The sequence below is a fragment of the Marinobacter sp. genome, assembly GCF_041984545.1.
Taxonomy (GTDB): Bacteria; Pseudomonadota; Gammaproteobacteria; order Pseudomonadales; family Oleiphilaceae; genus Marinobacter.
Genome location: NZ_JBHIXV010000009.1, coordinates 1 through 55,410 on the forward strand (window position 1 = coordinate 1; position 55,410 = coordinate 55,410).

Below are 55,410 nucleotides of genomic sequence, written 5' to 3' on the forward strand. Positions count from 1 at the left end.
GCCAGGGCGCAGTGCAGCGGTAATGAACTTGCCCGACAGGCCTTCGAACAGAAACAGCGGCAAGTAGCAGTGACTCTGGTAATGGTGATTGTAAAACGCCAACTCCTGCTGGCCATGGGTCCGGTCTTCGGAGTGATCCATATCCAGCACGATCATCTCTGGAGGCTTGGCGTAGCTGGCGACAAACTGCTCTACAAAGGCTTCGGCCAGGCGGTAAAGGTCGCGGGTGTTAACGGCATTTTCCAGACGCGAGAACGTGGGTGCGCTGGCCAGGTCCTGCTCCGCCTCAAGCGGTTTGCGCTCGGCGCCGAGCTTGAACATCGGGTCACGGCGCAGCGCGTTGGCGTCATTGGCATCGGCATAGCCACAGGCGATCTGGAAGATCCGCTGAGTTAATAGATCGGAAAGTGAGTGGTCGATATAAGAGGCATGGCGGCGATCGCTGATGGCCTGGGCCAGTCGATGAACCAGGCCGATCTGCTGGTCTACCCCGCGCAGCAGCAGGGGGCCAAAGTCGGATGACAACGCTCCGCCCTCGAAATCCGCACGCACGGTAAAGCCGGCAAAGGGAGGAAAGCGCAGTTGAGTTGGGATAGAATTGGACATGGGCGGACCTTGTTTGGCTTCTTCCGAAGCGTTATTGGCGTAACTCCCATTATATCAATGGGTTAAGCAAGGTTCGCCTTTTTTTATGAATTTTTCGGGCTAGGGGAATGCGCTTCATTTACCTATCATCCGAGACACATTGGTCGTTCCCTTATGCCATGTCGGCCCCGGCTGCGGCAAGCAAACCCGGGGCTACGGAGATGACGGTTTGGTAGGAAAACGGACACAGCCACGCCGGCCAGCGCAACGCCGACGCCGCAACCTGGCGCTCTGGAAGAGCCGGGCCAGGTGGTATGGCCTGCCGTTGCTGGGTTTGCTGATGGGAGTTTGGGCGACACTGCGCTTCAGCCTGCTCGAGCCAGACCCGCCCGCCAACCCGGACAATCTCTGCGACATCTTCCGGGAGCACCCGGTTTGGTATGACTACGCCCGGGATTCCGAACAACGCTGGGGCACGCCCATCGCAACCCAGATGGCCTTCGTCTATTACGAGTCGTCTTTCCGCAGCCATGCACGTCCGCCGAGAACACAACTCTGGGGTTTCATCCCCTGGACCCGGCCAACCACCGCCTATGGCTATGCGCAGGCGCTTGATCCGGCGTGGCGTGAGTACCTGGAAGCGAATGGCGGTGGCTGGTTCACCGTGCGCACCGATATGGAGTACGCGCTCGACTTCGTGGGCTGGTACAACCGCCTCAGCCACGAACAACTGGGGATTCCCTTTTCTTCCCCGCGGCAGCTTTATCTCGCCTACCACGAGGGTCGCGGCGGCTACGCCCGGCGCAGCTTTGAACACAAACCCGCGATAACGGGCCTGGCCAGCCGCGTCCGCAATCGGGCGTTCCGTTACGACAATCAGCTGAAGACCTGTGAGCAGGAATTCCAGTGCTGGCGCTGGTACCAGTTCTGGCCCTTCTGCCAGAGCTGAGGATCAGAAGCCAGAGGAAATTTCGATCTGCGTCTCCAGCGCCTGCAATCGCTCCACCAGGTACTCCATGACAATGCGCACACGGGCCATCTGCTGGGTGTCCTGATTGACATGAAGCCAGAGGTCGACGCTCTCGCCATCCAGGGGATCTGACAGCCGACGGAGCTCCCGGGTGCTTTCCCCCAGGTAACACGGCAGAACCGCAAGGCCCGCACCCGCCCGGGCCAGTGCATGCATCGACTGCAGGCTGTTACAGCGAATGAAGGAGGTCACGTTCTTCAGGTGCTTCCGGTACCACCGGCCGGTGGCCAGGTGGCTGAAGGTTTCATCCGGCACAATCCAGAGTAGGCCCTCCGGGTGGTTTTCCACATCCATGTTCCGGTGGCGACGGCAGAACCGGGCGGAACCATACACCGCCGACTCAATCGCCGCGATCCGTGTGCCCTCGAGTGTAGCCTGTGGTTTGTTTTCGGGGCGCAGGGTCAGGTCAGCCTCGCGATGGCTCAGGTTGGCCACATCGTTGTCGGTGAGAACTTCCAGCTCGATGTCCGGGAACGACCGTACCAGCTCCGAAAGAATCGGGCTGAGCAGCTCGTTCATCATGGCGTCTTCGGCGGCGAGCCTGACCTTGCCCACGGGCGCGGAATCCTGGCCCACCAGCTTGCGCTCAAGATTCTCCATCTCTATGGCCAGTCTTTCGGCTTCCCGAAAGGCGGTTTCACCCACCGGCGTAAGCTGCAGACCATCCCGGCTTCGCTCAAAAAACTGCACCCCCAGCGACTCTTCCATCTGGTCGAGCCGACGCAGAACTGTGGTTTGGTGCACACCCAGTAATTCTCCGGCTTTGGCCAGCGTTCCGCCTATTGCCAGAGCCCGTATGTATCGAAGATAATCCCAGTCCATAGTTACTGCATATTTGCAACGATAGTACGGATTTTAACGTATTCAAGCTGCAAATAAGAACCCTTAGAATTGTTGGTAAATTAAAGATAGATCGCTAATCAATCCATCAGATAAAAGGAGGAAGGCGCTATGACTCAGACCCATATCGCAACCGTAAACCCGCTGCCGTCCAGTATCCTCCACAACAGTGCTGAGGTCAGGCGCCAGTACACCCGTCTTGCTGCGAGGCAGGCGGTGCAGTATATCAGCCGCAAGATGCGCAGCTTCAACCGGAAAGCGGTCAGCGTTGCTCCGGACATGACCCAGGTTCAAGGCGGTCACTGAGCCGGCCGACTCAGGTGTCATGGGCGCGGGGACGCGCCGACAGGCAGGCAAGCATAAGGATTTGAAAACGCCGGTGGCGCCCGAGGGCCCCACCGGCGTTTTGCGTTTCAGGCTCAGAACTCCCAGACAACCTTGCGCTTCTGGCTGAACCACTCATCCATCTTGCGGTTGTAGTAGTCCTCGATCACGTTCCGCTTGATCTTCATGGTGGGCGTCAGCATCCCGTTTTCCATGGTCCAGGGCTCGCGTACCACCACCACGAACGCCACCTTTTCGTGGGCCTCGCATTCGGCATTGACCGCGTCCAGCTCCTCCGCCAGCTCCTGTTCCAGGGCACCGCGATCGGCGCCGGTTTCCAGCTCATCCCTGGCCTCCTCGGAGAGCAGGACCATCAGGCACGGCTGCGGCTGATTGGCCCCCGCCACACACACCACTTCGGCCTTGGGGTGGTTGAAGCGGTTCTCGATGGGCACCGGCACCACGTATTTGCCCTTCGAGGTCTTGAAGATGTCCTTTACCCGGCCGGTAATCCGAAGCGTGCCGTCCCGATCGATCTCACCCATATCGCCGGTCTTGAGGAAGCCGTCCTCGGTCAGATCCTCTTTGGTCTTCTCTTCGTTCTTGTAGTAGCCGAGCATCTGACCGGGGCTCTTCACCTCGACTTCGCCGTTCTCGGCGATGCGATGCTCCACCCCCGGGTTGGCCATTCCCACGGAACCGGCTCTGGCCTGTCCGGGACGATTGGCATGGGAATAACCAAAGTTCTCCGACATGCCATAGACCTCAAGCAACTCAAGGCCAAGATTCCGGTACCAGTTGACAATCTCCGCCGACAGGGGCGCGGCACCTGTCAGTGCGGCACGGCAGTGGTCCAGCCCCAACTGGCGAAGCACTTTCTTTTTAACCAGAGAACTCACAACCGGCAGGCTGAACAACAGTTTCTGTTTCTTCGGCGGCAGCTTGGCATTGACGCCCAGATAAAACTTCATCCACAGCCGGGGCACGGAGAAGAACAGGGTTGGCCTGGCCCGCTGCAGGTCTTGCTGGAAGGTGTCCAGAGAGTTGGCGAAGTACAGGTGAAAGCCGTAGTAGAGGGATTGGGTTTCTACCGCCGCCCGCTCGGCCACGTGGGCCAGCGGCAGATAGGACAACATGCGCTCGTCGGAAGACACCGGGAACAGCTGCTGCAGGCCATCCGCCACCGAGATCATGGTACGGAAGCTGTGCATGACACCCTTGGGGCGACCGGTACTGCCGGAGGTGTAAACAATGGTGGCGAGCTTGTCAGGATCGGGCAACTTTGGCTCAGCCGGTTCCTGACTCTTGATAATTTCCAGCCATTTCGGCGTGTCCTCCCGGGGGGACATGGGCAGGGATATGATCGGCAGATCCTCGGGAATATGGCCCTTGATGTCGTTCCAGCCGTCGGCGGTGCCGTCCAGCTTGCCCAGGAACAGCAGCCTGGTCTCACTGTGCTCCAGCACGTAGGCCGCGGTATCGCCATTGAGCGTGGGGTACAACGGCACCGAAACATGGCCTGCCGCCCAGATGGCCAGATCGGCAAGGATCCAGTGGGCGCTGTTCTTGCCAAGGATGCCAATGTTGCTGGACTCCGGCAGCTGGAGGCTGTTCAGGTGAGCCGCCATGCGCGATACCTGGTCAGCGGCCTGCTTCCAGGTGATGTCTTCCACCCGACCATCCGCGTAAGGCTGAGTGAGATAAACCCTGTCCGGGGCCTGCTCCGCCCAGTAGTAAAGGCAATGCAAAGACGTCTGCTTGCGGGGATCTACCGCCATACAAGTGCTCCATTCTTGTTGTTGTACTGCTTGTTGTCACGCGCGCCCGCGAGTACAGAAGCGCGCCTTCGAATCGGTTGCCGATCCATACCAGCGGGATTTTCGACCCGCTCAATAGCATTTAGTGCCTTGCCCGTTGGCCAATTTGTCCCCCGTTGAGACCCATCTCTCATATTTCCTCAGCGCCGGAAACGGGTCTCAAGCACCACCGCCGAGTTGGTGCGCTCAACGCCTTCCAGGTTGCCAATGGCATCCAGCACCGCGCTCAGTTCTTCCAGGGACTGGGCCTGCACGATGGCAATCAGGTCGTACTCGCCACTTACCGAAAACAGCTGCGACACCTGGCTAAGGCCCTCCAGGGCAGTATTGGTTCGGTTGGTCAGCTTCTGTACCACTTTGATGGATACATGTGCCTCTACCTGGCTTGCCGCAAATTCGCCGCCCAGCTGCACGGAATAACCACGAATTACACCAGCGTTCTCCAGCCTTCGAATCCGGTTCTGCACCGTTGACCGGGAAACGTGCAGGGCCCGCGCCAGATCGGTGACGCTTGCCCGCGCACTCTGGCGTAGCAGGCCGAGTAACTTCTGGTCCTGAGAACTGATCATTTTGATTCTTCACTTTTGCTTTTTGATAATAAACGATATCAAATCGCGCATTTTGCGTCTGCATTTTGCCATTATTTATACGCATACTGGGCTCATCAAAACCATGAGGAGCCAGGCCATGCTCATTCGACCGGTTGCCCCCGGAGACCTTGACGCGCTGTACCAGATTGCCCTGGAATCCGGCCCGGGATTCACTTCCCTGATGCCGGACCGTGATGCGTTGGCCCGGAAAATCGACCTCTCGGTTTCAAGCTTTGAGCGCGCCATAGAGCGTCCCGGCAACGAACACTATCTGTTCGTGCTGGAAGACTGCGAGACGGGCGAGATCATGGGGACCACCGGCATTGAGGCCTCGGCTGGCATTGAGCGCCCGCTGGTCCACCTTCACCGGCAGGTACTGACCGACAGCACCGGTGTGCGCCGTGTCGGCCGGCCCCGGGAGTTGCTGACCCGATGCCAGCATTACCGCGGCTGCACCGAGATCTGCTCCCTGTATCTGCGCCCTGCCTTTAGAAGGGCAAACGCTGGCAAATTGCTGTCACGCGTGCGCTTCGTGTTCATGGCCCTTCACCCCGAGCGTTTCTCTGACCTGGTCATTGCCGAGATGAGGGGCGTCTGGGATCCTGCCGGCCAGTCGCCGTTCTGGAACTGGCTCCAGAGCCGCGGCCCCGACCTGATTCCGGACCAGCAGCCGCTGTTAACCGAACAGATGACCGACGCCGCACGCAGCGCCCTTGGCGAAGTCCACATCGACACCCGGCCAGCGCGGGCGATGCTTGAGAAAGAAGGCTTTCAGCACGCGGGCTATGTGGATCCGATCGACGGTGGCCCTACTCTGGAATGTCGAAGAGAGGACATCGCAAGTGTGCAGAGCACCCGCTCAGGCTCCGTGGTAATACTGTCAGGCGCGAATGAATCCACCGGCCACCGGACGCGCACCGGGGGTGACGCCATTGTCACCAATACCGGTGTTGCCGATTTCCGGGCCACTGTGTCCCACCAGTTACATGCCGACGCCGGGCGCGTCACTGTTCCGGCTGCCCTGGCACGCACACTGGGACTGTCCGCAAACGGCCGGGCCTGCTATCTTCCGCTTACCGGTCGGCAGTCGCCAGCCGCGCTCGAGGGACACATGTCAAATGAGGAGGTCCGATATGCATACTGACGCCGATACCCTGTTCAAAGAGCTCTGGGACTCTTACCGGCAGGTGACGCCCTCCGCGGAACGCATTCACAGGATTCTCGGTGCCGAGGAAGGCCAGCGCATTGTCAACGACCACATCGCCCTGAGAACCTTCAACCTTGATCCCGTTCGGCTTGATGCCCTGGCAGAACATTTCCTCAGCCTCGGCTATCGCCAGGGTGGCGACTATCATTTTGAAGCGAAAAAACTCTACGCCCGGCATTACGAGCCTCCGCGGGAGGATTTGCCCAAGGTGTTTATTTCCGAGCTATTGGTTGACCAGTGCTCCAAGGAACTCCAGTCAACGGTCAAGGGTCTGGTTGATCAGGTCTCACCCGAGGCGGTAGCAGCCAATGATTTTCTGTATTCGGGACGTCATTGGCAGATCGACTATGGCACTTACAGCAATCTGCTTCAGGAGAGCGAATACGCCGCCTGGATGGCCGCCTGGGGTTACCGGGCCAACCACTTCACAGTCAGCATCAATCATCTGGAGCGCTTCCGCACGGTGAGGGACATCAATCAGTTGCTGAAGGAAAACGGCTACGAGGTGAACGCCTCCGGCGGCGAAGTCAAAGGGTCGCCGTCAGAGCTGCTTGAGCAATCATCAACCATGGCGGATCGCGTTCCGGTCCAGTTCTCGGACCAGACCGTGACCATCCCCAGTTGCTTCTATGAGTTCGCCCTGCGCTACCCGAAGGCCGACGGCCACCTTTACTCCGGCTTTGTGGCGGCCTCGGCAGACAAAATCTTCGAGAGCACCAACGCCGGCCGTTGAGGGGCCGCAGCCGAGAGGCCTCAGGACCAGCCCTGCTCACCACGCAGGGGCACAAAGCGAACCGCGCCCAGATCTTCCGTGCGGAACTCATCATCGGACAGGCGGGTGACACGCTCCAGGTACTGAACGCCCTGTTCACCCCCTACCGGAATCACCAGGTGTCCGCCCAGGGTCAACTGGTGTTTCAGGGCCTCGGGTACCGCCGGGGCTCCGGCGGCCACCACGATGCCATCGAAGGGCTGGTGCTCCGGCCAGCCCAGGGTGCCATCGCCACAGCGCACCCGGACATTGTCGAAACCCTGCGCCGTCAACGCCCTTTCGGCCCTGTCCGCCAGCTCCTGAATCCGTTCGATGCTGAAGACTTCGCCGGCGATGCAACCCAGGACCGCCGCCGCATATCCCGACCCGGTTCCAATATCCAGAACCCGCTCGCCGCCCTCCAGGTCAAGGGCTTCGATCATCAGTGCCACGATATAAGGCTGTGAAATCGTCTGCCCGGCACCGATGGGCAGCGGACCATCCTCATAGGCGCTGTCCCTCAGGTGCACCGGTACAAATTGCTCCCGGGCCACCCGCCCCATGGCCTCAAGAACCGCGGGGGAATCAATGCCACGGGCCCGGAGCTGTTCGTTCACCATGTCGGCCCTGCGCTGCTCAAAAGCCCGATGCTCGCTCATGGCGCTGCCTCCAATGCCTGATCCATTTACCGGCCGTTACAAAGCAATAACCTTTTTACAACGGCGGCCTGCCCATTATCTGCCTACTTTTTAATCGCCGACAATAACAAACAGACAACGGAGGTCGCCCCTGGGTCACCGTTGTCGAGGAGGAGAAATGTCCACATCCGTTAACCACCTCGACGAGCGGACGCGGGACGCCGCGGAATTGCTCGAAGAGATCATGCCCTCCGCCATCACGCTTGCCATGATGCTGCGGCACCGGAAGATGGCCGCGTGGCTACGCGCAGAATTCGACGGCTACCAGGATCCGCAATCAGCACCACCTTACCGGCGCCAACTGCACGGTCATATTGTTGCCAGGTCGCCCCAGTACGGGTGGATTCCAGCACCGGTGAACGAGGAACAGAAAGACACCTACGGCCGCCTCGACCTCATCGACGGCGTAAAATCGCTGGAAAAAATCTGCGTCAATTGCAAGAAAGGCAATGGTAACCGCATCCTGCTGGAGAAAGACGACATGGCAATTCTCCAGAAGCACATCAATCTCACCGCCGAACTGGCCATCAACCTGAGTCGCGACACCTACTGCCGTTTGCTGAGAACCGTTCGTGCCAGCATCTACCTGTGGACCCAGGAACTCATGAATCAGGGCATTGCCGGTGAGCACAATCACTACAGCCAGGAAGAGCGGGCAAAAGTGGCGCATCTGGACGAGCCGGAGAAGTTCTGGCGACAGGCCATGGAGGAGGTGGACCAGCTACCGATTCCGAACGTTCGCGAGCGGGGATTTCTGGAACGGGTATTCGGGCGCGCCGGCTGAGGACGCACCCCAAGGCTCACAGAACGCTGACAATACCGAGGCTGCTGACCACCAGCAGAACAACGCCGAGCACCCGGAAAAACACCGGTGTCTCGGCGCGCAGCATGCGGTCGTGGGCGTAGAGGCCGATCACATGGCCCACCGCCGCACAGGGCAACAGCCACAGGTGATGGATCAACTGCAGATCGACGCCCGCCCAGATGAACGCCGCCATTTTGATGAGCACCAGAATGAACCAGAGCGCGAACAGCGTGTCTCGCAGCTTTTCCTTGGGCAGGTGCTGGGCCACCACAGCAATAATCAGCGGCGCACCGATCAGGGATGTGCCGCTGATGTAGCCCCCCACCATCAGGAAAATGGCATCCACCGCCCGACTACCGCTGCGAAATGGGCGATTGACGATGTAGGACACCGAGTAGAGCGCGACAATCACGAAAATAATGGCGCTGAGCACATCCGAGGGCATGGTGATCAGGCCGAACACGCCGATCAGCTTGGGCACGATCATGATGCCGAGAATGCGCCACAGATACCGCCAGTCAACGGTGCCCGCGCTAACCTCGCCCGGGGTAGAGCGGCTACGGTTGTTCATCCAGATGGTCAGCGAGGAAAACACCAGCAGATGAACGGCAATGATCGGCAGGAATACCAGCGGCTGATCATGCACCAGCAGCAGGAATGGCAACGACAGGACCGCACCACCGAAGCCAAGCCCCGAGCGGACAAAACCACTCCAGACAAAGATCAGGGCGATAAGAAGGTATTGGTAGTTGGCAAGATCAGACATGGAATCCCGAAATTGAAAAGAACCGCCAGTTGGCGAGAACTGGTCTAAACTCAGTCAGTTGTATAAAAACGATAATGTCCGGAGTACGTTGATGGCCCTGTCCTGGAACCAGAAATTCATGCTGTTGATCGTCGCCACCCTGATCGGGCTGGGGCTCGCCACCACCGCCTCCCTGAGCGGGCTGGGTCGGGTCTCGGACGCCTACGAGGCACGGGGGCAGGCGCGAGCCTACGAATCGGCATCCCTTACCCTGCTCAACGACTGGCTCGCCCTCGAGCGACTGAGCGGTAGTCTCGAGCCGGAACAGGTGGAGGAATACCAGCAGCAACTGGCCTCGCTGGCAGAACAGGCCACCTCACTCAGCGAGTCCGCCGTTACCCTGCCGGATGACGACATCGCCAGCATGGCAGAACAGATACAGGCTCAGGTGGCAGAGTATACCCGACTTCGGGCCGAATGGCTGGCCCTCAAGCAGCAACTGGGCCTGACCGCTTCCGATGGGTTGCGTGCCACCATGGCGACCGCCATTGATGAGAATCTCAGAAAAATCAGCATTTCCATCTTCAATAACGACATCAACACCATTGCCTCTACCTACCGGGACTACCTGGACACATTCGACCCTGCCTACGCCCAGGCCACGCGGGAAGCTCTCGAGCGCATGAAGGCGACGGTGGTCGAGATGGACTGGCAGGACATCGACATCGGCCAGGCCGTCAAAGCCTTCGACGAGGCGTTTACCCGGGCAGAAACCCTTGCCAGCCAGCTGGCTGGTATCGAGAGCCAGCTTGAGAACGTGGGAGGCGCGATACGCAGCCTGGTGAGCCGCCAGAATAACCTGCTCCGTCAGGAACTGATTGTGGCGACCAGCCAGCAGGCAGAGGACACTCGCACCTTCTCCACCTGGCTGATCATCATCACGGCGCTCGCCGTTGTTGTTATCCTGGTGCTCACCCTGACTACGGCCTCAAGAACCCTGGTAAAGCGTCTGAACGCCACCGTGGATCTGCTCACCCGTGTGGCCGGGGGCGATCTCAGCCATCGGCTGGAACCCGGCAAAAATCCCAATGACGAGTTCACGCGCCTGGGACAGGCCGCCAACAAGATGCTCGACGATGTCTCCGGCGTTATCAGCCAGGTGGTCGACGGCAACCGCATGTTGTCGGAGCTGCAACAGGAGCTGGACGGCCTGGTCGACAAGATGGGGCGCAATGGCGAGCAGGTGGAGGAAGAAACCGAACAGACCGCCACAGCCGTGCAGGAAATCTCCCACACGGCGGTGGATATTGCGAAGTACACCCAGTCAGTCAATGATGCTGTGCAGAGCGCCAACGGCGCCGCCCACTCCGGGGCCGATGTGGTTCGCCGCAGTGCTGAGACCATGACTTCCCTGGCCGAACGTATCCAGAAAACCCACGATCAGGTTGGCAAACTCGGCAAGACCGGTGAAAAGGTCAACTCCATCGTCGGAGTTATCAACGGCCTGGCCGAACAGACCAATCTGCTGGCGCTGAATGCCGCCATCGAGGCCGCACGCGCCGGAGAAGCCGGGCGGGGCTTCTCGGTGGTGGCCGACGAAGTGCGCTCGCTGGCCGAGAAAACCGTGAACGCCACCAACGGGATTGCCGAGATCGTGGACTCCCTGAACCAGGAAACCCGGGCCATTGCCCGCCTCATGGAAGAGGGTCTGAGTTCCGCCGGAGAGGGCGAGCAGAGCGCCCGTGAGGCGGCCCGCGCCATTGAACAGATCACCGGCGCCATCCGCCAACTGGCCGGCGACATGAACCAGGTAGTCTCGTCGGTAGAGGGCATATCCACCACCACGGAGGAAATCGCCCAGAAAGTGGAGCAGATCCATGGCCACACCCAGGAAACGTCTGGCATTCGTCAGAACCTCACCGCCCACATTGAACGGCTTTCGTCCCAGGTGACGACCCTGACCACGGCTTCGCAGGGCTTCCGTCTCTGAGCGTGGGTATGACCGGCAACACCTGGCAGTTGCGCGGCAAAGAAGACAGCGCTAGCATGGCAGATACTGTACATTTAAACAGTATCAGGTGTACCCATGAAAACCCGCGCCACGGCCCTCAATCCGCACAACCGTTTCCAGCCCATCGCCACCGACCGGGAGGTGGACGACGGCTGGTATCGGGACCCTGAGGACGAGTTCAACCCGGACAGCGTCGCCACTGAGGTTATTCTGGAGAATGCCAGAACCATCATCAGCCGGAATTCGTCACCAGACGTGCCGTTTGATCAGTCGATCAACCCCTATCGGGGCTGCGAGCATGCCTGCATCTACTGTTTTGCCCGGCCAACCCATGCCTACTGGGACATGTCACCGGGGCTGGATTTCGAGACCCGGCTGATCGCCAAACCCAATGCCGCCACCAGGCTCCGGGAAGAACTCGACAGGCCGGGTTACCGGGTATCGCCCATTGCCCTTGGCGTGAATACCGACGCCTACCAGCCCCTGGAGCGGGACCAGAGGATTACCCGGCAGGTGCTAGAAGTGCTGTCTGACTATCGCCACCCGGTCTCGATTATCACCAAGGGCGCGCTCATTCTCAGGGACCTCGACCTGCTTTCCGATATGGCGGCGCAGGGGTTGTGTTCGGTCAGGGTCAGCCTGACGACTCTGAGCAATGACCTCAAGCGCTCGATGGAACCCCGTACCGCGGCGCCCGCCACCCGCCTGAAAATGATCCGGCAACTCAGTGCCGCGGGGGTGCCCACCGGGATCATCCTCGGGCCGGTGATTCCCTTTGTGAACGATCATGAGATCGAGGCCATCCTGGAGGCAGCCGCCCGGGCCGGCGCCACCCGGGCCAGCTGGATTATGCTACGGTTACCTCACGAACTGGACGAGCTTTTCCAGGACTGGTTGCGCAGGCACTTTCCTCAACGGGCCGAACATGTGATGAACCGCATGCGCGACCTCCGGGGAGGCAAGAGCTATGATGCCACCTTCGGCCGACGGATGACCGGCACCGGTCCCTATTCGGACCTGATCCGTCAGCGATTCACCAAAAAAGCCCGCCAGCTGGGGCTCAACCTCCATGAGGCGGAGCCGCTGCGTGTCGACCGGTTCCGGCGCCCGGGTGGGGAACAAATGGCACTCTGGTGATATCAACAGAACTGGTAAGCTCAGCATTCCGGCAGGACCGGCCGCTCAGGAAGTATTGCCACGGGGAGGCAACCAAAACCCATGATCAACGTTCGTCACCTGTCGTTTGTGACTCTACTGGCGACCCTGTTGCCATCGCTCTTGCTTGCGCACGCCCATGCTGCCGAAGGCGCCAATGAACACATCGTCTCGAGAATCGAGGCACTGAACGGCGGTTTTCCGGTAGAAGTGCTTGGCAGCCCGCTCATGGCCAGCAAGGCGCTGCCCGCGTTCTACGCCAGCAACGGCTATCGCCTCGCCTGGGAATCGATGGAGTACCGCCAGCAACTGGCCGGGGCAATCGGGCGCGCCAGCGACGACGGCCTGCTGCCAGGTGATTACCATGCGGATCTCCTGGCAAGCCTGGCCTCCGCGCCGATAGCCGATATCTCGCCGGCACGCCGTGCCGATATCGACCTGTTGTTTTCCGACGCCTTCCTGGTGTTCGGGTCACACCTGCTGGAAGGCAAGGTCAACCCCCAGACCATCCACGCCGAGTGGACGGCCAACCGGCGCCAGCGGAAGATGGAGTCGGTACTGACCGATGCGCTCGACAGCGGCGATATCGGTGAGACACTGGATGCTCTGAGGCCGGCGCATCCCGCCTATCGCCAACTGATGGAAGTTCGCCGTTCACTGGCCTCGGAAGCCGGGGCGCCCTGGCAGCCACTGGCCGACAAACCCACGCTCCGGCCGGGTGAGCAAGACCCGCGATTGCCGGAAATACGCCACCGGCTGGCCGCCCTGGGCGACCTTGAGCCTTCCGGGAATGAAGACCACGCCACCCAGCTCTACAACGCACCCCTGGAAACAGCCATCAAGGCATTTCAGGCAAGGCACGGGCTGGAGGCGGACGGAGTGATCGGCCGGGACACCTTCAAGGCCCTGAACCTCACGCCTGCGGCGCGCATACGCCAGCTTGACGCCACCCTGGAGCGCTGGCGCTGGTTGCCTGAGTCCCTGGGCGAAACTTACGTGCTGGTGAACATTGCCGGCTTTGAGCTGACCATGGTTGACCGGGGCTCCGAAGTGCTGCGCAAACGCGTGATCGTCGGCAAGCCCTTCCGGCAAACCCCGGTCTTCAGCGATCAGATCGAATATCTGGTGTTCAATCCGACCTGGACCGTGCCCCGCACCATCATGCTGCAGGATCAATTGCCCCAGATCCTGAAGGATCCGGACTACCTGGCAAGGCTCAACATCAGCGTCTACCGGGGCTGGGGCGCCGATCGGGTGCGGATTGATCCTGCCATGATCGACTGGTCCGCCCTGGGCAAGAACAACTTCCCGTACCAACTGGTTCAGGAGCCGGGGCCTCAGAACGCGCTCGGACAGGTCAAGTTCATGCTGCCCAACCAGTACGACGTCTACCTGCACGACACCCCGGGCAGGGGGTTGTTTGCCAAGTCGGAGCGCACCTTCAGCTCCGGCTGCATTCGGGTTGAGCAACCCTTCGATCTGGCGGAACGCCTTCTTGCCGGTTCACCCAACTGGTCCCGGGCGAGAATCGACGGCATCGTTGACGGCCACGCGCCGCAAACCGTGCTTTTGCCCAGGCCCGTACCGGTTCATCTCCAGTACTGGACCGCCTGGGTAGACGGTGAAGGCCGAATTCAGTACCGCAACGATATCTACGAGCGGGATGCCCGCCTGCTCAAGGAACTTAAGGGATCCATGGAGGGCTGACCGGCGTGCATCGGTTTCTGATTACCTGTGTCTTCGGCCTGCTTCTGGCAGGCTGCCAGTCTCAACCACCGACCGGAGCTGATGTCGCGCCCGGCGCGGTGCTGATCAGTGCCCAGCATTGCCTGAGCGAATACCTCGAGGAACTGGAGAAAAACCACTATGGCCCCTGCCTGAAGATCATTTCGGTCGATGGGCAAGCGCCTCCGGTCCGCGCCGACGGCTTCATCGAGCTGCCCGCCAGAACGCCTGTGACGCTCGGTGTCAGTTGCGTCTACCGGCACGCCGATGGCTCACCCATTCCGGCCACCATGGAGAACACCGAATTTCCCGTTACCCGGACAACGTTCGAGAACCCGGGCACCCGCTGGTATCTGCACGCCCACAGACAGGCCCGGCAAGTGGTGGGGTGCGAGCCTACTCTGTCCCGCTCTGTCTATCCAACCTATGACACCGAGTAACACCCCGCGGGAAAACGACCGGACGCTGGTGCTCGCGGATGGCCGAAGACTGGCCTACACCGATTGCGGCGACCCGGAGGGCACTCCGGTGTTTTTCGCCCATGGTATGCCCGGCAGCCGTCTGGAAGGGTATTTTTTTGACACGCTTGCCCGGGCCCACCGCTTTCGGATTATCACCGTCGATCGCCCGGGCATTGGCCGGTCGGAGTTCCAGGCCGGGCGGACACTCCGGGATTACCCACGCGACATCGAACAACTTGCCGACGCCCTGGGCATTGATCGCTTCACTCACATGGGCTGGTCCAGTGGTGGCTCGCGGACGCTGGCGTGCTGCCACGGGCTGGCGGACCGCGTGGAGCTCGGTGTCTGTCTCTCTGGTTATACCCATTTCCCGGAATACCCCGGAAACGGGAGACTGCTCGAAGCCACCCACTGGCCCGGGCCGGCCATGGCCAAGCTCAGCCCGCGGCTGGTGCGGGTTGCCGTGTGCCTGGTCGCCTGGCTGTCCCGTGTCCAGCCGGGCCTGTACATGAGAAGTGCCCGGCAGATAGCGAGCGTCCATGACCGGGAGCTGCTTCAGTCGCTGGCTGGCGATGGCCGATTCCGGGCCGATCAGCTTGAGTGTCTCAACAGCCGCTGTCGGGCCATCGCCACGGATCTTCTGACCGAACTGGGTGACTGGGGTTTTCGCCTCGGCGATGTCCGTACGCCGGTGCTGATCTACCAGGGCGCCGACGATCCCTTTGTACCGGTGGACTATGCGCGCCACCTTGACGATAAACTGCCTGCCTCCGAACTCACCCTGATGACGGACACAGGCCATCTTTATCCGCTGTCCGGGGTGTTTCAGGAGCGTCTGTTCACACACATCCGGCAGATGCTTCTCAACGGCCGTACACGACCATTCACCGACAACTCTTCAAGGAATGCATCATGACCAACAAAGTGGACATTCATTACTGCACCGGCTGTCGGTGGCTGCTTCGCTCAGCCTGGATGGCGCAGGAACTGCTGACCACCTTCGAGGCGGACATCAGCGAACTGAGCCTGCACCCGGGCAGCGGCGGCATCTTCGAAGTCTGGGTGAACGGGGAGCGAGTCTGGTCGCGCAAGGACGACGGTGGCTTCCCGGAGATCACGGTGCTCAAGCAACGGGTCCGTGACCAGATCGATCCCGAACGCTCGCTGGGCCACTCGGACCGGAAGTCCGCCGACTCTCCTGAGTGATGCCTGACTGATCCCTGAGTGATCATTCAAAAATACTGACAGGCTGCTTCGATATTCTTCGCTTTAAGACCCACGCCTCCGGCCCGATAGTAGAGCGCCATACATACACCAACACGTGAGGGTAACTATGAGCGACGTAATGCAGCCTGTTCGATTCAGTTCCGTTGAGGTGCCCAACCGCTTTGCCCTGGCGCCAATGACCCGCACCAGCGCCGAAGCGAACGGCACGCCCAACGCCCTGATGGCGGACCACTACGAGCGGTACGCCAAAGGCGGTTTCGGTCTGGTGATCACCGAAGGCACCTACACCGACGACAAGGCCAGCCAGGGCTATGCCAACCAGCCTGGCATCATCAATGACCAGCAGGTTGCCGGCTGGAAAGCCATCGTAGACCGGGTCCACTCTGCAGGCAGCCGTATCTTCATACAGCTGATGCACGCCGGTGCCCAGTTCCAGGCCAACCGGTACACCGACCAGCCCCAGGGCCCCAGCCCGGTGATTCCCAAAGGTGCGCCGCTCGGTTTTTATGGCGACCAGACCGAATGGAAAACACCCGAAGCCATGAGCGAGTCTGATATACAGGCAGCCATCGACGGCTTCGCACTGTCTGCCGCCAACGCCAAAGCCGCCGGCTTCGACGGCATCGAAATCCACGGCGCCAACGGCTACCTGCTGAACCAGTTCCTCAGCACCCACTTCAACCAGCGCGACGACCGCTACGGTGGCTCTCTGGAGAACCGACTGCGCCTGGTGACCGAAGTGGTCAACGCCGTTCGCAAGGCAGTGGGTGAAGGCTTCCCCGTGGGCATCCGGTTGTCCCAGGGCACAGTCACCGACCCGGACTACCAGCTGCCGGAAGGCGAGGCCGGATTCCGCAGAATCGTGGAAGCCGTGCGTGACGCCGGAGCGGATTTCGTGCACACCACCGACGGCGATGTGAACCGGCAGCACTTTGCCGAGGGGAATGGCAGCCTGGCCAGCGTGGCTCATGAGGTCGTCGGCATTGAGCTGATCCTTAACGGCGGCATCGACGAGATCAACTGCCAGGACGTGGCCAACCAGTTCCCGGGCACCCTGCTGGCGGTCGGCAAGAAAGCCCTGGCCAATCCGGATTTCGTTCAGCGGCTCAAGGATGGCAAGGAAATCGATGACATAGACTTTGCCATGCTGCAGCCCAAGGCCACCATCCGCAACGAACTGGCCTGGCGCGAGAAGAACGCCGCCTGATCGGTTCAGTTAGCTGAGAAAAAGCGCCGGAGCTCGTCTTGGACGGCTTCCGGCGCCTCTTCCGGAAGGAAATGACCGCAATCAAGCGCGGTGCCACTCACATCTTCCCCATAATCACGCCACACCGACAGTACATCGTAGGTGCGGTGCACGAAGCCCCGGCTCCCCCAAAGCACCAGCAGCGGACAGCTCACCCGGTGCCCGGCACGTCGATCTTCCCGGTCGTGTTCAAGATCCACCGACGCGGCAGCACGGTAGTCTTCGCAGCTGGCATGAACGGCCCCCGGCGAAGCAAAGCAGCGAACGTAGTCGGCCACCGCCGCCTCATCAAACACAGCCCCCGGGGCGGACCACCGCCTGAGTTTCTCCCGGAGGAAGTACCCCGGGTCCTGGCCGATCATTCGCTCCGGCAGGCCATCCGGCTGGATCAGGAAAAACCAGTGGTAGTACCCGGTGGCGAACGCCTGATCAGTATGCTCGAACATGTGCAGCGTGGGTGCGATGTCCATGACACAGGCACGCTCGACCTGATCCGGGTAATCCAGGCACAGGCGATGGACAACCCGGGCGCCCCGGTCATGGCCAGCCACTGAAAAACGCGGATAGCCGAGCTCGGCCATCACGGACACCATATCGGCGGCCATTCGCCGCTTGCTGTAGGCGCTGTGGTCCGGATCGGAATCCGGTTTACCACTGTCGCCGTACCCCCTCAGGTCAGGGCATATTACCCGGAACTCCCTGGCCAGGGCAGGCGCAACCCGGTGCCACATCAGGTGGGTCTGGGGATAGCCGTGCAACAGCAGCAACGGTCGGCCAGCACCGCCCTCGGCGAGGTTGATGTCCACGCCATCGACCGCAATCGTTCGGTAGTGGAAAGGTTCAGGCAGTTTCATGGTGTACCCCGGGTTGGCCGTTTTTATGGATGGTCATTGCAAAGGTAGCAGCAGTTATCGCCCGGATCAGGCGAGATGACCATACGACCAACTGCCAGCAACCGGGATGCTATGCTCACACCAACAACCGACAGGAGCATGCATGACCTCCGATATCAGTATTGTCTGGCTGGGTACGCTGGCCAGCCTGTTCGCCGGTCTTGCCACCGGGGTAGGCGCACTCGCCATTTTCCTGGTGCGTACCATCACCCACAAACTCCAGGACGCCATGCTGGCAGCCGCCGCCGGGGTCATGCTGGCAGCCTCCTTCTTCTCCCTGCTCCTGCCCGGCCTGGAATACGGCGAACAGATTACCGGCCACACCTGGAGCGCGGCCCTGGTGGTGATACTGGGCGTGCTATCGGGGGCCGCAGCCATCTACTACGTGCATCAGAAGCTGCCGCACGAGCATTTCGAACTGGGCCGCGAAGGGCCGGAGGCATCCTACATCCGCGGTATCTGGCTGTTTATCATTGCCATTACCCTGCATAACTTCCCCGAGGGCATGGCCGTGGGCGTGGGCTTCGCCGGGGGTGATGTGAAGAACGGCTATGTGCTGGCCACCGGCATCGGCCTGCAGAACATTCCCGAAGGCCTTGCGGTGGCGTTCTCGTTGCTTGCCATCAACTACTCCCGGTTCCGGGCCTACCTGATTGCCCTGCTCACCGGGCTGGCCGAGCCCCTCGGCGGCCTGTTCGGCGCCACCCTGGTGTGGCTGGCGGAACCGCTGATGCCCTGGACCCTGGGTTTTGCCGCCGGCGCCATGCTGTTCATCATCAGTAACGAGATCATTCCGGAGACCCACCACCGGCAGTGGAAAATCATGTCCACCTTCTGCCTGCTGGCTGGCTTCGCAGTCATGATGTTTCTGGACGCCACGCTTGGCTGAGGCGATCGTCTCTGTCGCCCTTATCGCTCTTATGACCTGAACAGGCTCAGGCGCCAGGATGCCCCCAGACGCCCTCCAGGGCTTCGAGGGCCTCGGCGATCAGCGGCTCGTCCCGCCGGTCCCGATGCCAGATAAAGCTGAGGGCGCAGGGCAACCGGACACCCTCCAGAACCACCAGGCCCCGCTCCTGGCGCTCGGTCATGGCCAGGGCATCCCGGGCCAGACTCAGGCCCACGCCGGCCCGCACCAGGTCCAGCATGCACGCCTCCTGATCCACCTGGGCGACTCCCCGGGGCAGCACACCAAGCGGGTCGAGCACCCCCTTGAGCAGCCGGTGATGAACGGAATCCTCGGGCGTGACGATCCAGGGCATGTTCGCCAGATCCTCCCATCGGGTTGAGCTGATGCGCGGCCCCCAGCCTGCCGGTGCCACCACGTAGTACTGGAAACCCGTCAGCTCCCGGTGGGCAACCTCCGGCGCCAGGGAGCCGGGGCCAACACCCGGCGGGGCCAGGAAAAAACCCACATCCAGTCGGCCATCCCGCACCTGTTCCAGAACGCTGCCACTCATGCCCTGGCGCAGTTCAGTCTCCAGTTGCGGCGCCCGCTCCACCAGCCGGTGCAGGAACGCCCCCAGGCGAATGAACTCCGGATCCACGATGGTGCCGATGCGAAGGCGCCCCCTCAGGGTACTGTGCAAGGCCCGGGCGCTTTGCTCAAACGCCGCCAGAGCCGCAAGGGCTTTTTCAGCCACCGGCAACAATGCCTGGCCATCCGGCGTGAGCACCAGGCCCTGGGGTTTGCGCTGGAACAACTTCAGTTCCAGCTCGTCCTGGAGTTGCTTGAGTTTCAGGCTGACTGCCGGCTGGGTCAGGTGAAGACGGCCGGCCGCACGGGACACGCTGCCCTCGCGGGCAACGGTGACAAAAGCCTTGAGTGTTTGCAGGGGATGCACAGGTTCTTCGCTTCCTGATCGCCATTAGATATAAGGAAAGCTTATATCTGGCTTTTGGAAATCTCAATTGCCTGCCGATCGAATCGGCCCTACTCTGAGTAATTAATCGACAATTATCGCCTTTCGGGGCGCGAACACCCCTAAAGCCCCTTCACATTCGGGGTTTTCCGGAACAGCACGAGGCACACATGACCAGCGCGACTATCCAGCATTATATCAATGGCGAAATAACATCCGGGACGTCCACCCAGACGCAGGATGTGTTCAACCCGGCCACCGGGCGGGTTACCGGCCAGGTAGCCCTGGCCAATCAGGCCGATGTGGATACTGCGGTCGCCGCCGCCGACGCCGCCTTCCCTGCCTGGGCCGACACGCCGCCCATCCGTCGGGCGCGGGTGATGTTCCGCTTTCTGGAACTGCTGAACCAGCACAAGGACGACCTGGCCCGGGCGATCACCGCCGAGCACGGCAAGGTGTTCACCGACGCCCAGGGTGAAGTGGCCCGGGGCATCGACATTGTCGAGTTCGCCTGCGGCATTCCCCAGTTGTTGAAAGGCGACTACACCGAGCAGGTGAGCACCGGCATCGACAACTGGACCACCCGTCAGCCGCTGGGTGTGGTGGCTGGCGTTACGCCGTTCAACTTCCCGGCCATGGTGCCCATGTGGATGTTCCCGGTGGCTATTGCCGCCGGCAACACCTTTGTCCTCAAGCCCAGCCCCCTGGACCCCAGTGCCTCGCTGATGCTGGCTGACCTGCTCAAGCAGGCGGGCCTGCCAGACGGCGTGTTCAATGTGGTGCAGGGTGACAAGGAGGCGGTGAATGCACTGATCGAACATCCGGACGTGCAGGCACTGAGCTTTGTGGGCTCCACCCCGATTGCCAACCTGCTTTACGAGAAAGGCGCCAAACACGGCAAGCGCATCCAGGCCCTCGGCGGCGCCAAGAACCACATGGTGGTGATGCCCGACGCCGACCTGGACAAAGCGGTCGACGCGCTTATCGGAGCTGCATACGGCAGCGCCGGCGAGCGTTGCATGGCCATCAGCGTCGCGGTTTTGGTGGGCGACGTGGCCGACAAGATCATGCCCCGACTGGCAGAACGTGCCCGCGCCCTGAAAGTGAAGAACGGCGAGCAACTGGATGCCGAGATGGGCCCGATTGTCACCGCCGCCGCCCATCAGCGCATTACCGGCTACATTGACAAGGGTGTGGCGGAAGGTGCCCAACTGGTGGTCGATGGCCGCGAATTCGATACCTCTGGCACTGGCGAAGGCTGCGAGAACGGCTTCTGGATGGGCGGTTCGCTGTTTGATCACGTGACCCCGGACATGACCATCTACCGGGAGGAGATCTTCGGCCCGGTACTGGCCTGCGTGCGGGTACCGGACATTGCCACTGCCATTCGCCTGATCAACGAGCACGAATTCGGGAACGGCGTCAGTTGCTTCACCGAGAGTGGCAGCGTCGCCCGGGAGTTCGGCCGTCGGATCCAGGTGGGCATGGTGGGTATCAACGTGCCCATTCCTGTGCCCATGGCCTGGCACGGCTTTGGTGGCTGGAAGCGCTCCATGTTTGGCGATACCCATGCCTACGGCGAAGAAGGGGTGAAGTTCTACACCCGCCAGAAATCCATCATGCAGCGCTGGTCCGAATCCATTGATGCCGGCGCGGAATTTGTCATGCCAACGGCCAAATAACTTAAAGGTAGCCGCGGAGAAGCACCATGTCCGATAACAACAAGGCCACGGGACAGCTGGAGTACGATTACATCGTGGTGGGCGCCGGCTCGGCCGGCTGCCTGCTGGCCAACCGCCTGAGCGCCAACCCGGACAACCGGGTGCTGCTAATCGAAGCCGGCGGCCGCGACAACTACCACTGGATCCACATTCCGGTGGGCTACCTGTACTGCATCGACAACCCCCGCACCGACTGGCGCTTCCGAACCGAGCCGGACCCGGGGCTCAACGGTCGCTCGCTGATCTACCCCCGGGGCAAAACCCTGGGGGGCTGTTCCAGCATCAACGGCATGCTCTACATTCGCGGCCAGGCCCGGGACTACAACCAATGGGCCGAGGTAACCGGCGAGCAGGCCTGGAACTGGGAAAACTGCCTGCCGGACTTCATGCGTCACGAGGACCACTATCGACTGGACGAGGGCGGTGACGCCGACCCGGAGCACCATAAATACCACGGCCACGGCGGCGAGTGGCGGGTGGAGCACCAGCGCCTGAAATGGAAGGTGCTGGAAGATTTCGCCACGGCCTGTGTGGAAGCTGGCATTCCCCGGACCCGGGACTTCAACCGGGGCGACAACGAGGGCGTGGACTACTTCGAGGTAAACCAGCGCTCGGGCTGGCGCTGGAATACATCTAAAGCGTTCCTGCGCGAGGCGGAGAAACGCCCCAACCTGACCCTCTGGCACTCCACCCACGTACTGGGGCTGACCACCGAAACCGGCGATGCCGGCCCCCGCTGTACCGGTGTCAAGGTCGAAAGGCCGGGCACTGGCGAGGTGCTGGCGCGGGCCAAACGGGAAGTCGTGCTCTCGGCCGGCGCCATCGGCTCGCCGCAACTGCTTCAGCTCTCGGGTATTGGCCCGGCGGATTTGCTCAAGGAACACGGTATCGACGTTGTGCTGGACCTGCCCGGGGTGGGCGAGAATCTCCAGGATCACCTGCAGATCCGTTCGGTATACAAGGTCACCGGCGCCACGACCCTGAACACCATGGCCAATTCCCTGGTGGGCAAGGCCCGGATCGGCCTGGAGTACCTGCTCACCCGGTCCGGCCCCATGAGCATGGCGCCCTCCCAGCTGTGCCTGTTTACCCGCAGCTCGGACGAGTTCGACTACGCCAACATCGAATACCACGTGCAGCCCCTGAGCCTGGATGCCTTCGGCCAGCCCCTGCATGATTTCCCGGCCATCACCGCCAGCGTCTGCAACCTGAACCCCACCAGCCGGGGTACGGTGCGCATTCGCAGCCGCGATCCGAAAGAGGCACCGGCGATTTCACCCAACTACCTGAGCACGCCGGAAGACCGCAAAGTGGCGGCGGATTCGCTACGGGTGACACGCCGCATCGCGGAGCAGCCGGCATTCCAGAAATATCAGCCAGAGGAGTTCAAGCCGGGCCTGCAGTACCAGACCGACGACGAACTCACCCGGCTGGCCGGGGACATTGGCACCACGATCTTTCACCCGGTGGGCACCACCCGGATGGGACGTGCCGACGACGAGCAGGCGGTGGTGGACCCTCACCTCAGGGTCCGGGGAATGGCCGGGCTTCGTGTGGTGGATGCCGGCGTGATGCCTACCATCACCAGTGGCAACACCAACTCACCCACTCTGATGATTGCCGAGAAGGCCGCGCGCTGGATTCTGGCGGGCGAGTAGCCACGCGCTACTTCGCCAGCTGGCGGATCTCGTCGTACTCGCGGACTTGCAGCACCCGCTCAGCCGCAGCCTCTGTGGCCAGGCTGCAGACCTCATTGACCATGGCAAGGGCTACCGTTGCCGCCTCAATGCCCCGGTACTTGTCCAGGGGGCCGATCAGCAGGCGGTTCACCAGCGGCATGGCCTTGATCCCCAAGGCCTCCGCGGTGCGCTGCTCCTTGCGGTCACCCAGCAGAAGACTCGGATGATAGATGGACAGGTAGGGGTAACCGAGGTCTTCAAGGGCATCCTCAAGCTCCCCCTTCACCCGGTTGTAAAAGATGGTGGAGGAGGACGACGCGCCGATGGCAGACATCAGGATAAACGCCCGGACGCCGTGGGCCCGGCCCAGTTCTGCCGCTTTCAGGGGATAGCCGAGATCCACCTTTCGAAACTGGGCCTGGGAGCCGGCCTTTTTGATGGTGGTGCCGAGGCAGCAGACGATGGCGTCCACATCAAACAGGCTGGCGTGGGCGTCCAGATTGTCGAAATTGACCTCATGCTGGGCCAGTTTGTCGTGCAGGGTCGGCAACCGGTGGCGCACCAGGGCCACCACCTGATCAACCTCCTCCCGGGCCAACAGCCCCTGAAGAACCTGCCCGCCAGTCAGACCGGTCGCACCGAGCAACATCACCTTCATAACAGATCTTCCCGCAAACAAACCTGCTGCATCATAGCAAAGACCGGCCGGCTGGCGCCTTCCCTGGCAAACACCACCCCCCAAAAAAGAGCACCGGGACAAGCCCGGTGCAAAGACTGACAACAGATCGTCGGTCGGGAGTTATCAGGCGTTTGCTAGTCGCTGACCGGGCTCTCCTTCATCGCCGCATTCATCCGCCGGCGCAGCAGCGGCCCCACGAGGTACGGCAGGATCAGCCCCAGGCCAGCGACAATCCAGAGCCCCATCGCCAGCGGGCTGCCCCAGAGAATGCTCCAGTCACCGTCCGACAGCACCATGGCATGGCCGAGGTTCTTCTCCATTTCCGGCCCGAGCAACAGGCCGAGGATGATTGGCACCAGGGGTATTTCCAGCTTGCGCAGGAAATAGCCTGCAATGCCGAATGCCACCATGAAATAAAGATCGAAGGTGCTGTGACTGATGGAGTAGATACCCACGAACGCCACCATGGTGACGATCGGCAGCAGGTACATGGGCGGCACCGACAGCAGCTTCACGAAGAAGCCCACCAGCGGGATGTTCAGCACCAGCAGCAGCACGTTGCCGATCAGCAGCGCCGCGATCACACCCCAGACGATGTCAGCGTTCTGGGTGAACATCAGCGGTCCCGGGGTGATATTCAGGGAGATCAGCATGGCCAGCAGCACGGCGGTGGTGCCGCTGCCCGGAACACCCAGGGTCAGCATGGGCACCAGGGCACCTGAAGACGCGCCATTGTTGCCGGCCTCCGGCGCCACCACGCCCCGGATATCCCCCTCACCGAACGTGCCTTTCCTGCCGACCACCTGCTTTTCCAGGGTGTAGCTGATAAAGCTGCCCAGGGAGGCACCGGCGCCCGGCAGTACGCCGGAAATGAATCCCAGGATACCGCCGCGAAGCTGGGTGGGAAGCGTGGTCACCAGTTCCTTGAAGGTCAGGGTGAGTTTGCCTACCTGCATCTTCTCGCGACCACCACCCATCCGGTGTTCAACGAAGAACAGCAGTTCGGAGATGGCAAACAGGCCCACGATCGCCAGGATGAAGTCGATACCCTCATAGAGTTCCAGCACTCCGAATGTGTAGCGCTGGGTTCCCGTGGAGATATCAATGCCAACCGTTGAGATCATGATGCCCAGGGTCGCCGCAATCACCGTTTTCATCGGGTTCTTGCCGGTAATGCCCCCGAGGGTGGCAAAGGCCAGCAGGAACAGGGCAAAGTACTCCGCCGGCCCGAAGGTCAGTGCGAATTTTGCCAGCACCGGTGCGAGCATGATCAGACCGATGGTGCCGATCAGACCGCCGGCAAAGGAGGCGATGGCCGACACCGCCAGGGCATCGGCAGCGCGGCCTTTCTGTGCCATGGGGTAGCCATCGAGGCAGGTCATCATCGCCGGCTCGTCGCCGGGTATGTTCAGCAGGATCGACGATATCCGTCCGCCGTACATGGCGCCGGCGTACACCGCTGTGAGCAGGATCATCGCCGTTTCCGGCGGCAGCCCGAGGGTGAATGCCAGGGGAATCAGAATAGCGACGCCATTGGCCGGCCCAAGGCCAGGCAGACAGCCGATCAACGTACCAACGAAGGCGCCAAAGAGCGCAAACATCAGGTTGTAGGGGGTCAGCGCAACCGCGAACCCCTCCATCAGAAAGCCGAGAGTTTCCATCAGTGCACCTCCAGCAAGCCGGCGGGCAGGCTCAGGGACAGGCCGTAGTTGAACAGCACGAACACCACCACAGCGCTCGCCAGCCCGGTCACGAAGGCCCGTTTCGGTTCAGCGCCCATACGCCAGCTCAAGGTGCCCACAGCCAGGGTAGTGGCAATCACAAAGCCCAGCGGCTCGAGCAAGAACGCATAGACCACCAGAACCGCCACCGACACCACCAGCTCCAGGGCAGACTTGCCCAGGGGCCACTGGGCGTCCGGGTCCGGCTTGATCATCAGGTAGAGACTGCCTGCAACCAGCACCACCGAGAGGATGGTGGGAAAGGTTTCCGGGCCCACGGCTTCGGCGCCGCCAAACGGCTCGGGCCACTGTTGGGCAGCCCAGCCATAGGCAACGGCGAGAACCAGAAGGCCCAGGCCGAGAACGCGATCACCGAGGCTGCTCATTTGAGCAGCCCGATTTCGCGGGACAGGTTCTCGATGTCCTGAACCTGGTTGCGCACGAACTCATCAAACTTGTCCGCCGGCGGATGGAACGGGATCAGGCCGTTGCTCTTCATCACCTGCTTCCACTCGTCACTGGCGTACAGGGTATCGACGGCTTCCACCCAATAGGCCTTGGCGGCCTCGTCCGCACCCTTGGGCATGTAGAACCCGCGCCAGTTCGGTCCCACCGCATCAATGCCCTGCTCTTTAGCGGTAGGCAGGTTGCCGAACTTGCCCGGCAGGCGCTCGTCCGCCAGCACCGCCAGAACGCGCAGGTCGCCGGACTCCATGAAGCCGGTCGCCTCGGAAATATCGCCAGTAAAGGCGTCAACCTGACCACCAACCACCTGGGTCATGGCTTCGCCACCGTTGTTGTAGGACAGGTATGGAATGGACGGCAGTCGGTCAGCACCGGCGGCCTTGGCTGCGATCAACACTTTCAGGTGATCCCAGCCACCCCGCGCGCTGCCACCGGCAAACTTGACGGACTTGGGATTGGCTTTCACGGCTGCCATCAGGTCGTTGAGCGTCTGGTACTTCGAATCCTTGCCAACGGCGATGATGCCGTAATCAGCGCCCAGGGCGCCTACCCAGGTCACCATGTCGGCGTTCATGCCGGGAAACTGCTTCTGGGCCAGACGGGTGGTAGTCGCGGTGGACGCTGCCACCAGCAGCTTGTTGTCTTCGGCCCGTTTGCTAACGGTATGGGCGTACGCAACACCGCCGCCGGCGCCAGCCATGTTGACGGTCTGGACGGTGCCTTCCACCAGGCCAAGATCCTGCAGCACGTTACCAACGCTGCGGCAGGTAAAATCCCAACCGCCACCGGGATCGGCGGGCGCCAGGCATTCGACTTTTCCGGAGGGCTGCCAGGCCATGGCAGACATGGAGACGGCGGCAGCCGCCACGAAAGACAGGGTTCTCTTGATAAACATGGTTGTCACCTCATCAACTTGTTGTTGTGATCGCCCCTGAGGCAGGACCGTGTTGGCCAGGTCCCTGGCTTTGGCAGGCCAGAGGAGCGATTGCAGGCAGGTTAATAGGTGAAACCCGAAGCCTTGAAGCTTGTGCACGTAATGCCTTTAAAGGGCATTTACCGCATTTTGTTCATAAAGATCACGGGCATGTCCCGGAACGATGCAGTACCCTGAACGGACAATGACAACAAGCCCGACACCGCCTGTGTTTCGAAAGACCAAACTCAAAACCCGAATGATCCTCACCCTGGGACTGCTGGGCGCTTTGCAGACTGTCCTGATCGGTGGCTTTGCCGGCTTCTACCTGAGCGATTCCCTCTACGACGAAATCGGCCAGCGCGCGCTTATGGTGGCCAAGACAGTGGCCGCCACCCCCGCGGTGATCGAGGGTGTCCGGGAGCGGGACATCCACGGCCTGAACCGGCTCGCGGAACGGCTCGCAGAGACCAACGAAGCCCTCTTCATCGTGATCGGAGATGCCGAGGCAATCCGCCTGGCCCATCCCGACCCGAGCCGGATCGGGCATTCCATGGGCGATGACGATGGCGACTATGGGCGCAAGGCCCTGGTGGATGGCCAGGCCTACGTTGCCCGGGCCAGGGGCAGCCTCGGGGAATCCATGCGCGGCAAGGCACCGGTGATTGTTCCCGATACCGGCAACATCATCGGCATTGTCTCCGTCGGCTACAGCCTCCAGCAGGTGGAAACCACCATCCGTCGCTACAATTTCGTGCTCTATGGCGTGGTGGGGCTGATGCTGCTGGTAACGATCCTGTCCGCCATAGTGATCGCCGGGCGCTTCAAGCGAGCCATCTTCGGTCTGGAACCGGAGGAGATCGCCCGGCTGTTCCGGGAACGTGAAGCCACCCTGCAATCGGTGCGCGAGGGCATCATTGCGATCAACCGCGAGGGCATGATCACCACCGGCAACCGGGCCGCCTATGAAACCCTGGACCTGCCCCCGGAACCGCCACTGGCTGGCCAGCACGTGCTCGATGTCCTGCCGGAGAGCAGCCTGCCCGCCATTCTGGAGTCCGGGGAGCCGGACTTCGACCGGGAAATATGGCTTCGGGGCCGGCAGATGGTGGTCAACCGGCTGCCAGTACGCCAGGGCGACGACATTATCGGTGTGGTCGCCAGCTTCCGGCTGCGTGACGAACTTGATCAGGTCAGCCGCCGGCTGACTCGCATCCAGCAGTACGCCGATACCCTGCGCAGCCAGACCCATGAATATTCCAACAAACTGCACACCATTGCGGGCCTCATCCAGATTGGCGCTACCGAGGAAGCCCTGAACCTGATCGGCAGCGAAGTCAGCGATCACCAGGCACTGATCCATCTGCTGCTTGAGGCGGTACCGGATCCGGTCATTGCCGGCTGCCTGCTGGGCAAGTACAACCGGGCCCGGGAAATGGGACTGCGACTGGAGATTGATCCGGACAGCCGGATGTCGGACCTGCCCGCCACCCTGCCCCGGGACCAACTGGTCAGCGTACTGGGCAACCTGATTGATAACGCCCTGGACGCCACCCTTGCCAATACCGGGGCAGGCGGCCGTGTTCAGCTGTCCATGACCGACCTGGGCCAGGAACTGATTTTCGAGGTGGAAGACCAGGGCTCAGGGATTCCGGAAGCCGAGCGGCAGCGCATTTTCGAGAAGGGCGTCAGCACCAAGGACGGCGAGTCCAGGGGCTATGGCCTGCATCTGGTGCGCCAGTTCCTCAACCAGTGGGGAGGCTCGGTGACCGTGGACGACGTGCCGGAGGGCGGCAGCCGGTTTACCCTGTACCTGCCCAAGATTGCCAATGGGAGAGCGTACCCGTGACCTGCATTCGCATAATGATCGTTGAGGACGACCCGAGAATCGCTGAAATCCAGAGACGGTTCGTGGAGCGCCTGGATCAGGTGGAGCTGTGCGGCATCGCCCATACCCTGGCCGATGCCCGGGAGCAGATTGAGGTTCTGGCGCCCGATCTCATCCTGCTGGATGTCTACTTTCCCGATGGCAATGGCCTGGACCTGCTTAGGGAGCTGAGAGCCGCCGACAGCGGCAGCGACGTCATTCTCATCACCGCCGCCAAGGAAGTGGAAACCCTGCGCAGCGCCCTGCGAGGCGGTGTCTTCGACTATATCCTCAAGCCCCTGGTGTTCGAGCGCCTGCAGGAGGCCGTCAATGGCTACCGCAGCCACATGGAGCGCCTGGCCACCCTGCATCAGGTTGCCCAGAAAGAAGTGGATGCACTGCTTCCGAGGGCGCCCATGGAGAGCTCCCGAAGCACGGAGGAACGCTTACCCAAGGGCATTGATGCACTGACCCTCGACAAGATTCGTGAGGTTATGACGGGTGCAGGCAAACTGAGCGCCGAAGAAGTCGGCAACGCCATCGGCGCCTCCCGCACCACCGCGCGCCGCTACCTGGAGTTCCTGGTTGGCGCCGGTGAGTTGTCGGCGGAAGTGGCCTATGGCAGTGTCGGTCGGCCTGAGCGAAGATACTGCATGGCGGATACCAAGCCCTGAGATCCCTCAAACCCTGGAGCCTGCGCGTGAAGTTACTGATGATCCCCTTGCTGGCCATGGCCCTGCTCACCGGCTGCCAGGAATCCCCGACCGGCCGGAACCGTCTGGCACTGGTGCCCGATGCAGTCATGGCCGACATGGGCCAGGACAGTTTTGAGCAGATGAAGCAGCAGAACACCGTGGTCACCCGCCCCGAGGTGAACCGGCTGGTGCAGTGCATCACCGGCGAACTGGTGGCCGCTGCCCGCACCGAGTACCCGCAGGCCCCCGTGCCCGAGAGCTGGGAGGTGGCGGTGTTCGAGGCTTCGAGCCCAAACGCCTTTGCGCTTCCGGGCGGAAAAATCGGCGTGCACACCGGCCTGCTCCGGATCGCCGAAAACCCGTCCCAGCTGGCCACCGTGATCGGCCATGAAATTGCCCACGTGCTGGCCGACCATGGCAATGAGCGCCTTACCCAACAGCTGGGCGTGCAGGCCGGCATGCTGCTGGTGGGCCTGTTTACCGAAAGCGAGATTGCCGAGGATCAGATCCAGCAGGCCCTCGGGATTGGCGCTCAACTGGGACTGACCCTGCCATTCAGCCGCGCCCATGAAGAGGAGGCCGATCTGATGGGCCTGAGCATCATGGCGAGAGCCGGCTTCAAGCCCGGCGAGAGTGTTCAGCTGTGGCAAAACATGGCGCAGGCGTCCGGCACCCAGCCACTGGAATTTCTGTCAACGCATCCCAACCACGACACCCGCATAGCGGCGCTCCGCAATCAGCTCGAGGCGGCGAGGGCAATATCCGAAACCGTCCCACCCGCGAAGTGCCAGATCTGAACTAGCCAAGATCGGCGTAGAATTGACTATCATCAAGTCATTGGCCCGTTGGCGAGTGAGGCTCCCCATGGTGGAACGTCTGCCCTGCCCGGACGGTCTCCGGCTGGTTCTGACACCCAACCGTTCCCTGAGCTGGCATGGTAATGTCAGGATCTGGATCGGGCTGTTTGTGGTCTCCGCGTTCATCACAACCGGCTTCAGCCTTGCCGGCGCCTGGGTGATCATTCCCTTTGCGGGTCTGGAACTGATTGCCCTGGCCTGCGGCATCTATGTAACATCGCGCGCCTGCCAGCGCCAGGAAGTACTGGTGATCGGAGACGAAAACATTCGCCTGGAAAAGGGCATCCGGCGCAAGCAATCCGAATGGACCCTGCCCAGGCGCTATGCCAGGCTCAGTGTCCACGCACCGCGCCATCCGTTCACACCCGCGAGACTGTTCCTGAGTCACCGTGATACCCAACTGTCCCTGGGGGGCTTCCTCAACCTTGAGGACACCGAAAAGCTTCTCGACATCCTCGAACACCGCGGGCTTCTGATTGAACTAAAAGAGCCCGATGCGGACATCGGGCTCTGGTTCTGAAAGGAGTCTCAACCCTAAGCCGGCAACAGTTCACTCGTAGCTGGCGACGATCCTGTCGATATCACCGGCCGCACGGGCTTCATCCAGAGCCTTCTGGAGATCGGCAACGATGCGTGGGTCGGTGTTGGTACTGAAAGCCAGATACATGGGCGTTTCACGGAACACCAGCACAGGCTTGAGACCGGTGATGCCATGCTCCTCTTCCGCCATCAGCGGGCCAACCAGACCGTCGGTCACCCACAGATCCGCCTGCCCCAGGGTGAGTCTTCGCGCGTTGACATCGCTGGAGACGCCCATGACAACGTTGAAGCCCTGATCCACCAGGTACTCCGACATGACGTCGCCCTTGTAGCCTGCAATGTTGAGATTTTTCGCGTCCGCCAGTGAATCCAGGGTCAGATCAGAATCCGGGGCGGCAAAAAGGGTCCACTTGATCGAGGCCAACGGGCCCACCCACTGAAACTGGTCCTCGCGCTCATCGGTACGGGCGGTACAGAAAAGCCCATGGTTCTCCCGGTCCTGAACCCAGTTGTAGGCGTAGCTCCAGGCCCGCATTTTCATGACGTAGTCGTAGTCCACCCGGCTGAGCATGGCCTTGACCATATCGGCACAGATGCCACTGATGTCTTCCTCGCTGTGCGCAAAGCCCTTACCGGTTTCAGAGGTGTTATAGGGCGGGTAGTTCTCGGTGAAGATATACAGACGCTCGGACGCCAGTGCCGGGATGGCAATGGCCGACAGCGACAACGCGGCAACGCCGTTTCGGAGGCATTTGATAACCCGGGAGGAAACCGATGGGTAGTCAGAGGGCATTTTCTGGTCCTTTGTTGACAAGCCTGGTGGGTGCGAGCGCCGGGCGCGGCACTCATTCTTTTTCTGTACAGTCAAAAAATCCAGTTGCAAAAGCGACACAGTGTCAGTTTTTGTCACTCCCGTTGGAGGATTGTGCTAACAGGCCCCATGATTGCCTGTCCCGTCAAAAAAGTCAGTGACAAAACGTATCTGAGCCGTAGTGAATCGCAAAGTCAGCGGCGAGCGCCGCCTTATTTGTCTCGCGCGGTACTCACAATGGCAGGCGCCACTACCCTGAGAGCACCTTTATGCAGACTTACGCGCAGAGGCGTTTTCGAGACCACATCGCCGTCGGCCGTCACGGTCTTGGGTTTGCGGGTCTGAACCCGGCAATGGGTCCCTTTAAGATGTACCAGCGTACTGGTACGTCGGGGCGACTGGCGATTAAGGCGAACCGTGAGGAAAGTCAGCAAAAGTTGCAACAGGGGACGCGGCCGGACCGCAATGACATCCAGTTGGCCATCGTTTGCGGAAGCCTCGGGAATTTCGTTACCACCGCCGAAAAACGCGCCACTGGCGACGGCGATGGAAAGCCAGCGGCCCTGAACTACGCCCTTGTCGCACTCAATGATGGCCCGGAAGCCGCGTCGGGCATTGATGCGTCGTAGCAGTTGGGTCCCATAGCTGAAACGGCCGAAAAACCGTTTCTCGGTGGTGCGCGACTCCCTTGAGGGCAGCGTACCCAGCCCGATATGAGCCACGTTCAGGAAAATACCATCACCATGCTCGGCGACATCCACCTGCTGGGTCGAGCCGCGGGCAATCAGTTCGCAGAGGGCCTCTGGCTCCGCCGGTAGCGCCAGATTACGGGCAAAATCGTTGGCGGTTCCCGACGGCAGAATAGCCAGGGTAGCCTGCTTTTCGCGACAAACGCGAGCGCCAAGATTCACCGAGCCATCCCCACCGGCAACAATCAGCGTGTCGTCCGGGCGCAGTTCGTGCTGCCAGTCGCGCTCCTGGAAGTCGCAACAACGTGGGTGCGCGATACCTGCCTGCGCCAGGTGAGCCAGCCAGAACTCGCGGTCTCGCCCGCCATCGCCCGATTTCGCATTGCAAACCAGCCAGTAGGTCATACGGCTTCGTCCCTGTTAATTGACGCCCCGTAAGAGGGACGGCACACTCAGCTGCGTCGTTCCCTCACAATAACAAACCTCAAGGCAAGCACCATGGATTTCGTCAGAACTCCCGAAAAGCGTTTTGAACGCCTGCTCGATTACCCCTTTGATCCCCACTACCTGCACGTGGGTGGCCTGCGGATGCACTACGTGGACGAGGGGCCTGCCGAAGCCCGCCCCATTCTCATGATGCACGGGGAACCTTCCTGGTCGTACCTTTACCGCCACATGATTCCTGTGTGCGCGGCTGCTGGCCACCGGGTGATCGCGCCCGACCTGATCGGTTTCGGTAAATCCGACAAACCCACGAACCTCAGCGATTACAGCTACCAGCAGCACATGGACTGGATGCAGTCGTTCCTCGACCAGCTCGACCTGAAAGACATCACCCTGGTGTGCCAGGACTGGGGCTCACTGCTGGGGTTGCGCCTGGCGGCGGAAAATCCCGACCGGTTCCGGGCCATCGTGGTAGGCAACGGCATGCTGCCCACTGGCGATCAGAAAGCACCGGCGGCGTTCAAGGTGTGGAAGAATTTTGCGCTGCACAGCCCGTGGTTTCCGATTGCCCGGATCATCAACACCGGCTGTTTCCGGAAACTGGGACCGGATGAAATGCGCGCCTACGACGCGCCCTTCCCGGGCAAGAAATATAAGGCGGGGGCCCGGGCCTTCCCAAGGCTTGTTCCCATGCACCCGAACGACCCCGCCAGCGAGGCCAATCGCAACGCCTGGAAAGTGCTGGAACGCTGGGAAAAACCGTTCCTGACCACCTTCAGCAACGGCGACCCGATCACCCGGGGTGGGGACCATTACATGCAAAAGCGGATTCCCGGCGCGAAAGACCAGCCCCACGTAACTCTCAAGGGCGGCCACTTCCTGCAGGAGGATTCACCGGTTCCCTTCGCCCGGGCGATCAACAGTCTGCTTGAAACGCTAGCCTGAGCGGAGCGTCATTCCTGGCGCACCGGCACCCTCGGCCGGTAGTGCCAGGATGACCAGCTGTAAAGGCAAAGGGCAATCCAGATGACGAGGAAACTCATCAACTGCGCCTCGCTGATCGGCTCGGAGAAAACCAGCAGGGCGATAGCAAACTGGAGGGTCGGGTTGATGTACATGAGAAATCCCACGGTGGCCAGCCGCAGCCGACGGGCAGCACCGGCAAACAGCAGCAGCGGGATGGCGGTGACCACACCGCTGGCAAGCAGCAGGCTGCCATTGTGGAGACTGTCCGTGAAGTGCGACGCGCCCTCTGCCACCAGCCAACCAAACACCAGCAGAGCCGGCGGCAGCAACAACAGGGTTTCCACGAACAGGCCTGACAGGCCGTCCAGCAGTACCTGTTTGCGCACGAGTCCGTAGGTGCCGAAGCTCAACGCCAGGCCGATGGAAAGCCAGGGCAACTCCCCGAGCAGCACCAGCTGGATGAGAATACCGATGCCCGCCAGTACGACCGCCACCATTTGCCAGGTGCCCATGCGTTCACGCAGCACCAGCATGCCCAGTGCAACATTCACAAGCGGTGTCAGAAAGTAGCCGAGGCTGGCCTGCAGCACGTGCCGGGTCTCAACCGCGTAAATGTAGATGCCCCAGTTGGCGGCAATCAGGACGGCACAGGCCAGCACCCGCCAGAGCTGGGAGGGATCCCGGAGCGCTGCCCGAACCGCAGGCCAGCGTCGCAACCCCGTGATTACCAGAGCCAGAAACACGCACGACCAGATAATCCGGTGCACAAGAATCTCGAAGGCCGGTACGCCCTGGAACAGGGCAAAGAACAACGGAAAGCAGCCCCAGATGGAATAGGCGCTCAGGCCATACCAGACGCCCCTGGTGGTTTCGGTCATGAACCCGCGCTCCCTGTCCCGGCTGCAACCGTCATGCGGGTTTCTTCTGGGTGACCACCAGGGCCACGCCAACGATGGCAATCAGGCCGCCGGACATGGCCAGCCCGCCCAAGCGTTCATCGAACAGGAAATAGGCCTCCAGGGCGGTCACCGGCGGCACCAGGTAGAACAGGCTGGCCACCTGCGACGCCGCACCCTGTCGAATCAGCCACATCAGCAGCAGTACCGCGCCGATGGACAAACCCACCACCAGCCACGCCATGGACAGCTGCAGTTGCAGGCTCCACTCCACCTCGCGGGTTTCCAGGGCAAAGGCGCCGAGGGTAAACAGGGCGGCCGCCGCCGAGAACTGGATCAGCGAGCCGGCCACCAGATCGGCGCTGGTGCCAAAGCGTTTCTGGTAAACGGTGCCCATGGAAATACCGGCCAGCGCAAGCACGGCCCACAACAGACTCCAGGGCGAATAGCCCGGCCCCTGGCCGCCGGTGCCGTATTTCTCGAACAGCACCAGCGCCACACCCACCAGCCCCAGGGCCAGACCAGCCCACTGGCGGGCGCTTACCGCCTCGCGCAGAATCACCACCGCCGCTGCCGCCGTTACCAGGGGCTGAAGCCCTACGATCAGTGACACGATGCCGGAAGCCATGCCGTCCTGAATCGCGTAGTACACGCCGCCCAGGTAGAAGCCATGCACCAGCAGGCCGGTGACAGCCAGATGCCCGGCACTGCGCCACCCTGGCCAACGGGTCTTCATGATCAGCGCCAGGCCTGCCAGCAGCACCAGAGTCAACAGCATGCGAATGAGCAGCAGGGTGAACGGCTCTGCGTAGGGCAGCCCGTATTTGGCGCCGATGAAGCCAGTACTCCAAAGCCAGACAAACAGGGCCGGAACAAAGAATGAGAAAAACAGTGAACGCATGATTCGAAACCGGGCCAGGTGGATCTGTAAATCGTCTACTCTATAAGTTAGCAGGCAAACAAAACAGATACAGAAAACCCGGTTCCGAACCAGTACAGATAATCAGGCGGGTGACTCCGGCAGCCTTACTTCGATCTCCGGTTGGCCGTTGTGCCAGCGCCCTTCCCAGGTCACCTCCGGCGTTCCTCCCGGATTGGGCTGCACGGTGATATCCAGGGTGCCAAAGCGCGTGGGCGCGGGACCGAACCGTATCGGCTGTTCCTGCTGAAGCCACCGCGGCGGAATGCCGGCGCACAGGATCAGGCGCTCGCCTTCCTCGCGCACGAAACAGTTCCGGACCATCAGCACCCACTCCGCCGATGCCCACACATGGTGGCCGTCGCCCATGCAGCCGCCACCGGTCGACGGATGGATCGCTTCCGGCCACTGCCCCGTGGGTGATGCCAGGCCGGCGACCGCGTCCACCAGTTCAAGAAAGCGCGGATCCCCTGCCCTCAACAGTACCTGCGCCACGTGCAGGGTGAGGTAGGCGTTCAGTCCGGAATGGATCATGTCCTGGTAGAAGGCGCCCTTCACAAAGCACTTGTCGAGCAGGAACTCCACGCAATCCAGCAGGCGCGGGTCGTCCGGTTCGCACAGCTGGGTCGGATAGCCCATGGCCAGCGAGCCGATGGCCCCGGCATCGAGACGGCGATAGGGAGACGCCGGCATGCCGGGGCGCTTGAGGCGTTCGGCACAGGTCGCGAGGCTTCTGTCGATGGTCTGGGAAAACTCCCGCGCCCCGGCACCAAACCGCTCGCTGGTTTCCTTGTCCAGTGGCCGGAACAGGGCCTCGGCCGCTTCCAGACCGGCCACGCCCCAGAAATCGTCCCAGTAATAGTAATCGTTGGGCCCCAGGTGCTCGGCACTGAATCCGGCCGGCAACAACCCGGCATGCGGTTTGTTCAGGGTATCACTCACCCGTTTTTTCTGGATCCAGCGCGCGCCCTGGCGCACCGGCTCCTGCCACTCACGGTGCAGCGGGCGACCAGTCAGTTCATGGAATCGCCGGAGAATCCAGAGTACTTCCCCGTTGGCGTCCCACTCGCCTTCCTGGGACCGGAAATAGCCGCTCTTCAGCTGCCGGTCGGGAAACTGATACAGGGCGCGTTCGGCACGGTCAGTCAGGCCCGTACACAGCAGCGCGTGAATGATGAAGGCGGCATCCCGGAACCAGAAGCGCTTGTAGGTATAGGGTCCCGGGTAGACATCCTCGGGGGAGTGCAGAACCAGCGAGTGAATGGCGGCTTCGTACAGGAAGCGCCAGGTGTCGTCCGGGCATTCAAGCCGGGCATGGCCCTTGAGGGCCCGGGCCCAGCCGTCCCCCGGAATCGCCGGTGCCGGCGCCTCGGCCAGGGGTACCCGCACCGTCAGCTCGGACATCTCGCCCGCCTCCAGCGGAAACAGGGCGGCCGCGGTTACCATGCCCACGTCGCAACGGCCCTCACTCTGATCCTCCTTGTCGAACAGGTGAATGCGCACGTCGCCCTGGCTGTAATCCGACACATGATGGCGCTCGGCCGCCTGACTGAAAAACACACTCTGCTTGCCGTCCACCTCCCAGGCATCGCGCCGTTCCGACAACCGGACCCGATTGATGAAGCTGATGCCCTCGGGGTTGGCAGGCCGCAGGGACAGCACCAGCGATCCGGAGGTGTCAGACAGCGCCGTCAGCGTCAGTTCGCACACGGGCCGGCCGCCTTCCACCACTACCCGGGCGCGGCTGGTCAGGCTCAGCCCCTCGTACTCGGACTCGGTGACCACGCAGGGGCCATTCTCGAACTCCTGGCGCTGTCGGGTGGCCTTGCAGCGGGAGGGCAGCAGACACCGGCCGTCGTCCGCCAGTATCCAGGCATCCAGAGACCAGCCGTCGTAAAACGGCGTCACCAGGCCGCGGGGATCCACCACCGGCAACTCATCCACGTCCGGCTGGCCAATCGCCGTCCAGTTCCGGTTGCTCAGGTTAATGTGAGTGATGGAAAAGGCGCGGGGAATGAACGCCGGATCTTCCGGATCAAACTGGCGCTCTACCCAGTAGGGCCAGACCCAGTCGAGGTTGTGCTGGATAACCCGGCTGTTAATCAGACCCCGGGCGTGAAACACCACGCCGGCCCGTAACAGCTCGATGGGCTCGCCCACCTCTGAGGGCTGGGCGAAGCTGTGTAACCTGGCCAGCAGGGCAATCGGGTCGAGAAAGCCGTGGCGTTGGGCCATGCGCTTGACAACATACCGCCAGGGCAACCATTTCATCCAGCTCATTCAGGGGCCTCCTGTTCAGTGGGTTCGGTCTCCATCCGGTAGCGGGCCAGGGCCCGCCGGGCCAGCCGGTTCAGGAATACCACCGCAACCACCGTGCCGAGAAAGCCAGCTCCGTAGATAGCCCATTCCAGGGGGGTACGGGCGCTCTCGCGGACACCGAGGGTGGATAGATCGGCGGCCAGTGACCCAAGGTAGACGTTGTGAAGGGAGAAGGGGATCACCCCGACAAAGGTGCCGGCCACAAAACCGCCGAACGAAAATCGGGTCAGACCGAAGAGGTAGTTGGACAGCTTTCCCGGGAAAAACGGAATCAGCCGAGTCAGCAGCACGATCTTCCAGCCGTGGGGCGCCATCTCGTTGCTGACCATGGACAACCGGGCGCGGTCGCGGATGTAAACCCGGGCGTGGTCCCCGAGGAACTGCCGGGCAATCAGGAACGCAAGGGCCGAGCCCAGGGTGGTTCCTACAACCACGTAGGCAGTGCCCTCTAGCACGCCGAATACGAATCCTGCGCCGGTGGTCAGCAGAACGCCCGGCAGCAGGCACACCATGGCAATCACCATGATGGCAATGAACATCAGCGCTGCCCAGGCGCCCTGGGTATCAAACCAGCGCAGCAGCTCCACCACCTGCTGGTGCACTCCAAAGGCATACAGCAAGCCGACAACCACACCGACCAGGGCGATGCTGCCGGCCATCAGCAGAAAAGGAGACTTTTTCCAGTTGCTCATGGCCTTACCCTAACGCGGGAGTGCCACCGGGCTCAAAGGTTCTCCGGCTCGTAAACGCTCGGGCTGAAAGCCGTGTCAGGCGCTGCTGAGAATCGACTGGAGCTTCTGGGTCAGTTCCACGGCCTCCGCACCCAGGGGTGTCAGGTAGCCGCCATCTTTCTGGCTGATCAGCCCCTTGGCGTGAAGGCTCTCGGCGGCCCGGACAGTTTCCGGCGCCGCGGTGTGTGCGTGCACTTTCAGACCCTCCTGGTTGGAGGTGGAGGGAAACTGGCCCAACAGGTTGAGTTCCGCCAGGTGATCAACAGAAAATGGCATGGCATGTCCTCGTATAATGATCGGCATTTGTTTCAGCATAGACGATTCCTTCCATGAAGCTGTCCCGAATCCTCAGTAATCGCAATGGCATCAGCCGTCAGCAGGCGAATGCCCTGATCGCCGCCGGGCGAGTGACGGTGGACGGCAGCCGCTGTCATGAGGCGGGCCGGGACGTCAGCCGGTTTTCCCGGGTGCTGGTTGATAACGAGCCGTTTCAGACCGGGGAAACCGCGCACTATTTCATGCTCAACAAGCCGGCCGGAATTCTCAGCGCCACCCGAGACCCAGCCCACAGGACAGTCCTGGAGCTGATGGCGCCCGAGCTTCGATCCGCGCTTCACATTGCCGGGCGACTGGACCGGGCCAGCACTGGCCTGCTTATCCTGACCAACGATGGCCTGTGGTCCCGTCGTTTGACGGAACCGGTCGTCAAGCTCCCGAAAGTCTACCGGGTCACCACCCGCGACCCGATCTCTGCCAACACCCACCACCGCTTTGCCGAGGGCATCTGGTTTGCGTACGAAGGCATCACGACTTCACCCGCCGAAATAGAACCCCTCGGTTCACGGGAAGCCCGCGTGACCATCTACGAGGGACGCTATCATCAGGTGAAGAGAATGTTCCATGCAGTCGGCAACCAGGTCACTTCCCTGCACAGGGAGCGCATGGGAGAAATTGTTCTCGATGACCAACTTGCGCAGGGGCAGTCGCGACCTCTAACCCCCCGTGAGGTCGCGTCGGTGCGATAAGAAAAGGGGTGTTGGGCGAGCGGTTCGGGACGGTAATGTCAGATGCTGTCTGAACGCTTGTCGGGTTTGCTGTCCAGTTGCTTTTCGGTGGTATTCCAGCGTTCAGACAGGGTTTCCCAGGCGTCGGAAAAGCCCTCGCGGGCGCGCTCCCAGGCCGACGCCGAACTGGCTTTCAGCTCCTCGTACCAGTCCGCCACCCGGGCCCTCTGCTCACGCAGGGATTCCAGGCTTTTCTGGGCCCGCTCCCGGGCCGTGTCGCCCATGTCGTCCCAGTTTTCAGAGAGCTGCTGCTCAAGCTCTCCGATTCGCTTGTCGATGGCGGAAAGCGTCTGATTGATTGACTCCTCGGCCTGCTCTTTCTGGTCGGCGCCGTAGTTTTTCAGGGCCTGCCCCAGGTCTTCGGTTTCCTGCTTCAGCGTCTCCACGCTCGGGGAGCCGGGCTCGGAGGACTCGGCGTGGACCGATGCCAACGGCAGCGTAAGAAGCGCAGAGAGAATGAGACTTGTGAGGCGGTTAGGCATCGCGCGTTGCTCCCGGACGGTTTCCGCCACTATAGCAACGATGGAGCCTCGCCTGCAGCACCGATACCCGGCATTACCGAGATTTCACCGGCGGGGACAGGGCGGCTGAAATAATAGCCCTGCATCCGGGAACAGCCCAGCTGACGCAGCGCTTCCGCCTGCTCCGCCGTCTCGACACCCTCGGCGACAATCTCCTGGCCCAGTTCCGCGCCCATGGCCACGATGGCACGAACCAGACCGTCACCAAGGCTGTCACTGGTGATGGCATTGGTGAAGAGCCGGTCGATTTTCAGGGTATCGAACGTAAAGTGGCGCAGGTAGGCAAGGTTGGAATACCCGGTGCCAAAATCATCCAGTGCCAGCTTCACGCCCGCATTCCGGATGGCGTGCAAGGCACGCTGGCATTCGGCCACGTCGCCCACCAGCATGCTCTCGGTCACCTCGAGCTCCAGCAGCGCAGGGGGCAGTGAGTGCTCCGCCAGAATCGTTGTTACCCGGTCAGCAAACCGGGGATCATCCAGCTGGGAGGCACTGATGTTCACCGCCACGCGCAGAGGCTTGCCCTCGGCTCGCCACCGGCGGGCCTGGCGACAGGCGCTGGCCAATACCCATTCTCCCAATCGGGGCATCAGGCCCACATTCTCGGCTACCGGTATGAAGCGATCTGGCGGCACCTGGCCCAGTGCAGGCGACTGCCACCTCAGCAGGGCCTCAACACCGAACACCCTTCCCGAAGCCGCGCACACCTGGGGCTGATAAACCAGGGAAAACTCATCCCGCTCGAGGGCGCCGACCAGGGCAGAACGAACTTCGGCGTAACCGGCCAGGTGCGCCTGAAGGTCCTGCGAGAAGAAGCGCGCACGTCCTGTCCTGGCATTTCTGAGCGCCAGCTCTGCATTACGCAGAAGGTCGTCTGCGCTGCCGGCATCTTCGAACATCAGGCTCACGCCGGCACTGGCATTCACCAGTAACGGGGCAACGCCGATTTGCATCGGTTTGGAGACGGCGGCCAGCAGGGCCTCGGCATGCTCAACCAGTGCTTCCCGCCCCTGGGCGTGATTCAGGAATACCAGAAAATGGCCACCACCGAGTCGGCCGACGAAGTCATTGTTTTGCAGGGACGCTTCGATCCGCCCCATGACCGTGCTGATGACCCGGTCTCCAACCTCGTAGCCCTGCCAATGGTTAATCTCGGTAAGGTCAGCGATCTTCATAACCATGACCGCGGCGGCATGCCCGCTTTGCAATGCCCGTTCGACAGCGGCCGACAGATTCTGCCGAACAGGCAGATTGGTCAGCGGCCCGGTCAGGCTACAACATGAACCCTTCATTGTTATGGGATGATCCTCAATAGCGGCACCAAAACCCAAGGTGCATGATTTTCAAAAGGAAAACGATCGGGAACGTCTGAAACCATGTAGGGATCGCCCTACCCCGGTCATAGAAGATCCTGGGAGAGCGCGTACCGCACGAGATCCGAAATACTGTTGGCGTTCAGCTTTTCCATGAGGCGAGCCTTGTGGGTACTCACAGTCTTGGAGCTGACATGCAGTTTCTCCGCTATGTCGCCCACGTTCATTCCGCGGGCCAGATCCAGAAAAATCTCGTACTCGCGCTTGGTCAGCCTGGCGTGAGGCTCCTCCTCGGGTTTTCCGGTCAGCGCATCCATTGCCAGCCGGTCCGCCAGCTCACGGGTAATGTAAAGCTGACCCCGTGCCACTTTCCTCAGCGCTTCTAGCAGCTCTGAGGGCGGGCGGGTTTTGGTAATAAAGCCCCGGGCGCCGGCCCGAATGGTTCGTGTGGCGTACAGATCCTCCCGATGCATGCTAAGAACCAGAATATTGGTCTCGGGCGACCGCCTGCGAACCCGTTCAATCAGTTCCAGCCCTGAGCAGCCGGGCATGGACATGTCCATCAGAAAGACTTCCGGTTTTCTCTCGGGCATCTGCCTGAGCGCCTCATCGCCATCCGAGGCTTCCCCCACAACTTCCATATCCGGGGCAGACGCCACCAGGGATCGAATACCTTCCCGGACAATGCTGTGATCGTCGGCAATGTAGACGCTAATCATGGTCTTCACTCTCCAGTTGCCAGCGGCAACTCTACCTGTATTCTCACACCCTTACCCAGGGCCGACTCGACCGTCAGCTCCCCACCCAGCATGGTCACACGCTCCCGGATACCCAGAAGACCGGAGCCGTGATGGCGGGCGACCGGGTCGAAGCCTACGCCATTGTCACGGATCTCCAGAACCGCCCGTTCCTCGGTCTCGCGGTATGAAACCGTTACCCGGGAGGCTCTGGAGTGTCGACTCACATTCGTCATGCCTTCCTGCAGGATGCGATACAGAGCGGTTGCCTGCTCACCCCCGAGCCGACCAGATTCCGTCGATTCCGAGCGCCATGCCACATCCAGGCCATTGCGCTCACCCCATTTCGACAGCAACCACTCTGCCGCCGCCTCAAATCCAAGGTCGTCCAGCATGGGCGGTCGCAGGTTTGCAGAGATTTCGCGGACTTTTTCCACCGCGTCATCCACCGAATCGATAGTGCTTTCCAAACGGCGACGGTGCTCTGAGGACAACTCGTCAATGCCGTCAACGGCAACGGCCAGGTTCAGCTTGAGTGCCGTCAACGTTTGCCCGAGTTCGTCGTGGAGATCCCGGGCGATCCGGCGCCGCTCCTGTTCCAGCAGCCCTTCCTGGGCCCGACTCAACTGTCGTAACTCCTCCTGGGAGTGTTGCAACTCGGCTTCCCGACGCTTGGTCTCGGTAATGTCGCGCTGAACCGCCGCAAAATAGGCTCGACCACCCGTGCCAGACTTCGGTATGGGCACAATCTCGATCTCGTTCCAGAAAGGCACGCCATCCTTGCAGTAGTTGACCAGCACTTCCTTGATCGGCTCCCGGCGCTCCAGTGCCCTTCGTATTCTGCGCAGAGCGGCCCTGTCTGTGTCGGGCCCCTGGAAGATCCGGGGGGTATTGCCCAGCAGTTCATCCGGCCGATACCCGGTCATCCGTTCCACGCCCTCGTTCACGTAAACAATGCGCGGCCCCGGCGGATCCAGCGGATCCACTTCGGTAATAATGATCACATCGTGGATTTGCGACATACAGGCCTGGAGCAGACGTCGGCTTTCCTCCAGGCGGTATCGCTCGGTCTTGTCACGGGCAACACCGAAGACCCCGGTTACCTCACCATCCACCAGAATCGGGATGTAGGTCACCTGCAGTAGCGCGGCCTGGCCGCCACTGCGTTTAACCCGGCAACGGTAGCTGCAGGGAATTCCGCTCAGTGCCGCCTCGAAACATTCCCTGGCCGCCTGCCGGTCCCTCGGATCCACCAGCGTTTCCCAGTGGTAGTCGCAAAGCTGCTGCTCAGGGTAGCCGGTCAACTCTTCGGTGCAGTGATTCATTTCCACAAGCCGGCCCTGCAGATCCATGCTGCAGACCGCAAAGGGATTCTGGGAGAACAGGGAGCGAAAGCGTTGCTCATTGACCGCAATGCGCTCGGAGAGATGGCGATAATCGGTAATGTCCGCGAGCTGGACGAAGCGGGAGCCGTCCGGACAGCGGAACCGGCCAAGAGTCAGGCGGTAGAGACGGTCGCCAATCCGCGCCTCCATCTCGAACTCATCGTCGGCCCCCCTGCCGTCACTGTTCAGAAGTGACTGCAGGTCCGGGCGACCGAGCAGGTCCAGGCAATCAATCAGCAAGGTGCCCGGTTGGAGACAGTCGTCAAGCGCGGCAGCGCTGGGGTTGAGATCGGTTATCCGTCCGTCTGGCGCAATCCTAAGAACGGCTCCAGGCAATGCGGCCATCGGGATCACAACGTGCGCTCCCATGTCCACCTCTGAACGTTCATCGCGTCTGCTTCTTTAATGTAGCATGCCGGCAGGCACATTTCAGGGCCAACACCATGGTCAGGACGCCAGTGAACGTCTGCCGCCGGACCCCATAATGGCCTGCGCCATGTCCGACAGGGGCAGGACTTCGGCGGCGGCGCCCAGCTCGATGGCTTCCCGTGGCATGCCAAACACCACCGAGGTTTGCTGGTCCTGGGCGATGGTATGGGCGCCCGCGTGGCGCATGGCCAGCAGCCCCTGGGCACCGTCGTCGCCCATGCCGGTCATGATGATCCCCAGTGCATTACGCCCTGCGGTATTGGCAACAGATCGGAACAGTACGTCCACCGACGGCTTATGCCGGTTCACCGGAGGGCCATCGGCCACGCCTACCCGGTACTGAGCGCCGCTGCGGCGAAGCTGCATGTGGCGCCCGCCCGGGGCAATCAGTACCAGACCAGGAATAACCCGATCGCCGTCCACCGCCTCACGCACCTCACAGCGGCAAAGCTGGTTCAGCCTCTGGGCAAAAGCCGCCGTGAACTTCTCCGGCATGTGCTGCACCACGACAATACCCGGGCAGTCCGCCGGCAACCGCGTCAGCACCGCTTCCAGGGCCTGGGTTCCACCGGTGGAGGTACCCAGCGCCACCACCTGATCGGTGGTGCGGGCCATGGCCACCGGTGCTGCCGCCCTGGGCTCGGGTGACGCCACGGGACGCGCGCGGGGCACCGCAGCGAGCTTTGCCCGGGCTGCGGCCTTAAGCACCTGAACCATGTGCGGACCACCGGCCTGGAGGAAATCCCGCAAACCGAGTTTCGGCTTGGTAATGATATCCACGGCGCCGGCGGACAGGGCCTGGAGCGTGGTATCCGCGCCCTTCTCGGTGAGAGTCGAGCAGATCACCACGGGTGTGGGGCGTTCTTTCATCAGCTTGCGAAGAAAGGTGATGCCATCCATCCTGGGCATTTCCACGTCCAGGATGATCACGTCGGGCCAGTCCTTCTGCATTTTCTGCAAGGCAAAGATCGGATCAGGCGCCGCGCCGGCGACCCGGATCCCGGGATCCGACATCAGCAACTGACCCAATACCTGCCGAACCACCGCCGAGTCGTCAACGATGAACACTGACACCGGCGCCGTCATGCCGCACCTCCGGAAGACACCGGGCCAACCGGCTCGGCCCGGCTTTCGCCGCGGCTTACCCAGACATCGCCATCAGCAATATTGAAGAACAGCCGCCGGTAACCGGTGCCGCCGAGGCTTCGTGCGATTACCGTAACGCCGTGGCGCAGCATCAGGGCCTCGGCGGCCTCGACATTGCGCCTGGCGACCGAGCTGCCATGGGGCCCCACGTCAAACATGCTGGCGCCCCCGAACAGTTTTGCCTCGTAATCGGTCACCGCCGTGCCCTGCTGACGAATTTCGGCAACCAGCAACTGCAGGGCGTCCTCGCCATAACGGGCATTGAGCTCGCCCTCAAGGCTTCGCCCCGGCAGCATGTAATGGCACATGCCGCCGAGCTTCAGCTCCCGGTGCCAGAGTGTAACCGCGACGCAGGACCCCAGAGTGGTATGAATCCGGGTGTCGCGATCCCCGAAGTACCAGTCGCCCGGATGAAGAAAGATATCGATACCCGAACCCAGTTGTGCGGTCATTTTCGCTTCCGGTAAATGGAGGGCGCCACCGCCTCGAGCCCGTTCTGGAACCCGTTGAGGGTCTCCGAGTGGCCGATGAGCAGGTAACCGCCGGGGCGCAAACAGGCCTGCAAGCGGGCCACGATCTGCTGTTTGGTTTCGGTATTGAAATAGATCATCACGTTGCGCAGGAAGATCACATCGAACTCGCCCACATCCGGCAGCCGGGTGTTCAGGTTGATCTGACGGAATTCCACCCGCGACCGCAAAACCGGATCCACCATCAGGGTACCGGCGGCTTCACCGATGCCTTTCAGGCAATGGCGCTTCAGGCATTCCGGCGGTATCCGGTCGGTCCGTGCCAGGGGATAACGACCGGCTCTCGCCTTTTCCAGAACCTGGGTACTGATATCGGAGGCCAGGACTTCCCAGCCACTGGCACCGAGCGTATCCGCCAACACCATGGCCGCAGTGTAGGCTTCCTCGCCGCTGGAACAGGCAGCGCTCCAGAGGCGAAAACGGCCCTGCCGACGTCTTTCGGCCAGAATCCGGTCCCGCAGGAACTCGAAGTGCCGCGGCTCCCGGAAAAAGTAGGTTTCGTTGGTGGTGAGAAGATCGACCGCGGTCTGCTTCTCCGCAGCATTCGCTTTCAGGTAGCGCCAGTACGCGGCATAGCTGCCCAGTTCCAGCGCCTTCAACCGCTTGGAGAGTCGCCCGGCAACCATGGTTCGCTTGCTGGCCGGCATATGAATACCGGCCACGGCAAAGATCATCGCCTGAAACTCCCGGAACTCGGCCTCGCCGAGAACCGGGGCGGCATTCACCGCACCCTTTACGCGCTCAACACGAAGCTCAGTGGTCGGCGACATCTTGGTGGCCATCCGAGATCGCGGCCAGTTCGGCCATTTCACGGGTGTTCAGTGCCTGCTGAACGTCCAGCAGAATCACAAACTGGCCCTGCACCTTGCCCATGCCGGCGATAAAATCGGCCCGGATCCGGGCGCCAAAACTGGGCGCCGGCTCAATGTCGGCGAGCGGAATCTCCAGCACTTCGGACACCGCGTCTACAATCACCCCGATCTCCTGGAGGCTCTCGTCCGCGCTTTCCACCTCGAGAATCACCACGCAGCTGCGGCGGTTGATAGCGCTTTCACCCCGCCCAAACCGGGCCGAGAGGTCGATTACCGGCACCACGCTGCCCCGCAGGTTGATCACACCCCGCACGAACCGGGGCATCATGGGTACGGTGGTCAGGCTGCCGTACTCTATGATTTCCCGGATGTGTAGAATGCCGACGGCAAACATTTCACGACCGATCTGAAAGGTCAGATACTGGTTCTGGTCTCCGGAGGTGTCCGCAATGCGGACCACCTCCTGCTGTCTTTGTACCTGGCTCATGGTCACCTCCGATCAGAAGCGTACGTAAGCAGAGGCGTCAAACTCGTCGTTGTCCTGCACCGGCCGGGACACCTCCCGGGCCTTTTTCGCAGGTACCGCTGGCTTGGCCTGGCGCATGGGTGCCTGGGCACCGTGGCTGTCGTGGGTCCGGAAGAAGGCCATGGCCTGCTGCAGTTGCTCGGCCTGGGACGACATTTCTTCCGAGGTGGCGGCCAGCTCCTCAGAGGCAGAGGCGTTCTGCTGGGTAATCTGGTTCAGCTGTTCCATGGCGCTGTTGATCTGTTCAACGCCCGCAGACTGCTCGCCGGAGGCGGCAGCGATTTCCTGAACCAGATCGGAAGTTTTCTGGATCGACGGCACCATCTCGGTCAGCAGGCGACCGGCACGCTCCGCCAGCTCAACCGAAGAGCCGGCCACTTCACCGATTTCCTGGGCAGCCACCTGGCTGCGCTCGGCGAGCTTGCGAACCTCGGCGGCAACAACCGCGAAGCCCTTGCCATGCTCGCCGGCCCGGGCGGCCTCAATGGCCGCGTTCAGGGCCAACAGGTTGGTCTGGTAGGCAATGTCGTCGATGATCGAGATCTTCTCGGCAATGCTCTTCATGGCGGTAACGGTCTGGCCAACGGCCTCGCCACCTTCCACCGCTTCCCGGGAGGCCTTGCTGGCCATGCCGTCGGTAATGGACGCGTTCTCGGTGTTCTGGCTGATGGAAGCGGTCATCTGCTCCATGGAGGCACTGGTTTCCTCAACGCTGGAAGCCTGCTCGCTCGAAGCCTGGGACAGCGACTGGCTGGTGGCACTGACCTCTTCCGACGCAGACGCCAGGTTGTCGGCACCCGAGCGAACTTCAGAAATCACCTGGGACAGCTTCGCCACCATGCGCTGCATGGTGTCCATCATCTGACCAATCTCGTCACGGCTGCGGGCTTCCACTTTCACGGTCAGATCGCCGTCGGCAATGCTGGTGGCCGCGGCCATGGCTTCACGGATGGCACCGGTGATGCTGCGCGCAATCAGATAAGCCAGACCAAGGCCGAGCAGAATGCTCACGGACAACAGGATAATCACGGCCAGCTGCGCTGCCTCATAGGCTTCGCTCGCCGCATCGCTGGCGGCCCGGCCCATTTCCGCATTCCAGGCCACGTTGCGCTCTATGGCATCGCTGATGCTGTTATAGGCCGCTCTGGATTCCCCCCGGTAATAGGACAGCGCCTCGTCGGTCTTCCCGGCGAGAGAGAGCGACAGCAGCTTCTTGTGTTCGGTCTGGTAACTGTTCCACGCGGACTGATACTGCTCGAACAGCGCCTTTTCCTCGGGCAAGGTCAGAAGCGCCGAAAAAGTGGCCGTGACCGTCTCAAGTCGACCAATGATCCCATCCATCCGCTTTTCATTGCCGGCCATTTCCTCGGCCGTCTGGGAAATAATGTGCTCAAGCTCAAACCGGCGGTAATCGCCAACCAGTGAATCCATGGTCTGGGCGGCATCCACCGACACCATCCAGTTATCCGCCAGTTCGTTGGCGGAATCGTTCATGGTCGACATCTGCATCAGCGCAAACACGCCGGTGACCAGGAACAACACGAGGACAACCCCGAAGGCGCCCATCAGTTTGGTGAAAATTCGAAGATTATTGAACAGGCTCATTGGATTTGATCCCCTGTGTTAGGCCATGTCTTGGTTGGTTTAAACGCATTCCCTGCGCACTCAGCGCTTCCTGCTCCCGATGGCTTATCTGGGAGATCAGGGCCTGCACGTCCAGAATCAGGGCCACCTGGCCGCTCCCCAGAATGGTGGAGCCAGACAACCCTTTGAGATGAGAAAAAATGCCGTTCAGCGGTTTGATCACGGTCTGGTGCTCGCCCAGCAGATCGTCCACGATCAGGCCCGCCTTGCGACCGGCGTGGCGCACCACAATGATGTTCTGTCGCCGGCCTGGTTGGCCCGGCACACAGAACTGATCCCTGAGCCGCACCAGAGGCAGGACCTCCTGCCGCAGGTTGAGGTAGTCCTGGCCAGCACTGAGCGCCTGCTGATCGGCACTCAGCTCCGTGCACTCGACCACCATCTCCAGGGGCACCACGTAAGTGGCTTCGCCTACGCTGGCCAGGAAGCCATCAATGATGGCCAGGGTCAGCGGCAGGCGGATTCGGAAGGTGGTACCGCCGGCAACGCCGGGGGATTCCAGCTCCACCATGCCGCGCAGCGCCTCGATGTTGCGGCGCACCACATCCATACCCACCCCGCGGCCGGACAGGTTGGTAACCTGCTCCACGGTGGAGAAGCCCGGCTCGAAAATCAGGTTGAAAATCTCGTTGTCAGAGAGCACTGCATCCGGTTTCACCAGATCGCGCTCCACCGCCTTGGCCAGCAACCGGTCACGATTGAGACCGCTGCCGTCATCGCTCACTTCAATCACCACGGCGCCGGACTCGTGGTAGGCATTCAGGTGCACCCGGCCCTGGGCCGACTTGCCCTTACCCAGGCGGACCTCGGGCAACTCGATGCCGTGGTCGCAGGCGTTGCGGACCAGGTGAGTCAGCGGATCGGCGATCTTCTCGACCACTGTCTTGTCCAGCTCGGTATCGGCGCCGGTGATCACCAGCTCGATGTCCTTGCCCAGCTCCGACGACACATCGCGAACCACCCGCTGGAAGCGCTGGAAGGTTTCACCGATGGGCACCATGCGCAGGTCGAGGGAGCTGTCGCGGATTTCCTCCACCAGAAGGTTGAGGTTGGCGGCGGTCTCCCGGGAAGCGGCATCGCCGGCGCGCTCCGCATCGAGCGATACCGTCGCAGAGGCAATCACCAGCTCACCGACCAGGTTGATCAGGTTGTCCAGCTTGTCCGCCTGGATTCTCAGATGCTGCACCGATTTCTTACGCCGGCTCTGCTGTGGGTCGGCGTCTCCTGTGCGCGTGTCACCAGCCGGCTCCGTTTCGCGCTCGGGTTCGGCAGTTGCCGCGGAGGGAACGGACTCCGGCTCATCGTCAGCCTGCGGACGAGAGATCTGCAGCTCGTATAGCTCACCGGCAAATTCGAACACATCCTCGATGTCGCTTTGACCGGCGGCAGTGCGCAGAGCCAGGTCAAAACCCAGGTAACAGGCCTCGGGATCGAAGTCGGACAGTGTCGGCAGACCCTGTTCCAGGACTGTTACCTGCTCCAGTTGCCCCAGGGTGCCCAGGAAGCGAATAAAGCCCAGCGGGTCCATACCGTGGCGCAGGGCATCGGCATGGATGCGGATCCGGATCTGCCACAGGTCGTCAGCGCCGTCAGACACCGGTGTTTCCTGTGCCGGAGCCGACGCCCCGGCGACGGAGAGGGACTGGAAGGGTTCAAGCTCCGCCAGCAGGGCCTGCCCCGCTGGCTGCAGTTCTTCTGCCTCGGCCGGTTCGGGCACCTCCACCAGAAGACTGATATGGTCCCGGCAGCGCAGAAGCAGGTTGGCCAGCTCCCGGCTTAGGGAGATTTCGTGGGCTCTCAGGCGATCGAGAACATTCTCGACCACGTGAGTGAATGCCACCACGTGGTCCAGGCCGAACATGCCCGCAGACCCTTTCACGGTATGCACGCAACGAAAGAGGGCATTCTGCAGCTCCGCCTCGCCAGGCCGGGCTTCCAGTTCGAGCAGGATGTTCTCCATGTCGAACAGCAGCTCCCGACTCTCATCAAGGAAGGTTTGCAGCGCCTGTTCCATGTTCATGGCTGGGACTCCAGGTTGGCCAGCTCGAAGACTTCACGAACGGCCTCACTGTGGTTGATGAGCGCAACCCTCTCACTGCCCTGCGACTCCAGGCGCCTTGCCAGCAGGAGGATCTGCAGGCCAGCGGTATCCAGCTCGGTCACCGCTCCCAGATCCACCTGGCGAAGCCCACCAGTGGCGAAGGCCCGGCAAAGGTGTTCGGACGCCGAATTGGCCTCGTAGATGGTGAGCTCGCCCCGGAACGACAGGCAGCCGGTAAGGGCGTCAAAATCGGCAACCGCGCTCATGGCCCCACCAGTTTGTTGACCGCCGCCAGCATCTGCTGCGGCTGGAAGGGTTTCACCATCCAGGCCTTGGCGCCGCCGGCCTGACCCTGCCTTTTCTTGTCCTCGGCAGACTCGGTGGTGAGCATGATCACCGGTGTGAACTTGTACTCGGGACGCGCCTTGACCTCACGCAGGAAGGTGAGCCCGTCCATGTTCGGCATGTTCACGTCCGAGATCATCAGGTGCACCCGTTGCCCGTTGAGCTTGCTCAGGGCATCGCGGCCGTCGCAGGCTTCAATCACGTCAAAGCCCGCGCCCTTGAGGGTGAGCGATACCACCTGCCGGATGGACGCCGAGTCATCTACAATCAGAATACTTTTAGCCATACATTTGACCCGTTAGCTGTCTGTTTTTGCCGGCCTACGCCGGCCCCACTGTGTTCAGAAGAAGGTTATGTCGCCGCTGCTCACCGCCTGCGCGGGTTCCTGGCTACGGTGGCCGCTGCGATGATTGCTGCGTTCTTCGGCCATGACATAGGAGGCCTCCATCTGCCGCATCACCGCCTCCACGTCGGGAAGGTCACCGGCACCCAGGGTGTCGCTAACCGCTCCGATGTTTGCACGCACGTGGGTCAGCATCTGGCTGGTGCGGTCCTGGAACTGAAGCTGTACCAAGGCCTGCTCCACTTCTGACTGGATACCGACGTTGGTGCGACGCAGTGCCTCGGCGGACTCCACCAGGCGGGTCCCGAAGCCCCGGAAACGGGTCAGCACCTGCTCGATGGTGTTCTCGGAGACGGACACCGCCTCGCCATCCCGGCCCCGGGCGTCCTGGGCCGCGCTCACCGCCGAGCGAATGGACTCTCCGATATACCCCACCTTGGTACTGATCCGTTCCCCGGTTTCCGCCGACAGCCTGGAGAGTTTGCGCACTTCGTCTGCCACTACGGCAAAACCACGCCCGTGTTCCCCGGCCCGCGCCGCCTCAATGGCCGCGTTCAACGCCAGCAGATTGGTCTGCCCGGCAATGGTTGCAACGTCCTGGGCCATGGTGTCGAGCTCATCGACGAAGGTGTCCAGGCCGTTGATCTGCTTGAGCAGGCCATCCCGGTCTTCCAGGGCTCTCTGCAGGGTATTGACCACGGACTGAAGCTCTTTCTCGGCCTTGCCGAAAACACCACCCAGCCCGCCTTCCAGTGAATCGGCCACTTCCGATGACATGCTGGTGGCACTGCGCAACTCCCCGGCCAGGTGACTGAAACAGGTGGTCAGATCGGTGATCGCATTTTCGGTCTGGGCGCGGGCGGTTTCGATCTGCTGGGACCAGATGGGCAAAAGCTCGGATCCCAGCTGTTCGCAGGCCTGCCGCCGGGGCCGGTCTGACACGGACAGCTCCGCAGCCTGGTGTTCCATGGCGGCGGCAAACGCTGCCGACCCTCGCATGCAAAGGGTTCTTGCCAGCAGGGCGGAGCCAAGGCCGACCGCCAAAAGCGTGACTGCCAGTACAAACCGGCCCGACCCGGACAGGGCGAAAAGAAACGCCGTGGCGCTCAGCAGCGCGGGCGCTGCGCTGACAGCCATCAACATCGATACAGGAAAGCGAGGTTTTGTAGTCACGACTGGCTCCAATTCTGATGGAGCCATCGTGCTCGCAGCCGGGCGAGTGAACAATCAGGTCAATGCCGGTATTCGTCTAGGGCCGGACCCGGTTGGATAGTAGGGGAAGGACTACGCCCGCTAGGGAGCGCGGAACAATGCGGAGCGGGTCGGTAACTGGCGGACCACCGCCTGGCAGACCTGGTCCTGGGTCTTGCCCTCCCCTGCCACGGTCAGGTCCGCGTAGCGCTGGTAAAGGCGGTGGCGTTCCTCAAACAGATCCTCGAGAGACTGGTCAGGGCGGCGGGAGATGCCGCGCATACTGTGGTCGCCGATGCGCTCAATGACCACCGGCAGAGGGATATCCAGAAACACCACAACGCCCCGGGTCTTGAGGTGATCCATGGCGGCGGCACTGTACACGGCGCTGCCTCCGGTACTGATCACCTTGTGGTCGGCATTCAGCTCCAGCAGCACCTGCTCCTCGATCCTGCGCAGGGCCTGGTAGCCGTCGTGGTCCACAATGTGCTGAAGGGTTCGACCGGCGTGTTCCTGGATCAACAGGTCAGTGTCGACAAAGCCCAGGCCCAGATGTTTTGCCAGCAGTACCCCGACGGTGCTCTTGCCGCTGCCTGGCATCCCAATGAGAATGACGTTGGAGACTTCGTCGGAATGGGCGGTCGTCGTGGGGTCCGTCATGGTCGCTCCTGGAAATGAGAACAGGCTGGCATTACGCAGAAAGTAACATTTTTCCGACAAAGCCCGCGCTTTATTACGGTAACTGACACCGTATAATCTTGGCGAAGGTGCCCGTGCGCCCTTTTGGAAAACGACCGTCAACTGCATGAGCAAGTAATGACAATCGGCAGATCACATTGGACCTCCACCCTCCTGGCAACGGCGCTCACTCTGGCTGCGCCGGCAATGGCCGACGGCATCAAACGCATCGTCCACCCGGACGGCACGGTGGAGTTCACCAATGTGAAGGACGCGGACCAACCGAGGGCCTCCACAGGTAACGATACTGTTTACCGCTACCGGGACGAAAACGGCGTGGTGGCTTACAGCAGTAGCCAACCGGCCGCGGCCGAGTTCGACGTTATCAGGTTCCATTGCTACGCCTGCGACCCGAACTCACGGGTAGACTGGCGCACCACGCCGCTGTTCACCCAACCCTTCCAGACCGAGATCCAGACCGCAGCCGCCGAATTCGGAGTAGATCCGGCCCTCGTACGGGCCGTTATCCATGCCGAGTCGGCGTTCAATGAAAAGGCCCTGTCACCGGTGGGTGCCCAGGGCCTGATGCAACTGATGCCCGCTACGGCGGCGGAGCTGGGCGTGAAAAACGCCCTCGCAGCGGCCGAGAACATTCGCGGTGGAGTCAACTACCTGGCGAACATGCTTGAGCGCTTCAACGGCGACATCAAGCTGGCCACCGCCGCTTACAACGCGGGGCCTGGCGCGGTCAGCCGCTACCAGGGCGTGCCGCCCTATGCCGAGACCAAAGCCTACGTGCACAGGGTCGGCATTCTCCACGAGCGTTACGCGGCCCGATAACCCCTTACTCGGAAGCGGCAATCAGGCTGGCGTTACCGCCGGCTGCGGTGGTGTCCACACACAGATGACGCTCGATCACGAAGCGCTGGTCCAGCGTGTGCTCGGTAATCAGCGGCAGCAATGCGCCGTCGCGCTTCGCCAGCGCCTCACGGTACTGCTTCAGCAAGGCTTGTTCGGCACAGCTCACAACCGCTTCAAACCCGTCCACCGTGGCCAGGGCATTCGGCTCAAGAAGGCCTTCAGCACCGGAAATCGGCAGGCCCGCCTTGGCGCCCTGGTCGATGATGTCCTGCACACCCGGTGCAATCACCACCACCTTGTTACCCTGAGACAGTGCCGTCCCGGCCTGTGCCAGAGCGGTTTCACGATCGGGCCCCAGACACAGCACCACACCCCGGGCGTGATTGGACAGGCGGTTGGTTTCACCGGTCGGCCCCGGGAGCGCCTCCACGTGGGCATCCAGCGGCTCCGGCACGCTGCCGAAGACCGGTTTCAGGGCCTCAACGCGCACGTCGGGTTTCGGCGCCGTGAGCTTGTCGAGCTGGCCAATCAGCTTCTGCAGCTGTTTCGCATCCACGATTTTAGCGCCGGAGTCGGCAGGACGTTCCACCGTTTCACCTTTCAGGAATCGACGCACATACTGCGGGCCGCCAGCCTTGGGGCCGGTGCCGGAGAGTCCCTCGCCGCCGAACGGCTGGGAACCGACAATGGCGCCGATCTGGTTGCGGTTCACGTAACTGTTGCCCACCTTGATGCGGCTGGTAATGCGCTCTACGCGGCGATCCACACGGCTGTGCAGGCCGAAGGTCAGGCCATAGCCCTTGGCATTGATCGAATCCACCACCTTGTCGATGTTCTTCGCCTCGAAGGTGGCCACGTGCAGCACCGGCCCGAAGATCTCTTCTTCGAGGTCCTCGATGCCGTTCACGCTCAGTACCGCCGGCGAGACGAACAGTCCCTTCTGTGGAGTCGGCATTTTTT

56 protein-coding genes (1 of these 56 only partly in view) are annotated in these 55,410 nt (G+C 61.7%); 22 read left to right on the forward strand and 34 right to left on the reverse strand.

The window, feature by feature from the left end; translation table 11 throughout:
• On the reverse strand, positions 1-606 hold a 606-nt coding region (locus ACFC20_RS06010), incomplete at its 3' end, for an IS1380 family transposase (RefSeq protein WP_375192203.1).
• A gap of 319 nt (positions 607-925) precedes the next feature.
• On the opposite strand from ACFC20_RS06010, the gene ACFC20_RS06015 reads away from it, so the two are divergent.
• Positions 926-1,534, forward strand: coding sequence for a lysozyme-like domain containing protein (locus tag ACFC20_RS06015; RefSeq protein ID WP_375192320.1), 609 nt, complete (start codon positions 926-928; stop codon positions 1,532-1,534).
• Between the two features lie 3 nt (positions 1,535-1,537).
• Here ACFC20_RS06015 and ACFC20_RS06020 read toward each other — a convergent pair whose 3' ends face one another.
• Entirely contained in the window at positions 1,538-2,437 is a 900-nt protein-coding gene (locus tag ACFC20_RS06020) for a LysR family transcriptional regulator (protein ID WP_375192204.1), read from the reverse strand.
• Between the two features lie 129 nt (positions 2,438-2,566).
• On the opposite strand from ACFC20_RS06020, the gene ACFC20_RS06025 reads away from it, so the two are divergent.
• Positions 2,567-2,761 (forward strand): hypothetical protein, encoded by a 195-nt coding sequence (locus tag ACFC20_RS06025; RefSeq protein ID WP_375192205.1) that lies wholly within the window; start codon positions 2,567-2,569, stop codon positions 2,759-2,761.
• 113 nt (positions 2,762-2,874) lie between these two features.
• On the opposite strand, the gene ACFC20_RS06030 is transcribed toward ACFC20_RS06025, so the two are convergent.
• The gene (locus ACFC20_RS06030; RefSeq protein ID WP_375192206.1) at positions 2,875-4,557 is read right to left on the reverse strand and encodes an AMP-binding protein; all 1,683 of its coding nucleotides are present in this window, start codon (positions 4,555-4,557) and stop codon (positions 2,875-2,877) included.
• Positions 4,558-4,736: 179 nt separating this feature from the next.
• Positions 4,737-5,165 (reverse strand): Lrp/AsnC family transcriptional regulator, encoded by a 429-nt coding sequence (locus ACFC20_RS06035; RefSeq protein ID WP_375192207.1) that lies wholly within the window; start codon positions 5,163-5,165, stop codon positions 4,737-4,739.
• Positions 5,166-5,283: 118 nt separating this feature from the next.
• Between ACFC20_RS06035 and ACFC20_RS06040 the strand changes: the two genes are divergently transcribed.
• Both ACFC20_RS06040 and ACFC20_RS06045 read left to right on the forward strand, forming a co-directional pair.
• Entirely contained in the window at positions 5,284-6,330 is a 1,047-nt protein-coding gene (locus ACFC20_RS06040; protein ID WP_375192208.1) for an arginine N-succinyltransferase, read from the forward strand.
• Positions 6,320-7,126: a DUF1338 domain-containing protein gene (locus tag ACFC20_RS06045; RefSeq protein ID WP_375192209.1), complete on the forward strand. Its 807-nt coding sequence runs from the start codon at positions 6,320-6,322 to the stop codon at positions 7,124-7,126. The genes ACFC20_RS06040 and ACFC20_RS06045 overlap by 11 nt, the downstream gene beginning before the upstream one ends.
• Before the next feature lie 20 nt (positions 7,127-7,146).
• On the opposite strand, the gene ACFC20_RS06050 is transcribed toward ACFC20_RS06045, so the two are convergent.
• Positions 7,147-7,803 (reverse strand): protein-L-isoaspartate(D-aspartate) O-methyltransferase, encoded by a 657-nt coding sequence (locus tag ACFC20_RS06050; protein WP_375192210.1) that lies wholly within the window; start codon positions 7,801-7,803, stop codon positions 7,147-7,149.
• Positions 7,804-7,960: 157 nt separating this feature from the next.
• Here ACFC20_RS06050 and ACFC20_RS06055 point away from each other — a divergent pair, with 157 nt between their 5' ends.
• Positions 7,961-8,626 (forward strand): hypothetical protein, encoded by a 666-nt coding sequence (locus ACFC20_RS06055; RefSeq protein ID WP_375192211.1) that lies wholly within the window; start codon positions 7,961-7,963, stop codon positions 8,624-8,626.
• Positions 8,627-8,642: 16 nt separating this feature from the next.
• Here the strand turns inward: ACFC20_RS06055 and ACFC20_RS06060 are convergent, their stop codons facing one another.
• Entirely contained in the window at positions 8,643-9,413 is a 771-nt protein-coding gene (locus ACFC20_RS06060) for a TSUP family transporter (protein ID WP_375192212.1), read from the reverse strand.
• A 91-nt stretch (positions 9,414-9,504) separates the two neighbouring features.
• Between ACFC20_RS06060 and ACFC20_RS06065 the strand changes: the two genes are divergently transcribed.
• The 7 genes from ACFC20_RS06065 (at position 9,505) to ACFC20_RS06095 (ending at position 17,178) form a co-directional block, all read left to right on the forward strand.
• On the forward strand, positions 9,505-11,382 hold the full coding sequence (locus ACFC20_RS06065) for a methyl-accepting chemotaxis protein (RefSeq protein ID WP_375192213.1): 1,878 nt from the start codon (positions 9,505-9,507) through the stop codon (positions 11,380-11,382).
• Positions 11,383-11,478: 96 nt separating this feature from the next.
• Positions 11,479-12,540, forward strand: coding sequence for a PA0069 family radical SAM protein (locus ACFC20_RS06070; protein WP_375192214.1), 1,062 nt, complete (start codon positions 11,479-11,481; stop codon positions 12,538-12,540).
• Positions 12,541-12,621: 81 nt separating this feature from the next.
• On the forward strand, positions 12,622-14,265 hold the full coding sequence (locus ACFC20_RS06075; RefSeq protein WP_375192215.1) for a murein L,D-transpeptidase: 1,644 nt from the start codon (positions 12,622-12,624) through the stop codon (positions 14,263-14,265).
• Between the two features lie 5 nt (positions 14,266-14,270).
• On the forward strand, positions 14,271-14,723 hold the full coding sequence (locus ACFC20_RS06080) for a hypothetical protein (RefSeq protein WP_375192216.1): 453 nt from the start codon (positions 14,271-14,273) through the stop codon (positions 14,721-14,723).
• Complete coding sequence (locus tag ACFC20_RS06085) at positions 14,710-15,660, forward strand: alpha/beta fold hydrolase (protein ID WP_375192217.1); 951 nt, start codon at positions 14,710-14,712, stop codon at positions 15,658-15,660. The genes ACFC20_RS06080 and ACFC20_RS06085 overlap by 14 nt, the downstream gene beginning before the upstream one ends.
• Entirely contained in the window at positions 15,657-15,950 is a 294-nt protein-coding gene (locus ACFC20_RS06090; RefSeq protein ID WP_375192218.1) for a SelT/SelW/SelH family protein, read from the forward strand. The genes ACFC20_RS06085 and ACFC20_RS06090 overlap by 4 nt, the downstream gene beginning before the upstream one ends.
• 127 nt (positions 15,951-16,077) lie before the next feature.
• Complete coding sequence (locus ACFC20_RS06095; protein WP_375192219.1) at positions 16,078-17,178, forward strand: NADH:flavin oxidoreductase; 1,101 nt, start codon at positions 16,078-16,080, stop codon at positions 17,176-17,178.
• A 5-nt stretch (positions 17,179-17,183) separates the two neighbouring features.
• On the opposite strand, the gene ACFC20_RS06100 is transcribed toward ACFC20_RS06095, so the two are convergent.
• Complete coding sequence (locus tag ACFC20_RS06100) at positions 17,184-18,071, reverse strand: alpha/beta fold hydrolase (protein ID WP_375192220.1); 888 nt, start codon at positions 18,069-18,071, stop codon at positions 17,184-17,186.
• Positions 18,072-18,213: 142 nt separating this feature from the next.
• Between ACFC20_RS06100 and ACFC20_RS06105 the strand changes: the two genes are divergently transcribed.
• The gene (locus tag ACFC20_RS06105) at positions 18,214-18,999 is read left to right on the forward strand and encodes a ZIP family metal transporter (RefSeq protein WP_375192221.1); all 786 of its coding nucleotides are present in this window, start codon (positions 18,214-18,216) and stop codon (positions 18,997-18,999) included.
• A 46-nt stretch (positions 19,000-19,045) separates the two neighbouring features.
• Here the strand turns inward: ACFC20_RS06105 and ACFC20_RS06110 are convergent, their stop codons facing one another.
• Positions 19,046-19,954 (reverse strand): LysR family transcriptional regulator, encoded by a 909-nt coding sequence (locus ACFC20_RS06110; protein ID WP_375192222.1) that lies wholly within the window; start codon positions 19,952-19,954, stop codon positions 19,046-19,048.
• Between the two features lie 188 nt (positions 19,955-20,142).
• Between ACFC20_RS06110 and ACFC20_RS06115 the strand changes: the two genes are divergently transcribed.
• On the forward strand, positions 20,143-21,654 hold the full coding sequence (locus ACFC20_RS06115; RefSeq protein ID WP_375192223.1) for a CoA-acylating methylmalonate-semialdehyde dehydrogenase: 1,512 nt from the start codon (positions 20,143-20,145) through the stop codon (positions 21,652-21,654).
• A 26-nt stretch (positions 21,655-21,680) separates the two neighbouring features.
• A complete protein-coding gene (locus tag ACFC20_RS06120) occupies positions 21,681-23,351 on the forward strand; it encodes a GMC family oxidoreductase (RefSeq protein WP_375192224.1) in 1,671 nt (556 codons plus the stop codon).
• Positions 23,352-23,358: 7 nt separating this feature from the next.
• Here ACFC20_RS06120 and ACFC20_RS06125 read toward each other — a convergent pair whose 3' ends face one another.
• The 4 genes from ACFC20_RS06125 to ACFC20_RS06140 all read right to left on the reverse strand — a co-directional run bounded on the left by ACFC20_RS06125 (position 23,359) and on the right by ACFC20_RS06140 (position 27,132).
• Entirely contained in the window at positions 23,359-24,030 is a 672-nt protein-coding gene (locus tag ACFC20_RS06125) for an NAD(P)H-binding protein (RefSeq protein ID WP_375192225.1), read from the reverse strand.
• Positions 24,031-24,185: 155 nt separating this feature from the next.
• Entirely contained in the window at positions 24,186-25,712 is a 1,527-nt protein-coding gene (locus ACFC20_RS06130) for a tripartite tricarboxylate transporter permease (protein WP_375192226.1), read from the reverse strand.
• The gene (locus ACFC20_RS06135; protein ID WP_091987129.1) at positions 25,712-26,158 is read right to left on the reverse strand and encodes a tripartite tricarboxylate transporter TctB family protein; all 447 of its coding nucleotides are present in this window, start codon (positions 26,156-26,158) and stop codon (positions 25,712-25,714) included. The genes ACFC20_RS06130 and ACFC20_RS06135 overlap by 1 nt, the downstream gene beginning before the upstream one ends.
• Positions 26,155-27,132, reverse strand: a complete 978-nt coding sequence (locus tag ACFC20_RS06140; protein ID WP_375192227.1) for a Bug family tripartite tricarboxylate transporter substrate binding protein — start codon at positions 27,130-27,132, stop codon at positions 26,155-26,157. Before ACFC20_RS06140 ends, ACFC20_RS06135 begins: the two co-directional genes overlap by 4 nt.
• Positions 27,133-27,355: 223 nt before the next feature.
• Here ACFC20_RS06140 and ACFC20_RS06145 point away from each other — a divergent pair, with 223 nt between their 5' ends.
• The 4 genes from ACFC20_RS06145 (at position 27,356) to ACFC20_RS06160 (ending at position 31,089) form a co-directional block, all read left to right on the forward strand.
• On the forward strand, positions 27,356-28,999 hold the full coding sequence (locus tag ACFC20_RS06145) for an ATP-binding protein (RefSeq protein ID WP_375192228.1): 1,644 nt from the start codon (positions 27,356-27,358) through the stop codon (positions 28,997-28,999).
• Positions 28,996-29,691, forward strand: a complete 696-nt coding sequence (locus tag ACFC20_RS06150; protein ID WP_375192229.1) for a response regulator — start codon at positions 28,996-28,998, stop codon at positions 29,689-29,691. Before ACFC20_RS06145 ends, ACFC20_RS06150 begins: the two co-directional genes overlap by 4 nt.
• 26 nt (positions 29,692-29,717) lie before the next feature.
• A complete protein-coding gene (locus ACFC20_RS06155) occupies positions 29,718-30,509 on the forward strand; it encodes a M48 family metallopeptidase (RefSeq protein ID WP_375192230.1) in 792 nt (263 codons plus the stop codon).
• 67 nt (positions 30,510-30,576) lie between these two features.
• Positions 30,577-31,089 (forward strand): DUF2244 domain-containing protein, encoded by a 513-nt coding sequence (locus ACFC20_RS06160; RefSeq protein WP_375192231.1) that lies wholly within the window; start codon positions 30,577-30,579, stop codon positions 31,087-31,089.
• 30 nt (positions 31,090-31,119) lie between these two features.
• Here ACFC20_RS06160 and ACFC20_RS06165 read toward each other — a convergent pair whose 3' ends face one another.
• The gene (locus tag ACFC20_RS06165; protein WP_375192232.1) at positions 31,120-31,902 is read right to left on the reverse strand and encodes a substrate-binding periplasmic protein; all 783 of its coding nucleotides are present in this window, start codon (positions 31,900-31,902) and stop codon (positions 31,120-31,122) included.
• A gap of 230 nt (positions 31,903-32,132) precedes the next feature.
• Positions 32,133-33,014, reverse strand: a complete 882-nt coding sequence (locus ACFC20_RS06170; RefSeq protein WP_375192233.1) for a diacylglycerol/lipid kinase family protein — start codon at positions 33,012-33,014, stop codon at positions 32,133-32,135.
• A gap of 93 nt (positions 33,015-33,107) precedes the next feature.
• On the opposite strand from ACFC20_RS06170, the gene ACFC20_RS06175 reads away from it, so the two are divergent.
• On the forward strand, positions 33,108-33,998 hold the full coding sequence (locus tag ACFC20_RS06175; RefSeq protein WP_375192234.1) for a haloalkane dehalogenase: 891 nt from the start codon (positions 33,108-33,110) through the stop codon (positions 33,996-33,998).
• Between the two features lie 8 nt (positions 33,999-34,006).
• Here ACFC20_RS06175 and rarD read toward each other — a convergent pair whose 3' ends face one another.
• The 5 genes from rarD to ACFC20_RS06200 all read right to left on the reverse strand — a co-directional run bounded on the left by rarD (position 34,007) and on the right by ACFC20_RS06200 (position 39,160).
• Entirely contained in the window at positions 34,007-34,897 is an 891-nt protein-coding gene (gene rarD / locus ACFC20_RS06180; RefSeq protein ID WP_375192235.1) for an EamA family transporter RarD, read from the reverse strand.
• Positions 34,898-34,928: 31 nt separating this feature from the next.
• Positions 34,929-35,816, reverse strand: coding sequence for a DMT family transporter (locus ACFC20_RS06185; protein WP_375192236.1), 888 nt, complete (start codon positions 35,814-35,816; stop codon positions 34,929-34,931).
• A gap of 102 nt (positions 35,817-35,918) precedes the next feature.
• Positions 35,919-38,114 carry a hypothetical protein gene (locus ACFC20_RS06190; protein WP_375192237.1) on the reverse strand — a complete coding sequence of 732 codons (2,196 nt, stop codon included), beginning with the start codon at positions 38,112-38,114 and terminating at the stop codon, positions 35,919-35,921.
• Positions 38,111-38,845 (reverse strand): TVP38/TMEM64 family protein, encoded by a 735-nt coding sequence (locus tag ACFC20_RS06195; RefSeq protein WP_375192238.1) that lies wholly within the window; start codon positions 38,843-38,845, stop codon positions 38,111-38,113. The genes ACFC20_RS06190 and ACFC20_RS06195 overlap by 4 nt, the downstream gene beginning before the upstream one ends.
• A gap of 75 nt (positions 38,846-38,920) precedes the next feature.
• Entirely contained in the window at positions 38,921-39,160 is a 240-nt protein-coding gene (locus tag ACFC20_RS06200) for a TIGR02647 family protein (RefSeq protein WP_091987160.1), read from the reverse strand.
• 53 nt (positions 39,161-39,213) lie between these two features.
• Between ACFC20_RS06200 and ACFC20_RS06205 the strand changes: the two genes are divergently transcribed.
• Positions 39,214-39,909, forward strand: coding sequence for a pseudouridine synthase (locus ACFC20_RS06205; protein WP_375192239.1), 696 nt, complete (start codon positions 39,214-39,216; stop codon positions 39,907-39,909).
• Between the two features lie 38 nt (positions 39,910-39,947).
• Here the strand turns inward: ACFC20_RS06205 and ACFC20_RS06210 are convergent, their stop codons facing one another.
• From ACFC20_RS06210 to ACFC20_RS06275, 14 genes are all read right to left on the reverse strand, one after another.
• Positions 39,948-40,430 (reverse strand): hypothetical protein, encoded by a 483-nt coding sequence (locus tag ACFC20_RS06210; protein ID WP_375192240.1) that lies wholly within the window; start codon positions 40,428-40,430, stop codon positions 39,948-39,950.
• 29 nt (positions 40,431-40,459) lie between these two features.
• Positions 40,460-41,761 (reverse strand): putative bifunctional diguanylate cyclase/phosphodiesterase, encoded by a 1,302-nt coding sequence (locus tag ACFC20_RS06215; protein WP_375192241.1) that lies wholly within the window; start codon positions 41,759-41,761, stop codon positions 40,460-40,462.
• Positions 41,762-41,868: 107 nt separating this feature from the next.
• Positions 41,869-42,501: a response regulator gene (locus ACFC20_RS06220; RefSeq protein ID WP_375192242.1), complete on the reverse strand. Its 633-nt coding sequence runs from the start codon at positions 42,499-42,501 to the stop codon at positions 41,869-41,871.
• Positions 42,502-42,506: 5 nt separating this feature from the next.
• Complete coding sequence (locus ACFC20_RS06225; RefSeq protein WP_375192243.1) at positions 42,507-44,273, reverse strand: PAS domain S-box protein; 1,767 nt, start codon at positions 44,271-44,273, stop codon at positions 42,507-42,509.
• A gap of 78 nt (positions 44,274-44,351) precedes the next feature.
• On the reverse strand, positions 44,352-45,419 hold the full coding sequence (locus ACFC20_RS06230; RefSeq protein WP_375192244.1) for a chemotaxis response regulator protein-glutamate methylesterase: 1,068 nt from the start codon (positions 45,417-45,419) through the stop codon (positions 44,352-44,354).
• A complete protein-coding gene (locus tag ACFC20_RS06235; protein ID WP_375192245.1) occupies positions 45,416-45,931 on the reverse strand; it encodes a chemotaxis protein CheD in 516 nt (171 codons plus the stop codon). The genes ACFC20_RS06230 and ACFC20_RS06235 overlap by 4 nt, the downstream gene beginning before the upstream one ends.
• Positions 45,928-46,779: a CheR family methyltransferase gene (locus ACFC20_RS06240; RefSeq protein ID WP_375192246.1), complete on the reverse strand. Its 852-nt coding sequence runs from the start codon at positions 46,777-46,779 to the stop codon at positions 45,928-45,930. The genes ACFC20_RS06235 and ACFC20_RS06240 overlap by 4 nt, the downstream gene beginning before the upstream one ends.
• Positions 46,763-47,308: a chemotaxis protein CheW gene (locus ACFC20_RS06245; protein ID WP_375192247.1), complete on the reverse strand. Its 546-nt coding sequence runs from the start codon at positions 47,306-47,308 to the stop codon at positions 46,763-46,765. Before ACFC20_RS06245 ends, ACFC20_RS06240 begins: the two co-directional genes overlap by 17 nt.
• 12 nt (positions 47,309-47,320) lie before the next feature.
• Entirely contained in the window at positions 47,321-48,952 is a 1,632-nt protein-coding gene (locus ACFC20_RS06250) for a methyl-accepting chemotaxis protein (protein ID WP_375192248.1), read from the reverse strand.
• Entirely contained in the window at positions 48,936-51,011 is a 2,076-nt protein-coding gene (locus ACFC20_RS06255; protein WP_375192249.1) for a chemotaxis protein CheA, read from the reverse strand. Before ACFC20_RS06255 ends, ACFC20_RS06250 begins: the two co-directional genes overlap by 17 nt.
• Positions 51,008-51,298, reverse strand: coding sequence for a lipid asymmetry maintenance protein MlaB (locus tag ACFC20_RS06260; protein ID WP_375192250.1), 291 nt, complete (start codon positions 51,296-51,298; stop codon positions 51,008-51,010). Before ACFC20_RS06260 ends, ACFC20_RS06255 begins: the two co-directional genes overlap by 4 nt.
• Complete coding sequence (locus tag ACFC20_RS06265; RefSeq protein ID WP_375192251.1) at positions 51,295-51,663, reverse strand: response regulator; 369 nt, start codon at positions 51,661-51,663, stop codon at positions 51,295-51,297. Before ACFC20_RS06265 ends, ACFC20_RS06260 begins: the two co-directional genes overlap by 4 nt.
• 54 nt (positions 51,664-51,717) lie before the next feature.
• Entirely contained in the window at positions 51,718-52,893 is a 1,176-nt protein-coding gene (locus ACFC20_RS06270) for a methyl-accepting chemotaxis protein (protein ID WP_375192252.1), read from the reverse strand.
• Positions 52,894-53,013: 120 nt separating this feature from the next.
• Entirely contained in the window at positions 53,014-53,571 is a 558-nt protein-coding gene (locus ACFC20_RS06275) for a shikimate kinase (RefSeq protein ID WP_375183470.1), read from the reverse strand.
• Positions 53,572-53,727: 156 nt separating this feature from the next.
• Here ACFC20_RS06275 and ACFC20_RS06280 point away from each other — a divergent pair, with 156 nt between their 5' ends.
• Positions 53,728-54,429 (forward strand): lytic transglycosylase domain-containing protein, encoded by a 702-nt coding sequence (locus ACFC20_RS06280; RefSeq protein ID WP_375183471.1) that lies wholly within the window; start codon positions 53,728-53,730, stop codon positions 54,427-54,429.
• Between the two features lie 4 nt (positions 54,430-54,433).
• Here ACFC20_RS06280 and putA read toward each other — a convergent pair whose 3' ends face one another.
• Positions 54,434-55,410: the 3' end of a bifunctional proline dehydrogenase/L-glutamate gamma-semialdehyde dehydrogenase PutA gene (gene putA, locus ACFC20_RS06285; protein WP_375192253.1), read on the reverse strand. 2,653 nt of this gene lie beyond the right edge of the window; the window shows 977 of its 3,630 coding nt (coding positions 2,654-3,630); its start codon lies off the right edge, out of view; the stop codon is at positions 54,434-54,436.

What these genes read in the sequence shown, in the direction of transcription:
- ACFC20_RS06230 (WP_375192244.1), bottom strand. Translation starts at nt 45,419, where the DNA reads ATGACGGCGCCGGTGTCAGTGTTCATCGTTGACGACTCGGCGGTGGTT.
- ACFC20_RS06200 (WP_091987160.1), bottom strand. Translation starts at nt 39,160, where the DNA reads ATGCCATTTTCTGTTGATCACCTGGCGGAACTCAACCTGTTGGGCCAG.
- ACFC20_RS06130 (WP_375192226.1), bottom strand. Translation starts at nt 25,712, where the DNA reads ATGGAAACTCTCGGCTTTCTGATGGAGGGGTTCGCGGTTGCGCTGACC.
- ACFC20_RS06120 (WP_375192224.1), top strand. Translation starts at nt 21,681, where the DNA reads ATGTCCGATAACAACAAGGCCACGGGACAGCTGGAGTACGATTACATC.
- ACFC20_RS06015 (WP_375192320.1), top strand. Translation starts at nt 926, where the DNA reads ATGGGAGTTTGGGCGACACTGCGCTTCAGCCTGCTCGAGCCAGACCCG.
- ACFC20_RS06195 (WP_375192238.1), bottom strand. Translation starts at nt 38,845, where the DNA reads ATGAGCAACTGGAAAAAGTCTCCTTTTCTGCTGATGGCCGGCAGCATC.
- ACFC20_RS06250 (WP_375192248.1), bottom strand. Translation starts at nt 48,952, where the DNA reads ATGAGCCTGTTCAATAATCTTCGAATTTTCACCAAACTGATGGGCGCC.
- ACFC20_RS06045 (WP_375192209.1), top strand. Translation starts at nt 6,320, where the DNA reads ATGCATACTGACGCCGATACCCTGTTCAAAGAGCTCTGGGACTCTTAC.
- ACFC20_RS06115 (WP_375192223.1), top strand. Translation starts at nt 20,143, where the DNA reads ATGACCAGCGCGACTATCCAGCATTATATCAATGGCGAAATAACATCC.
- ACFC20_RS06020 (WP_375192204.1), bottom strand. Translation starts at nt 2,437, where the DNA reads ATGGACTGGGATTATCTTCGATACATACGGGCTCTGGCAATAGGCGGA.
- ACFC20_RS06095 (WP_375192219.1), top strand. Translation starts at nt 16,078, where the DNA reads ATGAGCGACGTAATGCAGCCTGTTCGATTCAGTTCCGTTGAGGTGCCC.
- ACFC20_RS06275 (WP_375183470.1), bottom strand. Translation starts at nt 53,571, where the DNA reads ATGACGGACCCCACGACGACCGCCCATTCCGACGAAGTCTCCAACGTC.
- ACFC20_RS06085 (WP_375192217.1), top strand. Translation starts at nt 14,710, where the DNA reads ATGACACCGAGTAACACCCCGCGGGAAAACGACCGGACGCTGGTGCTC.
- ACFC20_RS06030 (WP_375192206.1), bottom strand. Translation starts at nt 4,557, where the DNA reads ATGGCGGTAGATCCCCGCAAGCAGACGTCTTTGCATTGCCTTTACTAC.
- ACFC20_RS06280 (WP_375183471.1), top strand. Translation starts at nt 53,728, where the DNA reads ATGACAATCGGCAGATCACATTGGACCTCCACCCTCCTGGCAACGGCG.
- rarD (WP_375192235.1), bottom strand. Translation starts at nt 34,897, where the DNA reads ATGACCGAAACCACCAGGGGCGTCTGGTATGGCCTGAGCGCCTATTCC.
- ACFC20_RS06035 (WP_375192207.1), bottom strand. Translation starts at nt 5,165, where the DNA reads ATGATCAGTTCTCAGGACCAGAAGTTACTCGGCCTGCTACGCCAGAGT.
- ACFC20_RS06210 (WP_375192240.1), bottom strand. Translation starts at nt 40,430, where the DNA reads ATGCCTAACCGCCTCACAAGTCTCATTCTCTCTGCGCTTCTTACGCTG.
- ACFC20_RS06235 (WP_375192245.1), bottom strand. Translation starts at nt 45,931, where the DNA reads ATGACCGCACAACTGGGTTCGGGTATCGATATCTTTCTTCATCCGGGC.
- ACFC20_RS06255 (WP_375192249.1), bottom strand. Translation starts at nt 51,011, where the DNA reads ATGAACATGGAACAGGCGCTGCAAACCTTCCTTGATGAGAGTCGGGAG.
- ACFC20_RS06145 (WP_375192228.1), top strand. Translation starts at nt 27,356, where the DNA reads ATGACAACAAGCCCGACACCGCCTGTGTTTCGAAAGACCAAACTCAAA.
- ACFC20_RS06065 (WP_375192213.1), top strand. Translation starts at nt 9,505, where the DNA reads ATGGCCCTGTCCTGGAACCAGAAATTCATGCTGTTGATCGTCGCCACC.
- ACFC20_RS06190 (WP_375192237.1), bottom strand. Translation starts at nt 38,114, where the DNA reads ATGAGCTGGATGAAATGGTTGCCCTGGCGGTATGTTGTCAAGCGCATG.
- ACFC20_RS06245 (WP_375192247.1), bottom strand. Translation starts at nt 47,308, where the DNA reads ATGAGCCAGGTACAAAGACAGCAGGAGGTGGTCCGCATTGCGGACACC.
- ACFC20_RS06060 (WP_375192212.1), bottom strand. Translation starts at nt 9,413, where the DNA reads ATGTCTGATCTTGCCAACTACCAATACCTTCTTATCGCCCTGATCTTT.
- ACFC20_RS06105 (WP_375192221.1), top strand. Translation starts at nt 18,214, where the DNA reads ATGACCTCCGATATCAGTATTGTCTGGCTGGGTACGCTGGCCAGCCTG.
- ACFC20_RS06175 (WP_375192234.1), top strand. Translation starts at nt 33,108, where the DNA reads ATGGATTTCGTCAGAACTCCCGAAAAGCGTTTTGAACGCCTGCTCGAT.
- ACFC20_RS06240 (WP_375192246.1), bottom strand. Translation starts at nt 46,779, where the DNA reads ATGTCGCCGACCACTGAGCTTCGTGTTGAGCGCGTAAAGGGTGCGGTG.
- ACFC20_RS06205 (WP_375192239.1), top strand. Translation starts at nt 39,214, where the DNA reads ATGAAGCTGTCCCGAATCCTCAGTAATCGCAATGGCATCAGCCGTCAG.
- ACFC20_RS06100 (WP_375192220.1), bottom strand. Translation starts at nt 18,071, where the DNA reads ATGAAACTGCCTGAACCTTTCCACTACCGAACGATTGCGGTCGATGGC.
- ACFC20_RS06160 (WP_375192231.1), top strand. Translation starts at nt 30,577, where the DNA reads ATGGTGGAACGTCTGCCCTGCCCGGACGGTCTCCGGCTGGTTCTGACA.
- ACFC20_RS06140 (WP_375192227.1), bottom strand. Translation starts at nt 27,132, where the DNA reads ATGTTTATCAAGAGAACCCTGTCTTTCGTGGCGGCTGCCGCCGTCTCC.
- ACFC20_RS06075 (WP_375192215.1), top strand. Translation starts at nt 12,622, where the DNA reads ATGATCAACGTTCGTCACCTGTCGTTTGTGACTCTACTGGCGACCCTG.
- ACFC20_RS06070 (WP_375192214.1), top strand. Translation starts at nt 11,479, where the DNA reads ATGAAAACCCGCGCCACGGCCCTCAATCCGCACAACCGTTTCCAGCCC.
- ACFC20_RS06265 (WP_375192251.1), bottom strand. Translation starts at nt 51,663, where the DNA reads ATGGCTAAAAGTATTCTGATTGTAGATGACTCGGCGTCCATCCGGCAG.
- ACFC20_RS06225 (WP_375192243.1), bottom strand. Translation starts at nt 44,273, where the DNA reads ATGGGAGCGCACGTTGTGATCCCGATGGCCGCATTGCCTGGAGCCGTT.
- ACFC20_RS06135 (WP_091987129.1), bottom strand. Translation starts at nt 26,158, where the DNA reads ATGAGCAGCCTCGGTGATCGCGTTCTCGGCCTGGGCCTTCTGGTTCTC.
- ACFC20_RS06185 (WP_375192236.1), bottom strand. Translation starts at nt 35,816, where the DNA reads ATGCGTTCACTGTTTTTCTCATTCTTTGTTCCGGCCCTGTTTGTCTGG.
- ACFC20_RS06055 (WP_375192211.1), top strand. Translation starts at nt 7,961, where the DNA reads ATGTCCACATCCGTTAACCACCTCGACGAGCGGACGCGGGACGCCGCG.
- ACFC20_RS06040 (WP_375192208.1), top strand. Translation starts at nt 5,284, where the DNA reads ATGCTCATTCGACCGGTTGCCCCCGGAGACCTTGACGCGCTGTACCAG.
- ACFC20_RS06125 (WP_375192225.1), bottom strand. Translation starts at nt 24,030, where the DNA reads ATGAAGGTGATGTTGCTCGGTGCGACCGGTCTGACTGGCGGGCAGGTT.
- ACFC20_RS06220 (WP_375192242.1), bottom strand. Translation starts at nt 42,501, where the DNA reads ATGATTAGCGTCTACATTGCCGACGATCACAGCATTGTCCGGGAAGGT.
- ACFC20_RS06165 (WP_375192232.1), bottom strand. Translation starts at nt 31,902, where the DNA reads ATGCCCTCTGACTACCCATCGGTTTCCTCCCGGGTTATCAAATGCCTC.
- ACFC20_RS06260 (WP_375192250.1), bottom strand. Translation starts at nt 51,298, where the DNA reads ATGAGCGCGGTTGCCGATTTTGACGCCCTTACCGGCTGCCTGTCGTTC.
- ACFC20_RS06170 (WP_375192233.1), bottom strand. Translation starts at nt 33,014, where the DNA reads ATGACCTACTGGCTGGTTTGCAATGCGAAATCGGGCGATGGCGGGCGA.
- ACFC20_RS06090 (WP_375192218.1), top strand. Translation starts at nt 15,657, where the DNA reads ATGACCAACAAAGTGGACATTCATTACTGCACCGGCTGTCGGTGGCTG.
- ACFC20_RS06025 (WP_375192205.1), top strand. Translation starts at nt 2,567, where the DNA reads ATGACTCAGACCCATATCGCAACCGTAAACCCGCTGCCGTCCAGTATC.
- ACFC20_RS06050 (WP_375192210.1), bottom strand. Translation starts at nt 7,803, where the DNA reads ATGAGCGAGCATCGGGCTTTTGAGCAGCGCAGGGCCGACATGGTGAAC.
- ACFC20_RS06215 (WP_375192241.1), bottom strand. Translation starts at nt 41,761, where the DNA reads ATGAAGGGTTCATGTTGTAGCCTGACCGGGCCGCTGACCAATCTGCCT.